The organism is Streptomyces sp. NPDC111520 (assembly GCF_055635295.1).
Genome location: NZ_JBVKBW010000036.1, coordinates 1 through 46964 on the forward strand (window position 1 = coordinate 1; position 46964 = coordinate 46964).

Annotated in this window: 29 protein-coding genes and 4 pseudogenes; 21 read left to right on the plus strand and 12 right to left on the minus strand. The window is 69.0% G+C overall.

The window, feature by feature from the left end; translation table 11 throughout:
- The first annotated feature begins 631 nt into the window (after positions 1–631).
- Positions 632–1693 carry a hypothetical protein gene (locus ACZ7MY_RS41350; RefSeq protein WP_499611140.1) on the plus strand — a complete coding sequence of 354 codons (1062 nt, stop codon included), beginning with the start codon at positions 632–634 and terminating at the stop codon, positions 1691–1693.
- Between the two features lie 34 nt (positions 1694–1727).
- On the opposite strand, the gene ACZ7MY_RS41355 is transcribed toward ACZ7MY_RS41350, so the two are convergent.
- The 6 genes from ACZ7MY_RS41355 to ACZ7MY_RS41380 form a co-directional block, all read right to left on the minus strand.
- Positions 1728–4175: a helicase associated domain-containing protein gene (locus ACZ7MY_RS41355; RefSeq protein WP_499611141.1), complete on the minus strand. Its 2448-nt coding sequence runs from the start codon at positions 4173–4175 to the stop codon at positions 1728–1730.
- A gap of 89 nt (positions 4176–4264) precedes the next feature.
- A complete protein-coding gene (locus tag ACZ7MY_RS41360; RefSeq protein WP_499611143.1) occupies positions 4265–7930 on the minus strand; it encodes an anti-phage protein Upx-like protein in 3666 nt (1221 codons plus the stop codon).
- A 282-nt stretch (positions 7931–8212) separates the two neighbouring features.
- Positions 8213–11221 carry an AAA family ATPase gene (locus ACZ7MY_RS41365; protein WP_499611145.1) on the minus strand — a complete coding sequence of 1003 codons (3009 nt, stop codon included), beginning with the start codon at positions 11219–11221 and terminating at the stop codon, positions 8213–8215.
- A complete protein-coding gene (locus ACZ7MY_RS41370; RefSeq protein ID WP_499611147.1) occupies positions 11221–12411 on the minus strand; it encodes an exonuclease SbcCD subunit D in 1191 nt (396 codons plus the stop codon). Before ACZ7MY_RS41370 ends, ACZ7MY_RS41365 begins: the two co-directional genes overlap by 1 nt.
- Before the next feature lie 380 nt (positions 12412–12791).
- On the minus strand, positions 12792–12932 hold the full coding sequence (locus ACZ7MY_RS41375) for a hypothetical protein (protein ID WP_499611150.1): 141 nt from the start codon (positions 12930–12932) through the stop codon (positions 12792–12794).
- 8 nt (positions 12933–12940) lie between these two features.
- On the minus strand, positions 12941–14605 hold the full coding sequence (locus ACZ7MY_RS41380) for an ATP-dependent nuclease (RefSeq protein ID WP_499611152.1): 1665 nt from the start codon (positions 14603–14605) through the stop codon (positions 12941–12943).
- A gap of 628 nt (positions 14606–15233) precedes the next feature.
- On the opposite strand from ACZ7MY_RS41380, the gene ACZ7MY_RS41385 reads away from it, so the two are divergent.
- From ACZ7MY_RS41385 to ACZ7MY_RS41405, 5 genes are all read left to right on the plus strand, one after another.
- Positions 15234–15584: a hypothetical protein gene (locus ACZ7MY_RS41385; RefSeq protein WP_499611153.1), complete on the plus strand. Its 351-nt coding sequence runs from the start codon at positions 15234–15236 to the stop codon at positions 15582–15584.
- Positions 15581–17656 (plus strand): DEAD/DEAH box helicase family protein, encoded by a 2076-nt coding sequence (locus ACZ7MY_RS41390; protein ID WP_499611155.1) that lies wholly within the window; start codon positions 15581–15583, stop codon positions 17654–17656. Before ACZ7MY_RS41385 ends, ACZ7MY_RS41390 begins: the two co-directional genes overlap by 4 nt.
- Entirely contained in the window at positions 17643–20435 is a 2793-nt protein-coding gene (locus ACZ7MY_RS41395) for a TerD family protein (protein ID WP_499611156.1), read from the plus strand. The genes ACZ7MY_RS41390 and ACZ7MY_RS41395 overlap by 14 nt, the downstream gene beginning before the upstream one ends.
- Positions 20436–20852: 417 nt before the next feature.
- Entirely contained in the window at positions 20853–21944 is a 1092-nt protein-coding gene (locus ACZ7MY_RS41400; RefSeq protein ID WP_499611159.1) for an ImmA/IrrE family metallo-endopeptidase, read from the plus strand.
- A complete protein-coding gene (locus ACZ7MY_RS41405; RefSeq protein WP_499611162.1) occupies positions 21941–23107 on the plus strand; it encodes a hypothetical protein in 1167 nt (388 codons plus the stop codon). Before ACZ7MY_RS41400 ends, ACZ7MY_RS41405 begins: the two co-directional genes overlap by 4 nt.
- A gap of 8 nt (positions 23108–23115) precedes the next feature.
- On the opposite strand, the gene ACZ7MY_RS41410 is transcribed toward ACZ7MY_RS41405, so the two are convergent.
- On the minus strand, positions 23116–23736 hold the full coding sequence (locus tag ACZ7MY_RS41410; protein WP_499611165.1) for a hypothetical protein: 621 nt from the start codon (positions 23734–23736) through the stop codon (positions 23116–23118).
- A gap of 1029 nt (positions 23737–24765) precedes the next feature.
- Positions 24766–26019 carry a serine hydrolase domain-containing protein gene (locus ACZ7MY_RS41415; RefSeq protein WP_499611168.1) on the minus strand — a complete coding sequence of 418 codons (1254 nt, stop codon included), beginning with the start codon at positions 26017–26019 and terminating at the stop codon, positions 24766–24768.
- Positions 26020–26296: 277 nt separating this feature from the next.
- Here ACZ7MY_RS41415 and ACZ7MY_RS41420 point away from each other — a divergent pair, with 277 nt between their 5' ends.
- Positions 26297–27100: an MIP/aquaporin family protein gene (locus ACZ7MY_RS41420; protein WP_499611171.1), complete on the plus strand. Its 804-nt coding sequence runs from the start codon at positions 26297–26299 to the stop codon at positions 27098–27100.
- A 29-nt stretch (positions 27101–27129) separates the two neighbouring features.
- On the opposite strand, the gene ACZ7MY_RS41425 is transcribed toward ACZ7MY_RS41420, so the two are convergent.
- Together ACZ7MY_RS41425 and ACZ7MY_RS41430 are read right to left on the minus strand one after the other, a co-directional pair.
- Positions 27130–27798 carry a response regulator gene (locus tag ACZ7MY_RS41425; RefSeq protein WP_499611174.1) on the minus strand — a complete coding sequence of 223 codons (669 nt, stop codon included), beginning with the start codon at positions 27796–27798 and terminating at the stop codon, positions 27130–27132.
- Positions 27767–29050 carry a sensor histidine kinase gene (locus ACZ7MY_RS41430; protein ID WP_499611177.1) on the minus strand — a complete coding sequence of 428 codons (1284 nt, stop codon included), beginning with the start codon at positions 29048–29050 and terminating at the stop codon, positions 27767–27769. Before ACZ7MY_RS41430 ends, ACZ7MY_RS41425 begins: the two co-directional genes overlap by 32 nt.
- Positions 29051–29401: 351 nt before the next feature.
- Between ACZ7MY_RS41430 and ACZ7MY_RS41435 the strand changes: the two genes are divergently transcribed.
- The 5 genes and pseudogenes from ACZ7MY_RS41435 to ACZ7MY_RS41455 all read left to right on the plus strand — a co-directional run.
- Positions 29402–31507, plus strand: coding sequence for an MMPL family transporter (locus ACZ7MY_RS41435; RefSeq protein ID WP_499611179.1), 2106 nt, complete (start codon positions 29402–29404; stop codon positions 31505–31507).
- Between the two features lie 110 nt (positions 31508–31617).
- Entirely contained in the window at positions 31618–32007 is a 390-nt protein-coding gene (locus ACZ7MY_RS41440; protein WP_499611182.1) for an STAS domain-containing protein, read from the plus strand.
- A gap of 103 nt (positions 32008–32110) precedes the next feature.
- Entirely contained in the window at positions 32111–32464 is a 354-nt protein-coding gene (locus tag ACZ7MY_RS41445; protein ID WP_499611184.1) for a hypothetical protein, read from the plus strand.
- Positions 32449–32637: pseudogene (locus ACZ7MY_RS41450) on the plus strand (histidine phosphatase family protein); the annotation flags it as partial. The gene ACZ7MY_RS41445 and the pseudogene ACZ7MY_RS41450, both read left to right, overlap by 16 nt.
- A gap of 100 nt (positions 32638–32737) precedes the next feature.
- Positions 32738–33085 (plus strand): annotated as a pseudogene (locus ACZ7MY_RS41455) (histidine phosphatase family protein); the annotation flags it as partial.
- A gap of 4 nt (positions 33086–33089) precedes the next feature.
- Here the strand turns inward: ACZ7MY_RS41455 and ACZ7MY_RS41460 are convergent.
- Together ACZ7MY_RS41460 and tal are read right to left on the minus strand one after the other, a co-directional pair.
- Positions 33090–35054 carry an ATP-binding protein gene (locus ACZ7MY_RS41460; RefSeq protein ID WP_499611187.1) on the minus strand — a complete coding sequence of 655 codons (1965 nt, stop codon included), beginning with the start codon at positions 35052–35054 and terminating at the stop codon, positions 33090–33092.
- A 131-nt stretch (positions 35055–35185) separates the two neighbouring features.
- Complete coding sequence (gene tal / locus ACZ7MY_RS41465; RefSeq protein WP_499611188.1) at positions 35186–36292, minus strand: transaldolase; 1107 nt, start codon at positions 36290–36292, stop codon at positions 35186–35188.
- A gap of 231 nt (positions 36293–36523) precedes the next feature.
- Here tal and ACZ7MY_RS41470 point away from each other — a divergent pair, with 231 nt between their 5' ends.
- From ACZ7MY_RS41470 to ACZ7MY_RS41510, 9 genes and pseudogenes are all read left to right on the plus strand, one after another.
- Positions 36524–37381 (plus strand): aquaporin, encoded by an 858-nt coding sequence (locus ACZ7MY_RS41470; protein WP_499611190.1) that lies wholly within the window; start codon positions 36524–36526, stop codon positions 37379–37381.
- Between the two features lie 120 nt (positions 37382–37501).
- Entirely contained in the window at positions 37502–38758 is a 1257-nt protein-coding gene (locus ACZ7MY_RS41475) for a YbfB/YjiJ family MFS transporter (protein ID WP_499611192.1), read from the plus strand.
- 28 nt (positions 38759–38786) lie between these two features.
- On the plus strand, positions 38787–39209 hold the full coding sequence (locus ACZ7MY_RS41480) for a universal stress protein (RefSeq protein ID WP_499611195.1): 423 nt from the start codon (positions 38787–38789) through the stop codon (positions 39207–39209).
- A gap of 679 nt (positions 39210–39888) precedes the next feature.
- Complete coding sequence (locus ACZ7MY_RS41485; protein WP_499611198.1) at positions 39889–40560, plus strand: ABC transporter ATP-binding protein; 672 nt, start codon at positions 39889–39891, stop codon at positions 40558–40560.
- The gene (locus ACZ7MY_RS41490) at positions 40560–43145 is read left to right on the plus strand and encodes an ABC transporter permease (protein ID WP_499611201.1); all 2586 of its coding nucleotides are present in this window, start codon (positions 40560–40562) and stop codon (positions 43143–43145) included. The genes ACZ7MY_RS41485 and ACZ7MY_RS41490 overlap by 1 nt, the downstream gene beginning before the upstream one ends.
- A gap of 545 nt (positions 43146–43690) precedes the next feature.
- Positions 43691–44143 (plus strand): hypothetical protein, encoded by a 453-nt coding sequence (locus tag ACZ7MY_RS41495; RefSeq protein ID WP_499611203.1) that lies wholly within the window; start codon positions 43691–43693, stop codon positions 44141–44143.
- 111 nt (positions 44144–44254) lie between these two features.
- A pseudogene (locus tag ACZ7MY_RS41500) lies at positions 44255–44365 on the plus strand (IS5/IS1182 family transposase); the annotation flags it as partial.
- Between the two features lie 467 nt (positions 44366–44832).
- Complete coding sequence (locus ACZ7MY_RS41505) at positions 44833–45342, plus strand: DUF2690 domain-containing protein (protein ID WP_499611206.1); 510 nt, start codon at positions 44833–44835, stop codon at positions 45340–45342.
- A gap of 581 nt (positions 45343–45923) precedes the next feature.
- A pseudogene (locus ACZ7MY_RS41510) lies at positions 45924–46855 on the plus strand (IS5 family transposase).
- Positions 46856–46964 lie beyond the last annotated feature (109 nt).

The following is a 46964-nucleotide window of genomic DNA, read 5'->3' on the forward strand; positions in this document are numbered from 1 at the left end:
CCCGCGGAGCGGGTAACACAGCGCTGCGCGCTGTGCAAGAGAAATGCCCCCCGCTTCGCGGGGGGCTGAGTCCGCCTCGCTTCGCTTGGCGGTGACGGACCGCTTCGCGGTCCATGGACTCGCGGACTTCGTCCGCGAGTTGGGCCCCGCTGCGCGGGGCTTGCCTCACTATGTTCGGCCGGCCCTCCGGGCCGGTGGCGGGCTTTCGCTTCGCTTCAGCCCACTTGAGGGCCCATCAGGGCCCTCAAGTGCAGGGTCGCTTCGCTCCCCTGACTGGCCTTCGGCCTTGTGGCCCCGCTAACGCGGGCCAGGCTGGCTACGGGGAGGCGGTGGCGGGTGCATCTGCTCTCTCGGTTCGGCTATGGCTCTCTTGACAACCCATCAGTGCGGGTCGGTGAGCGCGGTGTCTCCTCGCAAGCATGGGTGCTTCCTTTGTGTAAAAGTTTCTGAGGATCCGAGTTTTTTTCTACTCTCCCCTCCCGGCAAGGAGAGCATCCGCGGTTACGCCTCGGTTCCGCCAGCAAGGTGTCCGCGTACTCCTCTGTGCACACCTCTCGAAGTACAGGGGCGAGTAGGTGCCGGGGCATTCTTCGGCAGGGCGATGTCAGTGCATGCCCGCATACTGACGCCCATGCAGATCACGGAGGACGCGCTCAAACAGGCCTGGCATGAGATGACCGCAGGCTCTGAGCTGCTCGATGACGCCATGTTCCCGCCTACCGGCACATCACCCGACCAGTACGCACAGCGCGCAGGCGATTCTGGTGGTCTCTTCCTCGTTCTGGACGAAGACGGCACTGTGCACGGCTACCACGGCCCCTACACGTCGGTTTTCACCACCCGGGACCTCGACCAGGTGCTGTACTTCGCTGCCGAGGAAGCGGTCGCTCGGCTCGCCGAGCGTACCCGCTCCTCCACCCTGGGCCTGGAGACCAATCTCGTCACCGAGCAGGCCGAGATGATGGACCGGATCGCCCCCGCGTGGGGACGCAGATTCCGCAGCGGCGGCAACGACGGCACGTGGACGGCGCAGCCGTGCGGACGTGACCCGCTGGAACGCCTCGCCTGGATCGCCGACACCTGGCGCGACCAGGACCCCTACACCCACCTCGCCTTCTTCCGCGGCAAGGACGTCAGCGCCGAACAGATCGCCCTGCTCCACGGAGCCGACCCGGAACAGATCGCTACCGGGATGCGCCTGTCGGACCTGCGCGAAATGGAAAGCTCCGGCCGCGACTACTGGGACATTGCCTGGGAGTCCTGCTGCTTTGGGCAGGCCGGCGACTGGGTGTTCCTGATGTACCACGAGACACCACCGGGCATCCGGGCCGACCATGCGGCTCTCTCCCCGCTCGGAGTCACAGAGACCGTGGAGTTGAGCGCCACCATGGCGAAGGCCATCTACAGCTTTTACTACACACGCGACGGCCGCAGCATCGACGACGGCTGGGGGATGCTGGAACTGATCGGGTACAAGGAAGGCCGCGCGCCTTACTACCGCGGCGGCCAGCTCGACTTCCTCAACCAGGCTATACGCCGCGCCGAACTGGACCATCCAGAACTGGTCGACACATTCGATCTGTACTTCCACGCCCTGGACGACGCACTCGGCCTTCAACTGCCCCAGCAGGACATCCAGAACGGAACGGTCCGGGCCGCACTGTGGGCACACAGCAACTCAGGCCGAGGTTAAAAAGTCAGGCTAGAGACCCGCATCGGCCGGACGGTCAGGCGAACTGGCTAACGGGTGTGGCGTCATCGGTCCAGTCACCCTCGAACAGCGAGGCGATCAGGGTGGCGTGGTCGGCGGGGAGCTGTCCGGCGCGGTGCTTGGTGCGGGCCTTGGCAAGCCAAGGGCCGATCTTGACGGTGTCGCCGTCGACGAGGATCTCCTCGCGGGCGGTGGGGGGCCGGCCTTCCCGGGCGATGAACAGCTCCAGGAGCTGGACGGTCTGGGCGAAGGTCCGGCGGGCCCTGGAGGGCGTCTTGAGGGGGTTGGTGGCCGGGGTCAGGCCGAGGCCGGTCAGGAGTTGCTGCTGGCCGGGGTCGAGGGTGGTGAAGGTGGTGAGCTGGCGATGGAGCCAGCGGCCGATCTTGACCGTGCCGATGACGATGTCGGAGTGGAGGTCGCCGGGGTTGTGGCCGGCGGCGAGGTGGGCGCGGAGCAGGTGGTATTTGCGGTGCCAGTCGGGGCCGTGGGGCAGACGCCAGTGGGGGTCGATGGCGGCGAGGTCGGCGGCGCGGGCCGGGTCGAGCCGGTCGTTGGCGGCCAGCGAGCGCTGTTCGGCGAGGAAGGCGCCGCCGGGGGCGGTGACGGGGATGGCCAGATGGCCGTGCGCGGCGTGGTAGTCGGCGGTGGTGGTGAGCTGGGCGCGCCAGGCGGCATCGTGCTTGTCCCAGATCATGTCGAGGGCATCGAGTTCGGCGATCCAGGCGGCATCGGCAGGGTCGTGGGGGTTGAGGCGGCCGATGCGGCGGGCGTCGCGCATGCCCGTGATGAAGGCACCCAGCGCGTAGCCGGTGGGGTCGGCGTAGTCGGCGGGGACGTCGAGGTGGCCGTGGTCGTCGTGGAAGGCCTGGGCGGAGGCGAGGCCTTCGCGGCGGGGGCGGGATTCGGCGGCGCGGGGGTCGAAGGAGACCAGGTCCATGGCGCGGGCGATGCGTTCGGGCTGGACGGTGAAGTCGAAGTGCCAGCGGTGCGCGATCAGCTCGCGGGTCTCCTGCGGGAGGCGGTTGGTCTTGTTCGGGAGACGCTCGGCGATGCGGTGGTCGTGGCTGGCCAGCGCGGTGGCGATCGCCCAGACCGGCTCGTAGGCCGTTCCGAGGATGTCGAGGGCGTTGGCGGCGGGTGGGATGTAGGCGGGAATGACCAGGCTGGCGACCTTGCCGGCCTGGGCGGGCTGGCGCAGGGCGCGGCCGAGGGCCTGGACGACACGGATGACGCTGCGGGAGACGTCGGCGAAGACGACCGCATCGACACTGGGGATGTCGACGCCCTCGGCGACGACCTTGGCGTTCGCCATGATCGCGCACGGGGCCTGGGCGAAACGGGCGAAGACCCTGGCGCGCTCCGCGGGGGTGTGGTCGCCGTCGACGTACAGCGTCAGTGGGTCGAGATCCGGGCACTGCTCGGGAGCGGTGGTGCGGAGCAGGCGCAGGGTGTGGCCGAGCTCGCGCGTGAACCGCTTCGCGTCAGCGACGAGCTGGAAATACACCAGTACCCGCTTGAGCTGGTGCTCGGCCATGGTCTTCAGCACGGCCAGGTGCAGGGCAGTGGTGCGCAGCGCATCCCCGCCCCCTCCCCCGGCCCCGGGGGTGAGGCCGGGGGCGGTCGGCGTGGTGGGCAGGTTGAGGCGGGTGCGGAGCTCGTCGTCGCTGATGGTCGGCACGATCACCTGGTAGTCGGCTAGGACGCCGTCGGCGACCGCTTGGGCGAGCGGGTACTCGAAGATCTTCTTGCCGTAGACAGGCTCGGAGTCCATCGAATTCGCCGACGCATCCACATCCGGCTCGGCAAGCCGGCGGCGACGCGGACGGCGCACGTCCGCGGACTCCGCCAGATCCGGGCCACCGAAAATCCGCGGAGTGGCCGTCATGTAGAGGCGGCGATCAGCCTTGATGCGGGCGTTGTCGTTGACGGCAGCCCACTTCTTGTCCGCACGGCCGGCGATCCGGTGCGCCTCGTCCATGACCGCAAGATCGAACGCCGGCACCGAGCGGCCAGAGTGCTGCGCCGCCTCGACCTTGTCCAGAGAGTCATAGGTACACAACACCGTCACCGCGTCCAGGACACCGGTGCCGACCGCGGACAGCACCGTGGCCAGGCCGGCGGCGTCACCGGTGGAGCCCACGTTCGCCTCAGCCAGACCTGGGTGGGCCCGGGTGTCCATCGAACACACCGCCACCATCGCCTCGGCCCGGCCGTCCCTCCGCCACGCCAGCGCCGCCTGCGCAATCAAATCCAGCGTCGGCACCACCACCAAGGTGAGCCGGGACGCGAGCGTCCCGGCCAGGCGGATGCCGACCAAGGTCTTGCCCGTACCGCACGCGGAGACGTACAAGCCCCGGGTGCCTGGGCGGTGCAGATGCCGCACCGCACGCTCAACACCCGCCTGCTGATCAGGGCGCAGCGCAGTCGCCCCTGTAGGGCCGGCGGCGGGGATGGCAGTGCTCATACGAGGCATTCTCCCGGGCCTGCGGCCGGGGGGCGCGCAAACTCGTTGAAGTGCTCGGCCAAGCAGATGCTTCTCGCAGGGACGGCCGGCTACCGCTTCCGTCTCCTGGCAGCCTGGCTGCGCATCTGTACCTCAGCCCATGCTGGCAGCTCGTCGATAGCAACGACCGGCACATCCGACGCCAATACGCGCGACGCCATCAGGTCGCGGCTCGTGGCAACGACAGGAATGACGCTCCAGCCGTGAGTGTCTCGGGTGCCCGTGAACTGGTACAGGGTGAGTGCCAGATGATTGCGGATCCACTGGGCCCGCCTCGCGATCTTGACGGTGGCGCTCTTGTCTCCTCGCAAGAGCGCATCGGCTTCGTTGGCCAGTTCAGAGGGGTTCCGGGCCATCTCGAAGTCCTTCGCCTCCACGACGAAGATCTTCCTCCGCTTCGGGTCGATTCCCACAGCGTCGATGTCGCCCAGGTCGTGTCCCTGAGGTGACATGAGGCGGCGTCCTGCGATCTTGGCCACGCTGTGAGCCGTGATGGCGCATCCGGCCTGGGCCAGAGCCTGTTGGGCTTGTTTCTCGAAGTCCTTGTTGTGCTCCTGTCTGATGGAACCCAAGAGCTTTCTCATCGTCGCCGACGTTGCCTTGAGCCTGCCGGAGTACACCAGCTCGGCCCAGTAGGATCCGGTGCTCCACACATGCCGCGGGGCCCAGGCAAGCAGGTCACCGTCGGCGAGAGTCATCCGGACCAGAGGACGCCGGGCGTAGGACCACTCGCGGTTGTACCGCCACGGCCATGCCTCGGCATTCACGGACAGAAACTCCGGGCGCGGCCGCAGAGTGAGCCGGTCGAGGAAGGCATGCACCGTGTCTTCAGCCCATCCGAGATTGGACTGCAGGCGCTGCTTCACTTGGGCGACGGGTAGGACGAACGGTTCGCTCTCACAGGCGTCGTCGCCCAGAGCGATGATCTCGCCTAGGCCCTGGGCGAGTTCGGTCAACGTTAACCCGAACTCTGCAAGCATGGCTTGTTCGACCTGCGCGGAAGGGGCTGTAGTCTGGCGCACCTGGGGGGCGAGGGGGTCCTGGACGGCCCCTCGCATGACCGACTGGGCTCTGGCCAGTGCCAGGGTATTGGTGCCGGTTTCGAAGCGGTCGCCGCGTGAGACGCCGAGCCGGCCCGACTCCAGCAGGGACAGTTGCACGAGGGAGAAGTCGTGCCGGATGGCGTCGGAGAGAGTAGACCGGGAGATGAGCTCGGCGGCGATCGCGACCAGCGTGTCGTAGGTGTCCAGGGTCAGGGGCTTGTCCCCCGAGGGCGGTGTGGCGGCGGTGTACTCGATGAGGAAGCGGCTCGCTTGTGCTGCAGCCACTCGTCTCCTGCTGTCTTCAGCCAGTTCCCTGGCCGGCTGGCTGGATGCTCCGAAGCAGGCCAACCTGGCGGGCAGGATGCGGTCTTGGAGTGCCTCGTCACGGATGAGGGCCTCATGCCGTGCCATGAGTTCGCTCATCAGGTTGTCGGGGGACAGCTTCGCTATCCCTTCCTGGATGCGTTGGAAGTAGTGGCCAACCACCTTGTTGAGGACCTTGAGGCGTTGATCCTCAGGGATGGCTCCCTGCCGTATGCCTTGGGCTCCGATCCACTCGCCCAGCTCGTCCAGGACGACGGCGGATACGGCCGGCTGCACAAGCCTGGCAGCCGGAAGAGGTCCCGGCCGCAGGAGCATCGGGCTGATCCCCCCGTGCAGCATCTTCTTGTGCCCGTAGGGCGCTATGCGTTCGACCAGGACGTCGGCGTCAAGCTCGCCTTGCCAGCACTTGGCAGCGGCCTCGGTCAGGGCTCGGACGATCACACGGTCAGCGTTGTTGCCCTCCTCCTGCAGCAGCGTTGACACTCCACGGGCCAAGAGCTCTAGGCGCAGCCGTCCCGTGCTGCCAGCCTTCCATTCAATCCAGGGCTTCTCCTCCTCGTCGTCGATGGGATGACCGGTGAGTCCGTCCTGCCAGCGGTCCAGGTCGTCGAACGACATCGTGATCTGAAGGCATCCGCGGTGGTCATCGGCGAGTGCTCGCAACGCGCCCGGTGCCATGAGCGAGAGCTGCCAGGCCCAGTAGGCCACGGCTTCAAGAACCATGCTCTGGAAGGATTCAAGCTCGCCAGTCGTCTCGGCCCCGGATCCTCCTACCCATACGTGCAGCCCCGCTGTCTCCACGAGCAGCTCGCGTTCGGGAACGCTGGGATGCGTGCAATAAATCGGGGCGGTGTCCACGCCGTAAAGAGCGACAACAGGGACGAGGGCCGGACGGTGAGGGCTGGCGACGACGTGGTGGTCATAGCGACGGTGCGCCTCGATGCGCAGGGCTTCGCTAAAGTCGGGGTTGACCATGACAGCGGTCGGCTTGGGCCCGTCTGACAGGTAGTAGCTGTAGTCGTGGTCTCGGTAGAGGCCGTAGTTGTCGAGCTTGCTGAAGGAATGCACGAACTGTGCATCGGCGTACAGCTTCTTGTCTACCTGAGCAAAGCGCCACAGGAAGAGCGGATCGGTGCCGTCGAGCTCTGCCATGACCTGGAGGTCGTCAACGGTGGTGGCGAGCACAGGGCCGGGACGCGAGGGCTCTCGCAGGCCGAAGGTCGATGCGCGGCCGATGCCCTGGTTGACGATGAGGCGCAGGCAGCGTGCGTCTTCCTCGAGCGCATCGCCTGGGGCGTCGATCAGGTCTTGCACACGCTGCACGAGTCCGGCAGCGTTCCAGACGCCGTAGGGATCGTGGTCGTCATAGTCGGAAAGATCATCCGCGATGACGGCTAGGTCGAGGACTTTGTCGTCGGCGAAAGCGAACCGGGCGCGGCTGATCTGAGGGTCCTGGGCGGGCAGCGTCGCCGGTTGCAGCGGTCTGGCTCCGCAGTGCACCAGCAGTGCGGAGGCTTCATGCAGGGCGTTCTCGCGGACTAGTCGGGCCAGCGTCGGCCGGCAGTCATGCGCTCCGGCGAGGACGAGGAGGTAGTGCCGCAGGGTTGTGGCGAGTTCCCCTGGATTCGCGACGATCACTCCGCCGCCTGCAGCCAGCAGCGGAGTGAGAATCAACCCGGGGTCCGAGCCGATCTCCGTGGTCAGAACATGACCGCCTGGCGGCACACTGAGGTCGTCCAGAAGCTGCGACGCCTGCGGCGGAGCAACAGCGGCCAAGGCCGCCTCATCGAAGGTGACGGCGTTGCGCAAGGCGACGAGGGCCGGCTCCCCGGGGACGAAGACCTCTTCGCGAACCGACGCCGGCGCGGTGACGCCGCGTCGCAGGCCCGCGCGGACGAGTACCGAATCGCTCAGGCCCAGCAGTACCTGGGCCAGCACACGCGCGTCCCGCCGGTAGGCGGAGGGCAGGCTCTCGCCGCCGGGGCCGAAGACACTGCGCAGTACGAGACTGACCGTGTAGGCCGACCTCTCAGTGAGACCCTGGGCTATCAGGTACGGGCCGCCGTAGAACGGCACCTCTGCGGTGTAAAGGTCGTTGTAGGGGTCCTCTTGAGCCCGGACGGCCGGGCTGCTGATCACAGGGTCCTTCAACAAGGACCGAAGCCTGCTCGGCGACAGACGTGGAGCGTCAGCGCGATGGGGAAGACTGGCGCCCACAGCAGCGAGCCGCTGCAGCCGGACCAGGCAGGGAATGTTCTCCGGGATCAGTTGCAGAGCGGCCGCTGAACGCACCAGCGACGGGCCATCCACGGCATCCCACGGCTTCCCGTCGGCACTGAACGATGCCACAGCCACTCCCCCACCCGGTGTCCGACAGACACGCGTCTCACTGCGCCACATGAGTGATGAGCGCCAACGCTACCGGCCCCCACTGACAGTCGCTGCTCGGCAAAAAGCCTCGCTCCGTCCCGCCCGGACCATGTTGGCGGCGGGCACGATCAGAGACCAGCGCAATGTGCCTGTGACCAGTTTGTCGCCGTCGAAGACGTCGATCGCAGCGTCGTTGGCTTCGGTATACGTGGTCAAGGCGGCCCGGAGGCCATGGCGGTGACCCTGCTCGCCGGGGCCCGGCTATTCGGCTGCTTCGGTCAGGTGCACGAGGGTGGAGCCGGTGAGGTCTTTTCGAACGTATAGGCGATGGGTGATGCGGCGGCGTAGTTCCGGGACGTGGCTGATGACGCCGACGGTGCGGTCGTGGGCGCGTAGGGAGTCCAGGACGTCGAGGACCTTGTGGAGGGTGTCGTCGTCGAGGGTGCCGAAGCCTTCGTCGATGAAGAGGGTGTCCAGGGGGTTGCCGCCGACTTCGTGGGTGACGACGTCGGCCAGGCCGAGGGCGAGGGACAGGGAGGCGAAGAAGGATTCGCCGCCGGAGAGGGTGTCGGTCTTGCGGGGGCGGCCGGTCCAGGCGTCGGTGATTTCCAGGCCGAGGCCGGAGCGGGCTCCGTGGGCGGCTTGGTGGTCGGAGTGGCGCAGGGTGTAGCGGCCCTCGGACATCAGTTGGAGGCGGGTGTTGGCGGCGGCGACGACCTGTTCGAGGCGGGCGGCCAGGACGTAGGCCTCCAGCTGCATGCGGACCCGGGCGCTGGTCGAGTTGCCGGTGGCCAGGTCGGCGAGGTGGCGGGCGGTGCTGTGGGCCTTCTCCAGTGCCTCTAGTCGCTCAACAGCCCCACCCAGGATGGTGGCGAGGTCGGTGAGCTCCGTGGTGCGGGCCTGGGCGTTGCCGGCGGCGCCGGCTGCTTGGACGTACTGGTCGTCTGCTGCGACGCGTTGGACCGCTGCGGCGTCGACGTCTGCGGGAGGCTGGGCGGCCGCCCGCTGCAGGACGGGGTTGCCGAGGACGCCTTGGTGGGTGGCGCGGGCCTCGCGCCACTGGTTGATCTCTTCGTCGATGTTGCCCAGGTCCTCCTCGCTGAGCAGGGCCTGCTCAGCGGCGGCCAGGGTGTCAAAGCCCTGGGCTGAGGCGGCGGCCGTGGCCTCGGTGGTGCGGGTGTCGCGGGTCTGCGCAGCGGTGACGGCGGTGCGGGATGTCTCGGCGGCCTGCTCCAGGTGGTCGGCAGTGCGGGTGAGGTCGTCGATGCGGGCTGCGAGGGTGGGGGCGGTGCCGCGGGCGTCGTCGAGTTTCTTGGTGAGCTCGGCCTGCCGCTGGGACTGGGTGTCGTAGGTGGCGTTGCGGGCGGACAGGCCGGCGGTGGCGAGACTGTCCTGCTGGGTCATGGCGGCGTGTTCGCGGTCCATGGCGAGGAGTTCCTCGTCGGCGGTGCCCCGGTCGGCGGCTCGCCGGAGGGCGTCGGCCAGCTGCGTGGTGAGGGCCCCGTGTTCGGCCGTGAGGTCGGCCAGCGGGGTGTCGCCGGCTTCGCCGGTCGCGGTGGCGGCGTTCTCGCGCAGCTGCTGCAGTTCGCCGGCGATCGCGTCGCGCTGTCGCTGGGTTCGCTGGTGGGTCTCCTCGGCGGCTTGTTCGTCCTCGCGGGTGGGCTGCCCGTCGGGAGCTGTGGCGGGGGCCGGGTGGGAGCACGAGCCGCAGACCGGGCAGGGCGCGCCGTCGGTGAGGCCGGCGGCGAGTTCGGCTGCCATGCCCTCGGTGCGTCGGCGGCGGATATCGATGTGGTCCTGGGTAGCCATCTCGGTGGTTTGCTGAGCGGCGGCCAGGCGTTGTTCGGTGGCGGTGATCTGTGCGAGGTGGGCGTCGCGGCGTTCGGCGGCCGCCACGCGTGAGGTCAGGGTCTCCAGCTGGTCCTGGTGGCGGCGGCCTTCTTCCTCGGCCTGGCGGGCGGTTTCCCGGCGGGCGTCCAGGGCGGCGCGCTGGGTGGTCTCCTGTTCGAGCCAGTCACGTGCGGTGCGCTGCTGGACGGTGAAGTCCTGCCGCTCGGCGTCGATCCGTTCGAGGTCGGCGGTGAGTTGGCGGAGATTGGTCTCTTCGGGGAGCAGGGTGTTCAGCACGGCGATGTCGTCGCGCATGCGTTGCCCGGCCGTTGCGAGGTCAGCTGCCTGGAGTGTGGCGTGCTCGGGGAGCAGCCGGGTGCGGGCGGCGCTTTCGGTGTCCTGGGCGTGGGTGTGGTCGGTGCGGGCGGTGCTGGCGGCGTGCAGCAGCGGCGCGAGCTGCTGGGCGCGCCGGGCCTGGTCGCGGCGCCGGCCCAGGGCTTCTTGGTGAGGGGTCTGCTCGTGCAGCCGGTTCAGTTCCTCGCGGGCGGCGGCATGGGTGGTCTGCTGCTGATGCAGTTCGCGGGTGGCGGCTTCCAGGGTCTGGTGCTCGACCTGGTTCTTCTTTGCCTTTTCGGCGTCGGCCTGGGCTGTGAGGGCGTCGGCCTGGCTTGCCTGGGTCAGGTCCTGGGCCCAGGCAAGGGCAGGTCCGGTCAGGGCGTGCGGGACGTCGGGGGTGGGGGTGTCGTGCTGGGATTTCAGGTCCGGTCCGGCGGCCTGGTGGATGCGGGCCGCCAGGTGAAGCACTTCGTCGCGGGCGGCGTCTCGGTTCTTGTGGGTGGTGCGGCTGTGGTCGTTCAGCCAGCGTTCGATCTGCGCGTACCGGTCGGTGTGGAAGAGCTTGCCCAGCAGTTCGCGGCGCTGGGGCGCGGCGGCGTAGAGGAACTTGGTGAACTCGTTCTGGGGCAGGAGGACGACCTGGCAGAACTGGGTCCGGCTCATGCCGAGGAGGTCTTTGATCTCCTTGCCGGTTTCCTGGTGGGACTTGCTGGAGGGTTCCCAGTGGCCTTGGCCGAGGGAGTCGGTCGTCCACCGCTGGAGCCGGGTCTCGGCCTTGTGGACGGTCTCGCCCGTGCCGTTCTTCTTGGGGCGCGTCTGCTGGGGTTCGCGTTCGATGCGCAGCCGGTGGCCGGCGATGGTGACGTCCAAGGCGACCTGGGTGAGGAGGTCGGCCGGGGCGTGGTGGCTGCGCAGCAGCAGGTCGCGGTCGACCGGGGGTTCGCCGTACAGGGCGAAGCAGATGGCGGTGAACAGGGTGCTCTTGCCGGCGCCGGTGTCGCCGTGGAGGAGGAACAGGTTGTCGGCGGACAGCGCGTCGAAGTCGACGGTGTGGGTGCCGGCGAAGGGGCCGAAGGCCTGCAGGGTGAGGTGGTGCAGGCGCATCAGACGATTTCCTTCTGCAGTTCGTTCACGCGGGCGGAGTCGACGGCCTGCTGGAGCAGGGCGTGTTCGTCGGGGGTGGGGCCGGTGCCGCGCATGTCGGTGATGAAGTCGCAGGCGATGTCGAGTTCGCTGCGGCCGCGGAGACGTTCGGTGTAGGTGGGGGTGTCGGTGGCCTGGGCGGGGATGAAGGCGCGCTGGTGCTTGAGGCTGAGTGTGTGGGGGAAGCGGCGGCGCAGCCGGGCCATGGCCTCGAACGGCAGGGCCGCATCGGTGAGGGTGACCTCGAGCCAGGCGTCCTTGAGTGGTTCGTGGGCGGGGTCGGTGAGCAGGTCGTCCAGGAGACCTTCCATGTGTTCCAGGCGGTGGGGGGTGGGGCAGGGCAGGCGGGTAACCGTGGGGGGCGTGCCGGGGGTGAGCTCGACCAAGGTGAAGGACTTGGTGTGGTCGGCTTCGGAGAAGGCGTACGGCAGCGGGGAGCCGCTGTAGTGGACGCGGTCGGTGACCTTCTGGGGGCCGTGGAGGTGGCCGAGGGCGACGTAGTCGATGCCGTCGAAGACGTCGGCGCCGACGTGGGCGACACCGCCGACGCTGATGTCGCGTTCACTGGCGTCTGCCTCGCGTTCCTTGGGCTCGATGGCACCGGGGGTGACGAAGGCGTGGGCGATGACCACCGAGCGGGTCCCGGCCGGCTGCCGGTTGGTGAGATCGGCGTGGACCCGGTCCATGGCCGCGGTCAGCACCGCATGGTGGGAGATAGCTTCGGCTTCCAGTTGGGTGCGGACCATGGACGGCTCAAGGTAGGGCACCCCGTACACGGCGACTGGCCCGTGCTCGTCGGTCAGGATGACGGGGACGTCGCAGGTGGCCGGGTCGGTGCGCAGGTGGATCCCGGCTCGGGCGAACAGGCCGGAGCCGACGCCGAGGCGGTGGGCCGAGTCGTGGTTTCCGCTGATCATGACGATCGGTATCTCGAGGTCGGCGAGCTGGTGCAGGGCCTGGTTGAACAGGCGCACCGCGTCCAGGCCGGGGATGGCCCGGTCGTAGATGTCGCCGGCCACCAAGATCGCGTCGACGTTCTCGGCGCGAGCCGTGTCGTGCAGCTGATCGAGGAAGGCGCTCTGGGCGGGGATCAGGTCTTCTCCGTGGAACCGGCGGCCCAGGTGCCAGTCCGAAGTGTGCAGGAACCGCATGGGCACCGACCGTAACCACAGAAGCACTGGTTAGGGGCAGTTTTCCCGATAATGGCCGTTCCTTCCTTGAGTGTGATGGCGCGGAAGGGAAAGGTTCCTCTATGGGCCCTGTCGTTGATGCCAGCCTGGGTCCGTCGTCCGGCGACTGTCAGTGGCAGGGAGCAAAATATGGGGCAGGGGGAAGGAGGATGTGGTGTGTTCATCGCGTTCTACTGGCACTGAAAGAGCCGTCGCGCCTGGCGGGTGCCGCTGGTGCGGGATCGAGGCACGCGGTCACGGCCGGCAATATCTACCGGAGGTAGGTTGGCACGCCTGGACCGCCCCGACCACGGAACAACGCAAGGAGCGCATGCTCCAGCGGCGGCGTGCCCGCTCAGCTGTCATGAAGCCAGGGCCTGTACATCACTGAAGGCTTTCCTCAGCTGAGGTGGGACTTCTTCTGCCGTGCTCAGCATGGAAACCAGCTCGTAGAGCATGTCGGCCTTGCCGTTCGGGCTTGTCTCGGCCTGCTCCTTGATCATGCTCAGGATCAGTCCACTGAACTTGCCTGTGCGGTGGGCTGTGAAATCTTCGACGGCCCACGGCTGCTCCGGGCGCGGCCAATGCAGGTTGGCGGCTGCAGCCCATTGTGCATCGCTGAAGAGCTCTTCCCGTTGTAGCCCTCGGCTTCGCCGACATAGGTGACCTGAGTGCTGACGTCGAGGCCGGCCTTGATGAGTCGTTCCGTTTTGAACTGCTTGTTCGTGCGGCTGTCTGCGTCGACCATCAGCATGACCGTGCGTTGATGTTTGACCAGGTAGCCGGCCAGGAGCAGGGCGCCCTCATTGTTGCCGCACGCCCACAGGGCGATGCCGGCAGCTTGCAGGGACAATCCTTGGGAGAGGCGGAAGAGCAGAGGAACGCACTGCTGCTCGGTGGAGCCCTCCACGGCCAGGAAGCAGCGTTCGTGGAGCAGGACGGAGTTGCGCAGGCCGACGGCGGCCGAGATCTGCCCGAGGTGGAAGTCGATGCCGTCGTGGGTGTCGTCTGTGAGGCGCTCGATGAGCGTGCGGCCGTTGTCGCTGAGTCGGAGGTGGACGACGTCGGCGATGTCGACACCGTCGATGAGGTTCATGGAGTGGGTGGCGACGATGACACTGACGTGGGGCAGTGCGCACTGCTTGCGGATGATGTCCATGACGGTGCGCTGGTGGCGGTAGTCGAGATGGGTGTCGGGCTCGTCGTAGACGACGATGGTCTGGGTCGGCTCCTGGTCGTCCGGGTCTCCCGCGGCAGCGAGTTCGCTGCTCTCGAGGAGGTTGCTGGTCCATTCCCACACTGCGAGGGCGATACGCCGGGTGCTGCCTTGGCCTGAGCGTGCGAGGTCCACCGGCTCGCCGTCGGCCTTGGAGACCTCCAGCGGAGCACGCTTGAATCCGCCTTTGAAGGAGACCTCGGGTTTGACCTCCACTCCGATGAAGTCACGGCAGTGCTGGCGGATGTGCCGGCAGAGGGAATCGGCTTCCTTCTCCAGACGCTGGGTGATCTCTGCTTCGATCTCTCTGACTCGTCCCTGCAGGTTTTCGTCCTCCAGGTGGCTCTCGTAGCAGGTGTTCAGCGCCGTGCGGACAGCATCGTCCGGGCTTTCATCCTTGCCGCCGAAGGGCAGCAGCCGCGGGAGCCGTGCCTCGAGTTCCTTCGGCAGCGGCTGCCACTGCTCCACTTGGGGAGCCGTGGCTGCGTAGGCCGTCACAGCGTCCAGCAGGTCGTCCTTGAGGGAACCTGTTGGAGTCAGGCCGAATTCGGCCACCAGGTGAGCCAGTTCGCCCTTCAGCAGCCGACCCGGGTCATGAAGCCGGCTGTCAGAGGGCCGGGACCCGAAGTACTCCCATCGGGCCGGCTCGCCTGCCTCGGAGAAGCGACGGATCCGCACGGTAGCCGGCAGTCCGCTGGCGGCTTGCTCGCCAGCGTCAAGAGTGAACACGCCTTCGACCCATGTGTGCGCACAGCGGATACCTTTGGCGCCCTCGGCCTGGTCATATGTGCGGTCCTCGTCCGTCAACCGATGCTTGCCCAGCAAGAAGGCAAGCGCGGTCAGCACCGCGCTCTTGCCGCCATCGTTACGTCCGGCAAGGATCGTCGGACTGCTGACCGGGATGCCCTCCACCTGCGCCAGGGAACGGAAACCACGCGCGGAGAAACTGGTGAGGTACACGGTCGGACTGCTCCGTCTCTCCCCTCCCGACCAGGAAGGGGCGTGGCATACGGGTGGTACGAGTGCAGATGAGGCACGAGAGCCTGCAGTGCAGACCGTCATACTAGAGGCGCGGAGTGCAACAGCCAGACGTTTTACGACATTTGCCCCCCCCGGGTGTCAACAGTGCGGCACCGAGCCGGGATGCGGATACCGCGATGATGGCTGAGCCCATGCGGCAGCAGTTTCGCCGTGAAGACGCGTGTTGCCACCACCGTGAGAGGTCTCGGTTGAGATCAACTCGCCGTTTGCAGTGTTTTGATGTGGTAGTTACTGCGTTACGACTCGTTGAGTCTGTGTGACCGCAGCCCGGGGGTGGTTGCGTTGGGGGGGCAGGGTGACGAGGTGGTTCTCTCGGTTGGCAACAGTGCCTGGGCTGGGATTCGGTGGAAGTCCGGGCGTGGATCGTGGCAGGCTGCCTGGGGCAGGTGACCGTCCCGAGCGATCGCATGGCTCGTTCCTGTCGTGGCCTACACGTGATGGAAGCACCTCCGGGTCGCCCGCCATCCGGCACGCATCAGCCGGCCGTGAAAGCGGGCAGGACATGGTGCGTTGTACCTGGGAGGCGTTGGAGCTTCCCGGTACGGCGATGGACTACCACTTCGTGATGCAGCAGGCCGTGGAGCGTCTGTGGTCCGGGAGGCGCCAGGTGCCTGCTGGTCTGGAGTCTCTGGAGGTGTTCGCGCGGTTGGATCTGGCCTTGGCCGAGGCTGCTCCTGAGGCTGTGTCGTTCCAGAACACTGCGGGTCCTGTGACGTTCGTGCGGATCACGTCAGTAGGCCGGCTGATTACGTTGCTGGAACGGGAAGGGGCCTTCGCCGAAGCGCTGGAGTTGGCGCACCGGATGGGCCGCTTTGAGCAGCTGGCGGATGTCGCCGCTCGTCTGCGGGACAAGACGGCTGCTCTGGAGGCAGAACAGTGGGGGAAGGGCGCCATATGACGCACGCGCTGGAGCAGTTGATCGGGTCGACCTCCTATCTGGAGCAGGCTTTCGTGCGGTGGATCTTGGCTCCGGCGGCGGACGGCGGGATCGCCACTCGGGTACGCGGGCAGCATCCGGTCGCGGTCGACGGACGCACCTACCGGCTGGACTATCTGATCTCGGGGGCGGCGGTTCAGATCGCTGTAGAGCTCGACGGGTTCGCCTTTCACAGCGACCGGGCCGCGTTCACTTACGACCGGCTGCGGCAGAACGACCTGGCGGCGGCCGGACTGACCGTACTGAGGTTCTCCTATGACGCAGTGCGGCTAGACACGGCGCGCTGTGTCCAGCAGTTGCAAGCACTGCTCCTCACCGATCCTTTGCTGGCTTCGTTCGTCATTGCCGACCCCGATGTTGCCGTGCCGGTCATGGATGGGGATCCGATGCGGGCGGCAGACCTCCCTGTTGGTGTCGCCGAACGCGGCGGGGATGTTTTTGCTGCCATCCGGGAGCAGCTGGACCGGGAGCCGTTGCGTCAGTGCCAGCAGGAAGCGTTGTCTGCGCTGGTGAACTACTACGCCAGTGGTGGCCAGCATGCGGCCACCGTGATGGCGGTCGGTGCGGGCAAGACCGCCCTGGGTGTGGCCGCATCGCTGTCCTTCACGCGGCGGCGAGCGCTGGTGGTGACACCGGGCAGTGTCATCCGCGGGACCTTCGCCAAAGCCTTGGACCCCACAGTGCCGGGGAATGTGATCTACGGCCTGGAGAAGGGACCGCTGCTGCCAGGTTGCCGGCCCCCGAGGACGCTGGTGCTGGACCGGGACGAGGCTCCCATCCGCTCGGTGACGCGTGCCCAGCTGCTTGAGGCAGACATCTTGGTCACCAACTTCCACTCGCTGGGCACCGGAGAGGACCCGGAGCATCTGCTGGCCAAGCTGAGCCCCGATGATGTCGACTTCATCGTCGTCGACGAGGCACACATCGCCGCCTCGCAGTCCTACCAGCGGCTGTTCGCACACTTCCCCCAAGCGCGCACGCTGTTGATGTCTGCTTGTTTCCAGCGGCTGGACGGTAAGCCGATCGCTGCGGATGTGGTGTACCGGTACCGGCTGGTGGACTCGATCGCCGACGGGACCGCGAAGAATCTGCGGGTTCACCGGTTCGCGCCGCACTCCGCGGCAACGGTGTACGAGATCGTCTGGCCGGACGGACGGCGGGAGGAGATCGTCGGCCGGGATGCTTTGCTGGAAGCCATCGGGGACGAGCGCAAACTGGCCTACATCACAGCGAAGTCCGAGGAGCCGATTCGGCAGGTCATGCGGGTGACCAAAGCGTGCCTGGATGCTCAGACCACTTTGCTGGACCCCATCAAGCCCCGGGTGCTGTTCGCGGCGCTGGGCCAGCGACACGCGGAGCAGATCGCCCGGGTCGCTGAGGAGTACGGCATTCCGTGTGCCACCTTGCATCACTCGATGACGGCGAACGCCATCGCGCGGACCCGGGAGCGGTTCGAGTCCCCGTCCGGTGACCTGCAGGGCATTGTGCAGCTGAAGATGCTCGGCCAGGGGTACGACTTCCCCCCGATCACCGTCGTGGTGCCCCTGCGTCCCTATGGCAGTTTCAGCGAGTTCTATCAGTTCGTCGGTCGGGGGATTCGGATCCTGTCGCATCCGGCGCTGACCGGCCGCGTCACCCCGGACAAGCAGTACCTGGATCTGGTCTGCCATGCCGAACTCGGTTTGGAGAGCCACCTGGACGTGATCTGCGCCGAGAACGACATGGATGCCGCGCTCGTCCAAGACACGGCCATCGCAGCCCCTGACGAGGGTCCTGCCCCGGCAGCGGAACTGCCGGGCATCAGTGAACGAGACGGCCACGCTGCGGAGCGCTTCGAGGCGTTCGTGCTGTTCGAGCGTGGGCGCGTGGAGGAACGCATCGTGCACGACGCCGACCGGGTAGAAGCCCGGCGGGCGGAGCGGGAACTGGCCGCTCTGGCGCAGCGGTACGCGGAGTATGCGCAGCGCACCGCGCAGCCGGCGACGTTCGAGCAGTTCGTCTCGGTGCTTCGGAGTGCCCGTGCGGAACGCTGAGCAATTCTGGTGGCGTCCGGTGCCGCAGCTTCCCGTGGTCGATGCGTTGGCTCTGGAGGTCGCTGCGGGCGCCGATGAACGCTTCGCGGACGTCGATGCCCTGGCGGGCCGTGTCCTCCAGGCAGCGCTGCAGGGCGAGATCACTGCCGCGGTGACACCTGGTCCGGCAGGGATCAAGGATTCCGACACACTCACGGTGCCGGGGTTGTCCGAGCGGGAGCGGGCGTTCGTCGAGCAAACGTACGCGGCAAGCGCTCAGCAGGAACGAGGTGCCTGGTATCTACCGGAACGGGCACTGATCAAGGTGGGCGCCGTGAATCTGCCCGGCCTCGTGCGCCGTCGGCCCGGGCATGCGGTCACGTTGGCCGGAGATGACGCGGCGCGGCTGCGGCTGGCCGGCCAAGCCGATGCAGTGCTGTTGTGGGCGCTGCTCATCCCGCTGTTCGAGACGCTGGTGGAGCCGGTCCGGGTGCGGGCTGCGGGCCCGGAGGGAACGCCAGCCGAGCAGCAAGCGCTGTGGGCCGGCATCAAGGCCCGCTACGAGGCCTTGGGTGTTGATGCGGACGCAGTCTTGGCGCGCTTCCGCTTCGGTGGCGGCTGGGGGCGTCTGGACCGTGCGGGTCAGCAGGAGGCCCGCATCCGGTTGCTTGACGTGCTGGCGCAGATGGATCCGGTGGCTCTTGCCGCCCGTCATCGGATGCTCTGCTTGCAGGCGATGGTCTCCGCGTTCGCCAAGAAGGCCAAGGACGGCACGCCACTGGCCCGCAAGGTGCTCACCCGCGCCCTGCAGCCGGTGTTGTCGGCCTACTTCGGCGGGGACTGGCTGTCGGCCTTGGACTATCTGCAGGCGCCGCCCAATCCCGCCGAAGAGATCATCACCACGCTTCCCGAGCCCCGCCTGTACGTCGGAGTGTCCGCGCAGGCGGCATCGGTCGCCGCCGAGCAGGGGCTGCCTGTGGACGAGGTCCACGCGATGCTGGCCGCGTTCCTGGGGCAGCCGACGTCTTTGTCGCCCGTCGAGGAGCGCGTCACTGCACTACAAAGGTGGTGGCGGGCCTTCGACGAGGTCCATACCCGGCAGGCCCCCGGGATGCGGCCCCTTTGGGGCCTGGTCGACGAGGGCACCGTGATGTCCGTCAATGCCCAGGGGCCGATACCCCGGCTGTATCGCGATGTCCTGCCCGGTGAGGTCACCGCCGAGGTCGACCGACTGTGGGAAGCAGTGACACTGCCACGGTGGCCGAAGAACATCGTCACCCAGCCGCATCCGCACAAGCTCATGGCCCAGGCTTTCGGGCCGGCGGCAGAGTTCTGGCACGGCGTGGCACTCACGGCCTGGTACGTCTGTGAGGGGCCCTACTCGCGCACCTCAGTGGAGGGCCTGCCCGACTACTACCACCGTCAGCTGGCCGCCCTGTCCGCACTAGGGACGCCCATCGACCAAACTCTGTTCAAGGACCTCCAGGCCGCCGAGCACCTCTTGGGGCCCGAGCAGCCGATCTACGAGACCGACGACGGCACGACCACAGAAGACGACGAATTCACGTTCACCATCCGCAACAGCATCGGCACCCGCCGGGATGGCTTTCACCACCTGCGCGACATCATCACCCGCCACCGCCGCGCCTGGGCTGAGACCCATCTGGACAGCTATCTCGACTCACGCTGGCGCACCGCCCTTCATGACGTGGCCCGTACCTTCCACCGCACCGTAGCGACGAAGGGCAAGCCCCCCACCCTGGTGCAGTTCGCCAAGTTCGGCAGCGAAGCGGCCAACCACTGGTGCGGCGGGGACCTGAGCGCGCTCTATACGGCCCTCGGCGAACGCTGCCCCGCCTCCCAGCAACGCGTCCGGCTGCTACCCGGCGACGCGTACGAGTTCGCCCGAACCGTGTTCACTCGCCTCGGCGGACAGCCCATCGAATACGACACGGCCGCTCACCACCCCGACCTGTACCACCGCCTATGGGCGGTGTTCCGCCTGACAGCCGAAAGCCTGCGCTTTGTGCAGCTCTACGAAGCCCTGGGCGAACCGCCCACGGCACAGCAGTTCGGCGCCCACCGCCTGACCTGGCCCTGGGACGGCGGCGAGGAAGAAGGATGGCCCGCCTACCAGGCACTCCTTGCCTCTCTCTGCTCCACACCGAGCAGCCCCCAGGCCCCCTCGGTACCAGAACCGCCGGAGGCCACCCGCCCCGAGGAAGTCTCAACGCCAATGCCCGAACCGGCCGGCTCCCTGCCGGTCGAAACGGTCCTCACCACGGGCCAAGACATCCTCCTCGGCTCCGCGACCGCGGTCGGCTCTATCAGCACCACCCTCACCTACCGCGGCGCCGAGACGGATCTATCCATCCTGCTGCTCGATGAAAGCAGCCGCGTACCCGACGACAAGCACTTCGCCTTCTACAACCAGACCACGACCGCAGACGACACCGTGCGCCTCCACCCGCCCGAGACCGTCTCCGCCTCCGCCTCCCGCCGGCAAACAGCAACAATCGACCTGAGCCGCCTACCAGCAAGCATCCACCGCATACTGCTCTGCCTCAGCCACGACACCGTGCAGGACCACGAGACCCCTACCGACCTAGCGATCATCGTGGCGTGCGACGGCAAGACCTGGAAGCTCACCCCCGATCCCAGCAGGCTCCTCCCCTGCCTGAGCATCATCAACATCACCCGCGACAACAAACACACACAATGGCAGCTACATGTCCTAGACCAGCACTGGCCCGGAGGCCTCGCCCAACTCGCCAGAGTCCACGGCATCACCATCGACTGAGCACAGCGCTGTCCTCCAGCGCCCGTAAGGCGTGGTCCTGCGTCACCACCAGGCGGGCTACAGGACGTGGTCGTTGGGGATCTCGCTAGCGGAAACGGCGGGGTTGGCGCTGCGCAGCACCTGAGGCCCGGACGGACGGAGCACCACACTCAGCCGTGCCGGTGACGACCCGGACTGCTGCAGGAACCCCGACGTCGGAACTCATCCGCTCCGACTGCGGGAACCCCTTCCGCCCTCGAGGACCTGCCGCACGCGCGCCGCCGCTGGAGGACAGGCCGGCCCTCCAAGCCGCTGCGGCTATGGGTATCGCCCGTGCGCACCGCCTCTCCCGCCCCACCAACCTCATCTGACACAGCGTCACATGTGCGGAATAATTCGGGCTACTCTTCGGAGAGTTGGATTGAGGTGATAGTCCGCGTGAACGAGATCGAAAGCGCACATCCCGCGATGCTCACCCTGGCGCGGGAGTCGCGAGAGATGACCCAGGCCGAGCTCGCCGACGCCATGGCCAAGGCCTCCGAGGAGGGAACGGCAGTCTCCCAGGGCTACGTCAGCCGTGCCGAGGCCGGGCGGCTGGCCGTGACGGGCGAGCGGCTTGACCTGTATGCGGCCGCTCTGGGCTATCCGCGGGAACTGCTGTGCCTGGACCCGCAGGTTCATGGGGTGGGGGTGGGGCTGGTGCATCATCGCAAGCGTGCGGCGCTGTCGGCGACGGCGCTGCGGCGTATCCACGCCGATCTGGCGTTGACTCGTTTGCAGGTCGACGGGCTGGCCGCGGCGGCTGGCGAGTCGGCCGTCGGAGGTTTCCCGTCGATCGCGCTGGACGCCCTGACGACACCGCAGGAGGTGGCCGGGCAGGTACGGAGTCACTGGGGGCTGGGTGCTGGGCCCGTCCCGGACGTCATCGCGGTCCATGAGGCGGGCGGCGCCGTCGTAGTGCTGCGTGACCTGGGCAGCGACCTGCTGGACGCCGTCAGTCAGTGGGACGGCACCATGCAGTCGCCGCTGGTCCTGATCAACGACCGGACGCCTGGCGATCGGTGCCGGTTCAGCCTCGCCCACGAGTTGGGGCACCTGGTGATGCATCACTCCCCCGGCTCCGGCCCCGAGCAGGAGAAGCAGGCCGACGCCTTCGCGTCCGCGTTCCTGATGCCCGCCGAGGACATACGGTCCGCCTTCATGGCAGGGGTGGACCTGGCCCGGCTGGCCGACCTCAAGCGGCACTGGCGTGTGTCGATGGCCGCGCTGCTGCGCCGGGCCAAGGACCTCAACGCCATCACCGAATGGCAGTACCGCAGCTCCGTGATCGAGATGTCCGCCCTGGGCTACCGCACCGCCGAGCCGGTCGCCCTGGAACCGGAGCGGCCACGCCGCCTGCCCGCGCTGGTGGAGGCCGGTGCCACCCGCACTGGCTCGCCCGAAGCACTCGCAGCGTGCGCCCACCTGCTCCCCGAGGACTTCACCGCCCGCTACGCCACTCCCCCGTCCCCGTCGAAGGCGAGGCCATGACCGACTCCCTGCCACCGCAGTCCATGCCCGACACGGCAGACCCGCCCGACCTTCCCGGCCCGGGACGGCTGGCAGGGCGGATGCTCCTGCAGCTGCACCCCTCCCGGATCCGGCACTTCAGCGCCCCGCTCGATCTGGGCCGCAGCGGCCTGGTCCTCACCGGCGACGGCGCCCTAGTCAAGGCCGGAGAGCTGCGCGCGGAGGGCTTCTCGGGGGCGCTGCTGGTCGACGAGGCGCGCTACACCACCGCTGCGGCCACCGCCGAGGAGCCGTTCCCGGGGCTGGACGAGGCGCCGCTGCAGCTTTTCGGCGACCCGTTGGAGGACATGCTCCAGGCCCAGTTGGTCTATGCCGATGCCGCGCTGGCGCCGACCGGCTACCTGCACCCGGAGGCGTCCGGGGCGCTGAAGGCGGCGGCCAAGCGGATCGGGGAGCTGAAGGATCCGCGGGTGGTGTTCACGGTTCCCATCGACGTCGGATGGCTGCGCCCGGACCCGGTCAAACAGCTGATTGCCGTGCTGAACGAGGTACCGGGCAGCAAGGCCCTGATGCTGGGCGGCCAGATGGATCCCCTCGGGCACTTCACCGGCGCCGTCGCCGGACTTGTTCAGGTCCTGTCCGAGGTGCCGCAGACCGCGCTGCTCCGCACGGACCTGGCCGCGTTCGGCGCACTCGCCCGCGGCGCCGCGTTCACCGCTTTCGGCGCCGACAGCAGCGTCCGCCACATCGTCCCGCCCGCCGAACGAGCTAAGACCAGCGGCGGGCCCTCCACGCCGCACGTGCTCTTCCCCGACCTGATGGCCTACTTCCTGGGCCAGACCATCGCCGACCGGTTCGCCGCAGCAGACGCCCCGGCCTGCGACTGCGCTGTGTGCGACGGTGCGCCTCTGGACCGCTTCACCAGCATGAAACAGCAGGTCCCAGCAGCCCGGCACAACGCCGCGGTGCTGATGGAGTGGCTCCACAACATGGACGCCGTCCAGCCAGCGGACCGGCCCGGATGGTGGCAGCAGCGCTGCCAGCACGCCGTGGAGCGCTACGCGTTCGTCAACGCCCAGCTCGATCAGCCCGACTTCGAGCCGCCCGCGCAGCTCAAGCGGTGGGCGAAGTTCCCCGGACCGTCCGCTCCCGCCACGGTGCCCGGCAGGACTCCGGCACCATAGAAGGAGCGCTACCTGAAGCGCTGATACAGCTCCTCGACGAACCGCCAGGCCGCAGCCGTATGGCGACGCGGCCGGTACGCCCGCGGCTCCAGCACCAGGTCCACCCCGCCGGCCGCGGGCGTGAAAACTCCGATGCCGTAGAACGCGGCCTCCATCAGCAGGTCCTCCCGCTCACCAGGTGCCACGTCGACTAGCAGAGCGCGGCGGCTGAACGGCGCGAACCGCCCGGCCCGCTTCAGCCCGTCCTTCCATCTGCCCGGCGAGGAACGGATCACGACCAGATCCACCGCCAGCGGCCGCACAGCCTTCCGCGTCACTTCACCGTCCCGGAAGGCCGCCGCCCCGTGCGGCAGAGCATCCACCGCAGCCCGCAACGGACCGGGCAGCGACCCGAGCGGTACCGGCAGACCCACCGGCAGCTGCAGCAACGTCTCCAGCGCTTCCATCCGATCCAGCCGCCCGGCGTCCTCGGCATCCCGACGTTGCCATTCAGCCTCATCGCGCCGGTAGAAGATCAGGGCATCGCTGCCCTTCACCGACAACGCGGCAGCCAGCGCCCCCTCCCCCAGCAGCGCCGCCGACGCCGCCCGCACGAGGACCTGCGCCTGCACACCCGCCACTGCCGCCATAGGTCCCACCCTGCCCCATCAGGAGCCTGGCAGTACGCCCAGCCCCGAACTTTCCCCCTCCGGTGGCACAGATCCTCGTCCGCACAGGCGCACCACGACCTGGCGACCCCGTCCGGCCGCCCCTCCGCATCAGCTGCATCACTACTGGGTACAACTGCCGCACATCGCAGGCCGCATCGCCGGACTGCACCCGGGGGGACAGGGGGGTCTAACCATCTGAAGCCTCTGACGCGGACGGTCAGGCGCGAGACTCAACCCGTGGCTCCGAGCCTCACCGTCCATTAACGAGCGCGCACCACCACGAAGCAAAACTTCTTCGATGACCGCCTCTGGCCCTTCGGCCATCATTAGATCCTCCGCGCCCTCGAGCCGCCGCCGCACGAACCAGGTCCTGCCGAGGCCGAACGCAGCCCCACGCCATGGATTTCCCAGTGATCGCGGAAACACTTGACCTCACGGTTCGCCTCGCCTAGGCCCGTCCCAGGCCAACCGCGTCGACCCCCGTGCGCCGCCTGGCCGCCGCCTGTATACGCGCGGTCAACTGCGAACGCCCCATCTCAATGCGAGCGTCCGCAGCGACCAGTCGGTAGGGGAAGGACGTTGTGTGGCGCAGCCCTACAACCTCTGCGGCCTCGCCGGGCACGGGAGCCGGGTGCTCAGGTCGCAGTACACCGAGCGAAAGAGGTGGCTGAGGAGATCTGTTGCGCATGCTTCTTCTTCTCTTCACCGACAACAAGGCGATCTGGATCTCCGCTGGCCAGCCAACGCGTGCACGTCGCCCACCGAACCCATGGCCACGGACATCCGGTGCACAGCACAACTCGCCTTGGTAGCGACTCGCCGGCCGCTTACTGCTCCCGGCCGAAACCTCGGTGCATCGCCAACCAATGTGCCCGACGCAACGGCCTCGCCTCAGAGCGGGTCGCAGAGCTCAGCCGCGCTCGGCATGCGCTGGGCCTGAGTGCAGCGGTCCGGTTCCGTAGGAGCGCTATTGGCGATGCGGTGGCCCCGTTGCGCGGCGAGGTGGGGTCAGTGTCGCTGTGCAGCGCTGTCGGGCTTGGGCGGCTGTATGTCGAAGACGTTTTTCGGTGTGACGATGTTGGTGATGGCCTTGCCGAACAAGGTGGTGGGCGACTGCCCTTGGTGGCGGATGTCGCTGGTGGTGTGCACGATGAGAGTGGCCTTGGCGGTCGGCAGGTACACCATCAGTGACTGGTAGCCCGGCAGCGAGCCGTTGTGGCCGATCCATCCGTGGTTGTTGAACACGCCCAGGCCGTAGCCCACACCCGGCATGCCTGTGGGCAGCATCTTCATGCGCTGGGCCTGGGTTCCGTGCTTGAGCAGGGTGCCCTTGGCGAGCATGGGTGCCCAGCGCTGGAGGTCGCTGAGGTTGGAGAGCATTGCTCCAGCGGCCCCGGCGGAGGAGGGGCTCCAGTGCGTGGCGTCCGCCACCGAGCCGTTGCTTGTCTGGTCGGTGTAGCCGTGGGCGTGGGGGGCGGGGAATTCGGCGCCCTTGGGGTAGAAGGTGTGCTTGAGATGCGTCGGGGTCAGTATGTGCTGGTTGAGGTAGCGGCTCAGTGACTGGCCGCTGACCTTCTCGACCACCTTGCCCAGCAGCAGGTAGTTGGTGTTGGCGTACTGGAATTTGCTGCCGGGGGCGGCCTGCGCCGGGTGCCGGAAGGCGTAGGAGAGCAGCTCGTCTGCCGTCCACTGCCGGTGGGGGTCGGCCACGTACGCCTTGATCCAGTCTTCGTCGGCCATGTATTCGAACAGTCCGCTTCGCATCTCCATCAGGTGACGGAGCGTGATGTGACGGCCCTGCGGGACACCTCGTACGTAGCGGGAGATCGGGTCGTCCAGGCGTACCTTCTTCTGGTCGACCAGCTGCAGTACGGCGGTGGCGGTGAAGGTCTTGGTCAGGCTGCCGACGCGCATGTTGAAGCCGGGGCGCATGGGGGTGATGGTGTTCTTCTGGGCGGTGCCGAAGGCGCGTGTGTAGGTTCCCTTGCCGGGGATCGTCACGCCTACGGTCACACCGGGCGTCTTGGTCTGGTGCAGGACCTGGGTGATGGCGCGGTCGAGTTGCGCGCGTACCGCGGGGGTCAGCGCTCGTGCGGTGGAGGCCGAGGACTGGGTCTTTGCGGCGGCGGTGGTCGGGTGCGTCGTGGAGCTCAGGGCTTGTGCGGTGGGGCTGGCTGCAAGGACTGCGCCGGCGGCCAGAACGGCACCGAGGGTGGTGGCCCTGCGTCGGTCGCGGCGGGGGGTCACGGTGGTGTGGGGCATGTGGTGCGCTCTTCCTTCGTGGGGTGGCCCGGTTCGGTCGCCGGGTGTGCTTCCAGCCTCGTGTGAGCTTGGTGCTTGAGCCTCTGTCCCAGGAGCGGTTTGGGATCTCCTCCTCAGGGATGAGCCGGAGCGCGTCTCCTCAGTGAGGTGGGGGTTGGTCGGTGTGGCCCTCGTGCACTCGGCTGGATGACCTGGGGTGGTGTCTGCTTGCGTGCCTCGGTGTATCGGCCCTGCCAGGCACGTACTGTCCGAGGGCTGTGTCGTATGGGGAGCTGCCATGGGTGCTGCTGAGACGTCCGCTGGTGCGCGGGAGCAGGATCCGCGTCCGAGATGGTTGGATGTCGTCATCGAGTTCGGGCTGACGACGGTCCTGGTGTTCTGTGCCGTCACCGGTGTCCGTTGGCTGGTGGTGGCCGACTCGCCGTTGGTCGTCGCTGATGCGGCAGGGGCGGCGGCTGCCAATGGGTTGTTCATCGGGATCGTGCTGGTGGTGCTGATCAAGTCGCCGCCGGGGCGCCGTTCGGGTGCTCATATGAATCCGGCGATCAGCGTGGCGTTGTGGCTGATGGGGGTGTTTCCCGGGCGGTGGGTGGCGGCTTACGCGTGTGCGCAGCTTGCGGGGTCGGTGGCGGGGACCGCGTTGGGGCGGGTGGTGTGGGGGCCGGTGTTGTCCGGTGCGTCTGTGCGGTATGCGGCGGTGCGCCCGGGGGCGGCGTGGAGTACTTGGGGGGTCGCCGCTGCCGAGTGCGTGTGCCTGGTCGTGGTGGTGGTGTTGGTGGGGTTCTTCCTGGCGCGTCCGTCCTTGAGCCGGTTGCTGCCCTACGCTGTCGGGGCTGTGACGGCGGTCATTATCGCGGTGCTGAGCGAGCACAGTGGTGCCTCGGTGAACCCCTCGCGGCAGTTGGGTCCGGCTGTGTTCGCCGGCGAGATGGGGTTGTTGTGGGTCTATCTGCTCGCCCCGGTGATCGGGGCAGTGGCCGGCGCGGGCGTGCACCGACTGCTGCGGTGCTGCCTGCGCGTTCCCGGGCCGTGCACCTACCGGCTGTGCGGTGACGAAGAAGCCGGTGCACCCGGCCGTTGAGGTTGCCTGCGCGGGGGCCCTGAGGCCAGTCAACGTTCGGCTGTGGGGGCCACCAGGCCGGCGTCGTAGGCGAGAATGACGGCTTGGACGCGGTCGCGGAGGTCGAATTTCTCCAGGATGTGGGCGACGTGGGTCTTCACGGTGGCTTCGCTGACGACGAGTTCGGCGGCGATCTCGGCGTTCGACAGGCCCCGGGTGAGGGCCCGCAGCACGTCCAGTTCGCGGCCGGTCAGCCGGTTCAGGCTGGGCGGTGTGCTGTGGGGCCGGTCGTCGAGGCGGGCGAAGCGGTCAAGGAGGCGGCGGGTGACGCGCGGGGCGATCACGGCTTCGCCGGAGGCGACGACGCGGATGGCGTCGATGAGGGAGGCGGCCGGTCCGTCTTTGACGAGGAAGCCGCTGGCGCCGGCGCGCAGCGCGTCGACGACGTGTTCGTCGAGATCGAAGGTGGTGAGGATGATGACTTTGGCGGCGAGCCCCGATCCCACGATCGTGCGGGTGGCCTCGACGCCGTCCATCCTGGGCATGCGGATGTCCATCAGGACGACGTCGGGCTGCAGGGCTCGGGCGTCCTCGACGGCGGCTGACCCGTCGCCTGACTCGCCGACGACGTTGAGATCCGGCTCGGCCTCCAGGATGAACCGGAACCCGGTGCGGATCATCGGCTGGTCATCGACGAGCAGCACGCGTATCGGCGTCATGCTGCACCGTTCCTTCCTCGGTTTCGGCGCTTTGTTCCGGTCCTGGGGCGGGGACGATGGCCTGGACGCAGAAGCCGCCGCCTGCGCGTGGGCCGATGTCCAGCCGGCCGCCGACGGCTGAGATCCGCTCGCGCATGCCGACCAGTCCGTGGCCGCCGGCCGCCTGCGCGGCCGTTGCGAGGCCGGTGTCCGCTCCGCGGCCGTCGTCGGTGACGGTGACGATGAGTTCCTGGGGCTGCCAGTTAAGGGTGAGCGCGGCGCGGGTGTGTCCGGCGTGTTTGAGGGTGTTGGTCAGCGCCTCCTGCACTACGCGGTAGACCGTGAGCTCGGTTCCGGCGGGCAGCGGGCGGGGGGTGCCCAGGGTGGTGGACTCCACGCGCAGGCCCGCGTCGCCGACTGCCGCCACGAGTGCGGGGATCTCGTCGATGTGCGGCTGCGGAGGACGCCGGGCGGGTTCGGCGTCCTCGTCGGTGCGCAGGACATCCAACAGTCGGCGCAATTCCACCACGGTGGCCCTGCCGGTCTGCTCCACACCTGCGTGAAGCTCGCGGGCCTTGTCGGGGTCGCGGTCCAGCACGCGGTCGGCGGCGATGGTCTGCACGACCATCAAGCTGACGTTGTGCGCGACGATGTCGTGCAGTTCGCGGGCGATCCGGGCGCGTTCTTGGGCTACCGCGGCCCGCGCATTGGCGGCCTTCTCCCGCTCGGCGGCGGCGGCACGCTCCACGATGTCCGCAGCGATCGCACGCCGGGCTCGGGCGAGTTCGCCCAGCGCCCATGCCGCGACCAGCAGGACGTTCATCGTGACCGCTGCGGAGGCCCGGTATCCCGGGGCCAGCTCGATCTCGGCCAGGCTGGTGGCCAGGACCACCCCCGCCAGCAGCATGAAGGAGCACGACCGGCACACGCGCAGCGCGGTCAGGAACACCGTCGCGGCCACGGCCAGGTGGACAGGCCCGATCGACACGCCGTGCGCGCCAACCGGCTGGGGTATGTAGGCCATACCCTGCAGGGCCGCGGCCGCGAGCGCAACTACCACGAGTACGGGAACCGGCCACCGGCGGTGCACGATCAAGGGCAGGCCGGTGAGGAGCGCGAGCACGATCCCGAGGGCGGGGGCCCCCGGTGCTCCGGGTCGCGTCAAGGTGGTGACCGTCGTCGACAGGGATCCCAGCGCGAGCATGACCGCGAGCGCCGTGTCTACCACGGCGCTGGGCACTTTACGCCTGGCGATCGTGTCGAAGAAGGTCATAGATCCACGGTAGACCGGGCCGGTCGGCGCCACCCTCGGCCGTGATCGCGAGATATCTGCGGCGGTGTCGTCCGTAGCGGTGTCATCCGTGCGAATGAGCCGACCGCCCGTGGCGGGGGTGCAGTCCTCGTTCCCGAGGCCGAGAGCCGTACCGCCCTCCCCCGCCATGATGAGCGGCGAGTTCCGCTTCCCGGCCGACCGTTTGGCGCTGAGGCGGCCGAAGGCTGGACGCAGTGGCTGCCGCGGGGTGCGGGAGCCGTCTTTGGCCCCGCGAAGGGAACTTCCGTGTTCGATCGTCTTGGCGGTGCCGTCACCCGGCGGCCCGTCCTCGTCATCCTCGCCTGGGCGGCGGTGCTGCTGGCCCTGACCGGTGTGGGCGTCGGTTATGCCGGCGCCCATCACTGGAACGACACCAACGACACACGTCAGAGCAGCGGCCTGCCCGCCGAGTACGAGTCGGCCAGGGCCCAGCACATCGCCGACCGGGCTTTCGGCAAGCCCGATGACCGGGGCACGGCCACCCTGGTCCTGACCCGGGCCGACGACCGTCCGTTGAGCCGGGCCGATGTGGCGAGCGCGAAGCGGCTGGTGGAGCAGCTGGACCGCAACGCCGCGCAGCGTACGCACCCGGCTGCTGTCCGTGTCACCACCGGGCCGGGTCAGCTGTCGCCGGACCGCACGGTGCTGCTGGCCCAGGCCGTGTTCGACAAGCCTGCGGACGATCAGCGGGCGCAGAAGGCAGCGACCGACCTGGACCGGGACGTCACCAAGGCGACCGAGAGCACCCCGCTGCGGGGCCACCTGACGGGTGAGGCCGCGGCAATGGCCGATGACGCCCGGATGAGCGCCATCGTCATGTACGCCATGATCGCCGTGGTGTTCGTGCTGCTGATCGCGCTGTTTCGGAGTCTGCTGATCGCGGTCCTGAGCTTGGTAACGATCGCCTTGGTCGGTTTCGGCGTGACCGGGCTGCTCACCATCGGTGCCCACCTCGCCGGTGTGGAGGTCGGCAAGACGGCCACCGAACTGCTGCCGGTGGTGCTCTTCGGCGTGGGCACGGACTACATCATCTTCCTGCTCTACCGCTACCGCGAGCGGCTGCGCACCGGAGCCGGTCACCGCGGCGCGATGGCCGGCGGCGTGGGCAGGGTGGGCGAAGCGGTGGTCTCCTCGGCTTTGGCGGTCGCGGTGTCCTTTGTGGCGCTGCTCGCCTCGCAGATGCCGGACTTTAGGGTGCTGGGCCCGGCGCTGGGAGTGTCCGTCCTGGTGATGCTGCTGGCGTCGCTGACGCTGGTTCCCGCCCTCTTCACGGTCCTGGGCAAGCGGCTGTCGCGCAGGGCGTCCTGGCGGCGCGCGCCTGCGCTGCGTGTGACGGGGCCGGTAGCTGATCTCGTGGCGCGGCGCCCGGCGGCCGTGGCGGGTGCCGCGACGCTGCTGCTGGCGGCGCTGGCCTCGTTCGCCTTCGGCTACAAGGCCGACTACGACCAGTCTCCGTACCAGAAGGGAAGCCACGCCGCCCAGGGCTATGCCGAGCTGAAGTCGGCGTTCCCCGAGGGCGTGCTCACTCCGACGCAGGTAATGGTGACCGCCGAGAAGGGCACGCTCACCGCCGGCCGGCTCGCACCGTACACGGCCCGGCTGGCGCACCTGCCGGACGTGGGCGATGCCCGTGTCGTGCGGGTGTCCGACGACGCCAGGGTGGCGCAGATCGACATGGCGCTGGTCATCAACCCGACTGGCACCCAGGCGCTGCGGGTGCACGACGAGGTGCTTGCGCCCAAGGCCCGGGCCTTGGCCCCGCCCGGCACCTCTGTCGCCGTGGGGGGCCTGACCGCGGCGTACGCCGACACCAGCAAGGTCGTGAGCCACGACCTGCGGCTGATCATCCCGATCGCCGCGGTGGCGATCGGGGTGATCCTGCTGGTCACGCTGCGGGCGGTGCTCGCCCCGCTGTATCTGATGGCGGCGGTCGGCCTGGGCTTCGCGGCGACGCTCGGCTCGGCGGTGCTGCTGTTCCAGCACCTGCAGCACAAGCCGGGGGTCACCTTCACCGTGCCGCTGATCGTCTACCTGTTCGTCGCGTCGATCGGTACCGACTACAACATTTTGATGATCGCCCGGCTCCGCGAGGAACTGTTGCGCGGGGCGAGTCCTCGGGAGGCGGCCCGCTACGCGGTCACCCACGCCGGCCCGTCGGTCGCGGCCGCCGGGATCATCTTGGCTGCCAGCTTCGGCGTCCTGGGCTTCAGCAGCTCCACGGCGTCTGTCGGGCTGCCGGTGGCCATGGGGGTTGTCCTGGCCACCTTCGTCACGTCGTGGCTGCTGATACCGGCGCTGACAGCCCTGGTGGGGCACCGGGCGTTCTGGCCCTCGCGCACCGGACAGGGCCGCTCCACGGGCGGAGAGCACCGGCGTGTCATCCCTGCGGAGCATCAGGAGATTAGCTCGCCGGACTGATGGCCTGCGGCAGTCCAGAACGGATTGTGGATCCAACTGGCCGTGCGCGAGCGCAGATTCCGCCCTCATCACCGCGTTACCTGCGGCTTACTGTCGAAAGAAGTCCCGTCATGACCCCGGTCACCGTCCCGCACCTGATGTCGGACCCGTCGGATCTGCCGCCTGGGCAGCCGATTCGTCCCGATGCGCTCGTGACGATCGCTGCGCAGCGTGACCGGGGGCATGTACTGCTGCAGGTGTGCGGCGAGCTCGATGTGGCTGGGGCGCCCCGGCTTTACCGGGTGCTGCAGGGCTGCGCGGAGCGAGGTGAGCACATCAGCGTGGATTTGCGGAACGTGCGGTTCGTCGACTGCTCGGGTCTGCGGCCCCTGGTGTCGGCTGCGGCCCTCGCCGAACGTCAGGGCCGCTGCTTCACCCTTGCGGCGGTTTCGGCTCCGGTACGCCGTGTGCTGGAGCTGACCGGGTTGACCCGGCTGCTGGACCAGGGCACGGGGGCCTGATCGGGGTTTTCCGTGCAGCGCAAGGGCGGTGCAAACCGATGGCGGATCGTGGTATCGGGTGGTTCCGGCCGGTACTGCCCGCCCCTGGTGCTCAAGGAGAGTCATGGGCTGTGCCGCACGGCACCGCAGCCGCCGCCGTGTACTCGGCCGGGCGATGCGATTGCTGCGCCGGCTGCTGCCGGTGCTGGGGATCACCGTGCTCTGTGCCGTCCTGCCATCCATGGCCAGCGACCCGCATACCGCACGCGAGGCCGCCTCGCCCACGGCGCAGCTGGATCAGCTGATCACGCCCGTCGCCCTCGGCCTGCTGGCCGTGACCTTCGGGGTGTTCGAACTCGGCGTGCTGCGGGTGGGATCGGGCCCGGCACGGCGCGCCGGGCCCGAGCGGGCGGTGACCCGCCGGTGCAGGCCGGGCCGTGAGGAAGCAGAGAGGAAGAGGGCATGGCCGGGCAGCTGATCCTGGCGCGGCACGCCGAGACCGACTGGAATGGCGGGCGGCGCTACTACGACGGGCCGCAGGATCCGCCGCTGAACGCCGCCGGGCAGTGCCAGGCACGTGGCTTGCGCCCGCACCTGGCCGGCCGCCACTGGGTGCGGATGCTGTGCAGCCCCGCCGCGCGTGCCCGCGCAACGGCGCGGCTCGCCGGGCTGATGCCGGACATCGACCCAGAGTTGGCCGAGTGGAGCTACGCAGCGGGAGCGCCGAGCAGGGCACGATGGTGCACGCGTCGAGGAGGACTGCGAGGTGGCACCGTGCAGGCACGGTCTGTGGAATCACGCGTTGCGTTCGGCGGACTGCCACGGCGAGTGCCTGCGCGAGGTGACCGCCCGGGCGGAGCGGGTCCTGGCGGGGCTCGCACGGGACGTCGAGGTCGGCGGTGACGTCGTCCTCGTCTCGCACGGCAACCTCATCAGGCTGATGGCCACCCGCTGGCTGGGCCTGCCGCCAGCCGTCGTGCCGCGGCTGACCCAGGCCACGGTCTCGGTCAGTGTGATGGGTGACTGGAACGGCAGGCGCGCCGTGCTGGCGTGGAACGTGATGCCCGAGGTGTTCTCCACGCCGGCCGCCGCCTGGTGAGCCGTCAGCCCACGAGCCGGGCCGGGGGTGCGCCGCAGTGGGCACATCCGCGGGTCGTGCGTGAGGCATGCAGTACGGCCCTGACCGGCGCCGGTACGGCGGTTGTCAGCGCGGTGTGCACCAGGGGTGTGTCGAAGAGGAGTTCGTCGCCGTCGGCTGTGAGCAGCCGAGCTCGCAGTGCGGTCTCCACGTGTGCGGCGGCGTCCCGTTCGTCTATGCCGCTGATTTCGATGGCGTCACCCGGGTGGAACCGGGGACCCAGGAGTGCTGCGTAGCGCAGGAACTTCGCGGTCTGGTGCCCGGCTCGGTCCACCAGGGCGAGGGCGGCCTGTACAGGGGCGGCCGGTAGTTGCTCGCGTGCGGTGAGGTCGGCGCCAGTGGCGGCCGCGCGCAAGGTTTCGGTGACCAGGCCGGGGCGCCCGCCGGTGAGCCGGTGCACTTGGTCCGCAACGCTGGACAGTCCGCGGCGGCGGGCCAGTTCCCTGACGTCGGTCACGGGGAGCGGTTGCAGGCTCAGGTGTTGGGTGAACTCGCCGGGCAGCAGCGTGGTGGTGTCCTGCTCGCCGTGTTCGGTGCCGACGGTGAGCAGCACCATGATGCGGTGGGGCAGGTCGGCGGTGGCAGCGGCGCGTCCGATAGCGTCCAGACTTGCCTGGTCGGCGTGCTGGGCGTCGTCGAGGGCGAGTAGGACCGGGCGGTGGGCGGAGATACGCCAGATGAATGTCGCGACCGCGTCGAGAGCCGGGGCCGGGGCGGGTACGTGAGGGGAGCCGGCGGCGCGGCAGCCGTCGTCGAGCAGGACATCGAGCTCGGGCAGCAGCGCGCGCAGGGGACGTTCGAGACCGGCCGCGGCAGCACGGACTTCCTGCGGCGGGGCGATCAGGCAGTAGTCGCGTACGGCGGTGACCAGCGCGCCGTCGTGGGGTGCCTGGCTGGGTGCGGGGTGTGTGGCGGTCAGTGCGAGGGCGCCATGGTCTTCCACGTGCCGGCTGAACGCCGCCATCAGGGCGGTCTTGCCCATGCCCGGCGCGCCTTGAACGACGACCCCGGCCGGGCGTCCGGCGAGGGCGATACGCCAGGCCTTGTGCAACTGCAGCAATTCGGCCTCGCGTCCTGCCAGCCGGCCGGACGGCACAGCAGCGGCCGGGCCGGGCCGGATCGGTGGGCGGGCCAGCAGGCACATCGTCTGGCCCCCGCGCAGTATCGCCTCGTGCAGGGCGGTGGTCCGTGCATCGGGGTCGGTGCCCAGGTCGGCGCGGAGCCGGTGGCGGAGCCGGTCGAAGGTGCGCAGTGCCGCACCGGCCGATCCTTGGCCGTACTGCGCGGCCATCAGTGCCCGCCAGGCAGGTTCGTCGTAGGGGTCGACAGCGATGGCGGTGCCAGCCACGTCGGCGCAGCGACGATGGTCGCCGAGGCGGGCGGCGGCGAGCCAGGCGGCCTCGCGGGTGCGGCGCAGTTGCCGGTCGACGGCACGGACCAGTTCCTCGGTCCACTCCGGGGCGGGGAATTCCTCCAGTGGCTGGCCGGTGGTCAGCAGGTCGAGCGCGCGGCGCACGGCGACGTCAGCGAGGGATGTCTCCCCCGCGCCCAGGTGACGTTCGGCGACCTGGGTCAGCCGGGTTGCCTCATCCAGGTCGACCTGCCAGGCGGTGGTGTCCAGACGGTAGCCCGAACCCACGCGCTCCAGGCAGGGACCGGTGATCCTGCGTAGCCGGCTGATCAGTGAGGCGACGGTCTGCTCCGCTGCGGGGGGCTGGTCCTGCGGCCACAGGACTTCGGTGATCTCGCCCAGGGCGACCACCCGGTTGCGGCGGACGGCGAGCAGGGCCAGCAGCAGGACGGCCCTGCCCCGGGGGATCGTGGGCCTGCGTTCGGCTGACGGGTCGGTCAGCTCCAGAGGGCCGATCAACCGCAGGCGGATCGGGCCGGCGGCGCGGGCCTGGGCGAGTGCGCTGGTCAGGGATGGCATAGGAGGGCTTCCTGTATGCGTGCGGACGGCGGGACGTGGCCGCCCGCGCCCAACGGTCGGTCGTGCGGGGCGTGCGCGCCACCGGCCGGTGGGACCCACTTCCCACGGATCGGGCCACCGGGGGTTTCCCGTCAGCGGACTTCCTCCAGTGCGCCGCGGACGGTCTTGCGCACGTCCAGCCAGGCGTCGGTGAACTGCCGCAGGCCCTGTTCCTCCAGCTCGCGGGTCACCTGGTCGTAGTCGATTCCCGCGGCAGCCAGCTTGCGCAGCACGATCACCGACTCGCCGTACAGGTCGCGCAGGTCGTGGTTGATGACCGCGTGGTCGGCGACCGCGTCCAAGGTCGCCTGCGGCATGGTGCTGACCGTGCCGGGTGCCACCAGGCCGGTGACGTAGCGGGTGTCGTCATACGCGGGGTTCTTGGTGCCGGTGCTGGCCCACAGCGGCTTTTGTGGCCGGGCGCCCAGTGCCTGCAGCCGCTGCCAGTGTTCGCAGGCCATCTCCTGCTCGTAGATCCGGTAGGCCAAGCGGGCACTGGCGAGTGCGACTTGTCCTTGCAGGGCGGCGGCCTGGGGGCCGCCGAGGGTGGCGAGCCGCGCGTCGGTGGCGGTGTCGAGGCGGGAGACGAAGAAGGACGCGACAGAGGCAATGCCTCCCAGGTCGAGGCCGCCTGCCAGGGCAGCGCGCAGGCCGCGCGCGTAGGCGTGCAGTACGTCCTGGTAGCGGGTGAGGCTGAACAGCAGGGTCATGTTGACGCTGATACCGAGCGCGGTGGCGCGAGTGAGGGCCTCCAGCCCTGCTGCGGTCGCCGGGATCTTGACCAGGACGTTGGGCCGGTCCACGCGGATCCGCAGTTCCTGCGCCTGCGCGACGGTGGCCGCCGCGTCGTGGGCGAGCCGCGGGTCGACTTCGATCGACACGTGGCCATCGCTGCCCGCGGTACGCCGGTAGACCGGCATCAGCAGGTCGCAGGCGCGACGGACGTCAGTGGTGGTGACCGTCAGCAACGCTCCGTCGACGTCCGCGCCGCGCCGCGCCAGTTCGCCCAGCTGCGCCTTGTAGGCGTCGTTGCCGTCCATGGCGTTGCGGAAGATCGTCGGGTTGGTGGTGACGCCGGTGACCCGGCGGCCCGTGATCTGCTGCTCGAGCTTCCCGGAGTCCAGGTCCCGGCGGTCGAGGTGGTCCAGCCAGACCGCAACGCCGTGGTCGGTGAGCCGGTGCAGGACGTCGTCGTTCATCTGTTCCTCCCGCACGGCGGGCCGGTCGCGGCCGCCGCTTCGTTCGTGGGGTCGCTGACCCGCTTCCAGGCTGACGGCCGCATTTGCACGGGACTTGCAGACCGCGCATCAGGCGGCTCGTGCAACGGCCCTGCAAATGCGGGGCGGATCGTTGAAGGAGCGGTCGGCTCCCGGCGGGGCCCGCCCCGGTAAACGGGCCCCGCCTGGTCACACATCGCCAGGAGGAACGGCATGGGCGCAACGGCGCCGGACACGCAGGAGGCCCCCGACGTGGCAGCGCCGCTACCGGGCCAGGAGGGACCCGGGACCAGCGGGGCGCACCGGCCGACGTGGCGGGCATGGCTGGCCGAGTTCGCAGCGACCACCGTTTTGCTCTTCGTCATGGCAACCTTGTTCCGGTGGCTGGCCGACCCGGCAAGTCCGCTCGCTCAAGCGGTCCCTGCAGGCAGCGGGCGTGTGGTGGTGGGCGGCGTCGTCAGCGGTGCAACCGTGGCGCTGCTGATCGCCTCGCCGTTCGGGTCGCGTTCGGGTGCGCACATGAATCCCGCCGTCTCCGTTGCGTTTTGGCTGATGGGAGCCCTACCCGGCCGCGATCTGGCTGGCTACGCGACGGCACAACTGGCCGGATCCGTGGTGGGCGTCGCGGCGGGGCGGGGGGTATGGGGGCCTGCGCTGGCCGGGCCAGAGGCAGGTTTCGCAGCTGTCAGGGCGGCCGAAGGGATCCCTGCCGTAGTTGTGTTCGCAGCCGAAGCCGCGGCCACCGCGCTACTGCTGGACGCAGTCACCTTCGTCTCCGCCCGGCCTGGCCCGTCCTGGCGTGTCCCGGTGGTGGCCGGTGCGGTCGTCACGGTGCTGATCTGGCTGACCGGCACCTGGGCCGGCGGCAGTTTCAACCCGGCCCGGCAGTTCGGCCCGCAACTGCTGTCCGGCGACACACGGTGGCTGTGGGTGTACGCCCTGGCGCCACTGGCCACAGCAGTGGCCTTCGGTGCCATCCGCTCCCGGCTGCCCAGCGCACCCCCGCTGCCCCCGGTGCTGCCCCCAGCACCGCGATGGCCTGTTTCGAGGGTCAGTGGTCCCCTTCGGTAGGTATCGGCCCGTACGGGGGACGGGTTGAAGCCCCCATCAGGCGCTCCTCGCGCCCCCTGCCGCCGGGTGTCAGTCGCGGCAGGGCTCTACGTCCCCCTTCGTTCCACGGGAGAGTGTGCAATGACCCAGACCACGGCCCGGACACGGGCAGCGGTACCCGAACCACTCATCGCGCTCGGCCTGGCGGCCGGGCCAGTGGTGGCGCTCGGCTTCACCCGGTTCGCGTACGCGCTGCTCCTGCCCGCCATGCGCGAGACGCTGAACTGGAGTTACGCGGCCGCCGGGGCCATGAACACCGCCAACGCCCTGGGTTACATTCTCGGTGCGGGCAGCGCGGCCTGGTGGTCGCGCCGGTTCGGCGCCCGCCGGGTCTTCGTGTGGGGCATGGTGATCAGTGCTGCGGCGCTGCTGGCCTCGGCCACCACCGGAGGCTTCGCCGCGCTGTCGGTGTTCCGCTTCGTCGGCGGTCTAGCCACCGCGGCGACTTTCGTCGTCGGCTCCGCGCTCGCCTCGCGGGTCCACACCGGCGGCAAACAGGCCCGCTCGGCCATGATGGTCGGCACCTACATGGCCGGCGTCGGTATCGGCGTCGTCCTGTCGGGTGTCGTGGTGCCCTCGGCACTGACCGCTTGGGGTGCCTCCGGCTGGCAGGGTGGATGGCTACTCATGGGCGTCCTGGCATTGCTCGCCACCGGTCCGGCAGCGTGGGCGTCACGGCGTGTCCCGGCCGCCCCCGCAGCAGCGGCCCACAGGGAGCATGCGAACCTGCGGTTTCTGACCCCGGTCTTCGCCTGGTACGTGCTGTTCGGCGCCGGCTACGTCTCGTACATGACGTTCGTCATCGCCTTGCTGCACAGCCAGGGCATGGGGACCTGGTCCACCGCAGCGTTCTTCATCGTGCTCGGCGTTGCCTCGGCCGCAGCGACGTTGCTGGTCTGGGGCCGAGTGATCGGCCGACTGAGGGGCGGCCTGGCCCCGGCGGCGGTCTCCGTAGTGGTGCTGGTCGGTGTGCTGCCTGTCCTGCTGTGGCACGGCCAGATCGCCGCGATCATCTCGGCGGTGATCTTCGGCGGCAGCTTCATGGCCGGCCCCACTGCGGTGACCGTCATCGCCCGGCGGATGCTGCCCCCGCACGCTTGGACCTCGGGCATCGCCCTGCTGACGGTCGCGTTCAGCGTCGGCCAGGCGGTCGGCCCGCTGATCTCCGGCATGATGTCCGATTCCTCCGGCGGCATCGCCAAGGGGCTGTGGCTGTCGGTGATCCTGCTCGCCGTCTCCGCCGCCGTCGCCTTGGTCCAGCGCGAGCGAACCCACATCGCCCAGCCGCACCACGACCAGAGCGCCGCACCGGCCGTCCAGGCCGCCCCGGGCCGTTGACCGCCGAACCCGAACGAGGAGTTCCCGTATGTACCGCCGCATCATGGTCGCCGTCGACAACAGCAACGCCGACGACCGCTTGGTCCTGACCGCCACCGAACTGGCCGCCCTCACCGCCGCGTCGGTCCGCGTCTTGCACGTCGACCCCTCGGACGTCGTCTACGACACCGTCGTCGACATGGAGGACGACACGACCGCCCACAGGGTCCTCGACGACGCCGTGGCAACGGTGCGCCGAAGTGGCGTCCAGGCCGACGGCGAGCTCGTCGACGGCCTCCTGTCCGACGTCGCGAAGACCATCGCCGACGCCGCTCGCAGGTACGACGCCGACTTGATCGTTCTCGGCCCGCACCCGCGTACCCGTCTGGGGGCATGGTTCTCGCCGCGGATCACCGATGCGGTCATACACGCCACGCAAATCGCCGTACTGCTGGTCCCCGGCAAGCAGTGACATGCCCGGCCCCTTCCACGAGCTCCCCGCCCAGGGCACCACACCCGGTCACGACGCCCGGCGGGGTATCCGACCCGGCGTGAGTACCTGCGTCCCCTGAGCGGTCCCACGACGCCGGCAGGCCCGCAAACCCACCCCCGGCCGCCCGTCCGCATCCGGCTGCGGACGGGCGGCAGACCCTGGGCCTTGCGGGCCTGCCGACGTCCATCACAGCGCAGGCCCGTGTGCTGCGCGATGAAGGTGCAACGCACGCGAACCGTGCCGCAGCAGATGCCGATGAGCGCACCCCGCACCTGGCGCTGTCCGCCCCCCTGCCAGCCTGCTGCCCGTCCCAGGCCGGCGATGTGGGCCGGGCACCGCGCCCAGCCCGCCCCGAACCGACCACCGGCGACCGCAGGACGAACACCGACACAAGGAACGTCACCATGCACCACAGGCTTTTCCCAGACACCCCCCGCGCGTTCACGCCCCGGCAGGCCTGGGCGGTGTCCCCCCCGGACGGGGCGGGCGCCGTCAAGGTCACGCGCGGGCTGTGGTCGCTGGTGACCGCGGCGGGAACGCGCGGGCAGGCACGGTGAGTGCCCTGATCCGGGCCGCGGGCCCCGCTCCCGGACCGGCACCCGAGACCGCCGTCCATCTGGACAAGGTCACCCGGACCTACGGGCGAGGAGCCCGGGCCGTGCATGCCCTGCACGACGTCAGCGCGGCGTTCGCACGCGGGACGTTCACCGCGGTCATGGGTCCTTCGGGATCCGGCAAGAGCACCCTGCTGCACTGCGCCGCCGGGCTGGACCGGCCCACGGCGGGCACCGTGCGCTTGGGTACCGCAGACCTGGCCCGGATGAACGAGACCCAACTGGCCAGGCTGCGCCGCGAACGGGTGGGCTTCGTCTTCCAGGCGTTCAACCTGCTGCCGTCGCTGACCGTCGGGCAGAACATCACGCTGCCGCTGCGCCTGGCGGGGCGGCGCCCGGACCGCGCCTGGCTGACGGAGATCACCACGCGCGTGGGCCTTGTCGACCGTATGAAGCGCCGGCCCTCCGAACTGTCCGGCGGCCAGCAGCAGCGGGTCGCGATCGCGCGGGCCCTGGTGACCCGGCCCGACGTGATCTTCGCGGACGAGCCGACCGGTGCGCTGGACCCGGACACCGCACGCGACATCCTCGACCTGCTGCGGACGGTGGTGACCGACCTCGGGCAGACCGTGGTCATGGTGACGCACGACCCCCTCGCCGCCGCGCACACCGACGCCGCGCTCTTCCTATCCGGCGGGCGGATCGCCGGGCACCTGGCGGCGCCGAGCGCCGACGCGGTGACCCGGCACCTGTCCCTGCTGCGGAGCGCCGCCTGATGACGCTCATCGCACTGCGCACCCTGCGCACCCGCGCCGGGAGCTTCACCGGCACCTTCATCGCCCTGCTGCTGGCCGCAACGATCCTCGGCACCTGCGGCGTCCTGCTGGAGTCCGGGCTGCGCAGCACCCCACCCGCTGAACGCTACGCCGGGACGTCAGTCGTCGTCTCCGGCCGCGACCGCGCCGACATCACCGTCCACCCCGCCGGAGGCAAGGACCGTACCGCCTCCCAGCCGCTGACCGAACGCGTCCACGTGCCGGAGCGGCTGCGCGACCGGATCGCAGCCGTGCCCGGCGCGTCAGGCGTCGTGGCCGACATCGGCTTCCCCACCCGCATCACCCATAGCAGCGGCGGCGGCAAGGCGGCCGACCACGGCCCGTCCCCGCAGGGACACAACTGGTCCGGTGCCCTCCTGGCACCCTTCACCCTGACCGCCGGACACCCCCCACGCGACGCCCGCGACGTCGTCCTGGACCGGGACCTGGCCGGTCGCTACGGGGCCCGTACCGGGGACACCGTGACCCTGATGACCCGATCAGCTCCCGAGCAATACCGTGTCGCGGGCATCGTGGAACCAGGCCCGGGCGTCAATCTGGCCCGCCAGTCCGTGGTGTTCTTCACCGACACCGCAGCCCGGCAACTGGCCGGGCACCCCGGCACCGTGGACGCCTTCGGCATCCCCGCCACCCGGTCAGGACCGTCCGCCGGCGACTTGGCCGCCCGCATCGCCACCGCGCTGGACGACCCGTCGCTGTCAGTGCGCACCGGCGATGGGCGCAGCCGGGCGGAGTTCACCGACGTCGCCACGACCGGATCGACCCTGACCCTGCTGGCGGGTTCCTTCGCCGGCACGGTCTTCCTCGTCGCCGTCCTCGTCGCCGCGAGCACCCTCGGGGTGTCGGTACGGCACCGCAAACGCGAGGCGGCCCTCCTGCGCGCGGTCGGCGCCACCCCTGGCCAGGTACGGCGCATGATCGCCGCCGAGGCCACTGTCCTCGCACTGGCCGCCAGCATCCTTGGCTGGCCCCTGGCTCACGTGGTGACGCACTGGATTCGCAACCGCTTCGCGGGCCACGGCATCGTCCCGCCCGACTTCGAGCCGGTGACCGGCCCACTCCCCGCGGCCGGCGCACTGCTGATCACCGTGCTCACCGCCCTCGTGGCAGCCCTGTCCGCCTCCCGCCGCACCAGCCGTATCCGCCCGGCCCAGGCACTGGGCGAGGCCGCGGTCGAACGCCCCTCCCTCGGCCGGGGCCGCGCGATCACCGGAGCGGTGCTGCTGGCATGCTCGCTGGCCATCTTCGCCACCGGCCTCAGCCAGCGCGGCGACGTGGCCACGCTCGCCAACTTGGCCAACACCCTCGTCCTGCTGCTGGTCATCACTCTCGCCGTGCTCGGCCCGGCCGTCGCCCGCACGGCCATGCGACTGCTGGGCCCGCTGCTGCGCCTGTCACCGGCAACCGGCCACCTGGCGGCGGCCAACACCCGGGCCAATGCCGTCCGGCTGGCCGGGGTCATCACGCCACTGGTCCTGGCCGTGTCCTTCGCCTCCACCGTCGTGTTCGCCCAGACCACCGCGCTGGATGCCGCCACCCGGCAGACCCGCGCCGCCACCCTCGCCGACCACGTCCTTACCTCACCGCACGGTCTGCCGCCCGAACTCGCGCAGCGGGCGCGCCACATACCCTCGGTGAAGACCGCCACCGCCCTGGTACGGTCCAAAGCCGTCGCCAAGAGCAGACAGCTAGGCAGCGAGTCGGCGATCTCCCTGACCACCCAAGGCGTCACGCCGCAGGGCCTGCGCGACACCCTCGACCTGGACGTCCAGCAGGGCAGCACCGCACGCCTTCGGCCAGGGACCGTCGCCGTCAGCGCCACCACCGCCTCCTGGCTGGGTCTCGGTCTCGGCGACACCGCCGAACTGCGCCTGGGCGACGGCACACCCTTGAAAGCCAAGGTCATCGCCATCTACGGGCGCGGCCTGGGCTTCGCTGACCTCACCCTCGCCCACGAGCAGCTGCTCCCCCACACCACCGCGGCCATGGACGAAACCGTCCTGGTCCGCGGTACCCCCGACGTGCCCGGCACCCGCCTCGCGTCGGACCTGGCCACACTCGCCGGGCAGTACCCCGGCACCACCGTCCGAGACCGGCTCGCCCACCACGACCGGCTGAAGGAACAGCAGGCAACCGCGTGGGTGAACTACCTCCTGGCCGGCATGGTGATCATCTACACCGGCATCACCGTGGTGAACACACTCGCCATGAACACCGCCGTCCGCCGCCGCGAATTCGCCCTGCTACGGCTGGCAGGCAGCACCCCCGCACAGGTACGCCGCATGGTGCGCTGGGAAACCACAGCCGTCGTCCTCACCGGCGCCGGCCTGGGCACCGCAGCCGCCGCACTGCCACTGATCCTCGTCTCCTACGCCCTCACCGGGACACCCGCCCCGCACGTCCCCCCCCTCACCTACCTGGCCATCACCGGCACCACCGCGGTCCTCGCCTACACCGCAGCCCTCATCCCCACCCGCTTGAACCTGCACACACCACCCGTCACAGCCACCAAAACAAAGGAATGACAACCGGCCTGCCCTCAGGCGCGCCGCGACCAACTGCCCCGGTGCTGTGAGAAGGGCGGCCGCCCGGCTTGCCCGGACACAGCAGTCGATGGGAGCGGCCGCCCGAGAGCGTGGGGCCATCCCTGCCCTGGCCGGGGTGGGTGATGGACCGAGGAGCGGCCGCGGATGCGCGTGCCGGGGTGTGGAACGGCTCCCATTCGGTGCGCGCATGATCCGCGGCCTCATCAACGGCGGCGTAGGTCTGGCAGCGCTACATGTGCCACCGCGGCTGCTCCGCGTATGGAAAACCCCTCGGGTCACAGACGCCCAAGTGATCTGGGGTCCGCTGACCTGGGGCCGCCTGGACGATCAAACCTGTGACCTGCAGTCGGTCACCGGATCGACTCTTTCCGGCGGCCGGCTGCTCAGCTTTGAAATTTTTTCAATTCGCCTATTCGCGAGGGTATGCAGTGCATGACGACAGTCCATCCAGTGCCGGGATTCAACATCTAAACGAAGGAGGTCTTCTTCTTCCGGTAGGTGAGGCGCCGAGGGAAGACTATCGCGTGATCGGATCCATTACGTACGACAAGATCGCCGCTGTTATGCTCGCCAATTGCACAGGGGAGCTGGGAGATTACCGCAGTTACACTATGTTCGCCTCGTTGACGGGGGGAATCTGGCACGGCACCAACTCTCTATCCGGAGGTACGGCACCCCATCTCGCCGAATTCGACAGAGATTCCTTCAGTCGGGGTGGCGTTTTCGAAGATGGTCGACACGCGGACCAGGTGTCCACGGATTTCGGCATGCGCGTCGTGTGCTGTTCTGAATTTTGGTGCGACCAGGGAATCTCAGGGTTCACCTGGACATCTACCCTTGGCGTGGGATATGGCCGAACTTCCCCGTGGGGCGTTGCCCTTGTCATCTACCCTGTCGGCGAAAGGATTTCCGTTAAATTTTTCAATTCCGAGGGCGAGTTGACGGAAGAAAGACATCTGGAAGATGAAGGCTGCTAAACTTTGTCGAATCATTCCGGACGTCTGGGGGGCCGTACGCTAAAGCTTGCCCCGTAAACGATCTCCGTGCCTTCCGTGGCCAGTAGCCCCGTCAACAGCTGCGCCACTCGCATCCGTGCCTCGTCACTCCACACTGGCCTGTTCGGCAAGCTGGTGACTGTACTGCGTCGCGCGGGTGCGGACGCGGTGGGCAAGGGGCGGCCGTGGAGCCTCCCGCTGGACACCCTGACGGCTGACGGCGACGAATCGGGCGACATGCCTCCCGCGTCTGGCCGTGGAGATGGACGACCGTGAGGCCTTGACCCGCCTGCTGGATGCCGGCGCCGACCTTCTGATCTGCAGCTCCATACGGGTCGGTCAGTACGGTCATTTCGGTCGCGCTGTCGTCCTAAAGGGACGCTGCCGGTCATGGTCGCTTGCTGGGGTTGCTGTAGTTCGCTGCTGTGAGGATTGTGCGCTTGTTGGGGCAGTCAGCGGGTGGTGAGGATAGGCGGGCGTTTGCACGGGAAGATTCACCATCCGGCGTGGAGGATCTGGGGGTGGCCATGCAGGAGGAGAGCCGGGCTCCATCCACAGGCGAGGCAGAGCAACCAGCCCCGGCGGCCCAGGGGGCGGCCGGGGAAACCGACCAACGTTCCTGGGTTCGGTGCCACGGACCCGAGACCCTGGTCGGCTCTGTCATCGTGACCGTGGTCGGCGTCGTCGTGACGTTCGCTCTCACCGCGCTGTTACCCCCCGAGGACGGCGAATCCGCTCCCGAACAGCCCGGGAGATCCTCGTCGGCGGCTGCACCCAGCTGCACGGGGGCGGCGTGTGAGGGGTTGGACCCCGAGAAGACCGGCTGTGGTGCGGGCGCGCTGACACTGCGGGATGACTGGGTGAGCACGATGCACCTGGAGATCCGGTTCGGCCCGAAGTGCGATGCAGCGTGGGCCAAGCTGACCGGGGCGCAGCCGGGCGACACCGTGGCGATCAGTGCCTCGCCGACGCGCCGGCAAAGCGCGGAGGTGCGGTGGGGGCAGACCAAGTACACGCCGATGCTTCCCGTGAAGGGCGATTTCTCCGCTCAGGCGACCGCAGTGGCGGTGAAGGGTAACCCGGGGAAGAAAATCCCCTCAGGCTTCGAACTGCGTGTCTCCGCGGACCGCACACACCTGGCGTCCCTGCGGCCGTCCCCGGCATCGCCTGAGGGGACTTGACCGGCGGTGCCTCTCAGGCGCGCCCCAGTACATCGCGCACAGGGTGTCCCAGTCGGCGCCACACCCGTGCGGATTTGCGATAGTTGGCCAAAAGGCCTCGGGGCCGGAGGTACGCGTAGACCGGCACTCACGAGCCCGGGCCTGACCGCCGCGGCCCACCCTCCAACGCCCGCCCCGGACATCCCGGGCTCGCCAGGTGGCACAGGAGGTTCATGGCCGCCATCCCTGCCAGGCGGCGAGCGTTCGCGCCGCCGGCGGCGGCGTCCACGTCGCGACAGTCACGAAGGAGCTGTCGGTCCGGCGTTGGCGTCCCTCATCCACGTGCGAATGCCGCGTCCGGGCCACACCCAACCCCGGTCCGCCCGGGTCATAAGTCCGACGATGGAGCGGCCCCTGCGGGTCTCCACCGCAGCGAACGCACTTCGGGATAGCAACTGCTCGTCGGCGACAGGCAACGCGTCTCGCAACTGGGCCGCGTGACCGAGGCAGATCAAGGCGTGCTGTCGGTCCAGCGTCCGAACCTGCTAGGACTTGTCCTGTCGATCATGTGACTACTTGGTGTTCGGGTCGTTGATGTGGACATGGGGCGGGGCGATCTGAGTGACGCGGAGTGGGAACGGCTGCGGCCCTTCCTGCCGGTCAGCAATAGGCGTTGTGACCGGTGGAGGGATCACCGGCAGGTCATCGACGGGATTCTGCACCGGGTGCGGACGGGCGTGCAGTGGCGTGACCTGCCGGAACGGTTCGGGCCATGGAAAACCGTCTACGAACGGCACCGACTGTGGTCGGCCGACGGAACGTGGGAACGTCTGCTGCAGCAGGTCCAGGCTTCTGCCGATGCCGCGGGTGAGATCGACTGGGACATCTCGGTGGACTCCACCATCGTCCGCGCACATCAGCACGCGGCCGGCGCCCGCACCGATCCACCACCCGTTCCTGCCTCAAAGGGGGCCGAGCAGGCAGAACACCAGGACGAAACAGCGTGGCAGAGCCTGCACGCCCGCCTGGTGGAGGTGGTGCAGGAAGTGAGGGCCTGGGCCGCTCGCGGGGCGGGTTCACCAGCAAACTCCACCTGAGCGCCGACGGCCGATGCCGCCCGCTGTCCCTGATCGTCACACCGGGACAACGGGCGGACTGCACCCAGTTCAAGCAGGTGCTGGACGAGATCCGCGTCCCCAAGATCGGTCTGGGCAGACCCCGCAAGACGCCCGACAGCCTTGCGGCGGACAAGGCCTACAGCAACAGAATCATCCGCGCCTACCTGCGGCGCCGCGGCATCCGGCACACCATCCCGGAGAAGACCGACAGCCAGGCCGCCCGCCGACGCAAAGGCTCACACGGCGGACGACCACCTGGCTTCGACGAAGAGCGATACAAGAAGCGCAACACCATCGAACGGGCCATCAACCGGCTCAAGCAGCACCGGGCCGTGGCCACCCGCTACGACAAGCGCGGCTACGTCTACCTCGGCACCGCCACCGCAGCAGCCCTCCTCATCTGGCTCCGCACATGATCGCCCGGACAAGTCCTAGTACTGCAACGGTCTTTGTCGTGACGGGTGGGCAGGAGGCTCGTTGGAGTGGGCATGGGGTGGGATGTGGTGCCGGCTGATGCGAGCCGGT

Excerpts from the sequence above, each read along its gene's own strand:
- ACZ7MY_RS41350 (WP_499611140.1), top strand. The coding sequence starts at position 632 with ATGCAGATCACGGAGGACGCGCTCAAACAGGCCTGGCATGAGATGACC.
- ACZ7MY_RS41355 (WP_499611141.1), bottom strand. The coding sequence starts at position 4,175 with ATGAGCACTGCCATCCCCGCCGCCGGCCCTACAGGGGCGACTGCGCTG.
- ACZ7MY_RS41365 (WP_499611145.1), bottom strand. The coding sequence starts at position 11,221 with ATGCGCCTGCACCACCTCACCCTGCAGGCCTTCGGCCCCTTCGCCGGC.
- ACZ7MY_RS41370 (WP_499611147.1), bottom strand. The coding sequence starts at position 12,411 with ATGCGGTTCCTGCACACTTCGGACTGGCACCTGGGCCGCCGGTTCCAC.
- ACZ7MY_RS41375 (WP_499611150.1), bottom strand. The coding sequence starts at position 12,932 with ATGATCAAGGAGCAGGCCGAGACAAGCCCGAACGGCAAGGCCGACATG.
- ACZ7MY_RS41385 (WP_499611153.1), top strand. The coding sequence starts at position 15,234 with ATGGACTACCACTTCGTGATGCAGCAGGCCGTGGAGCGTCTGTGGTCC.
- ACZ7MY_RS41390 (WP_499611155.1), top strand. The coding sequence starts at position 15,581 with ATGACGCACGCGCTGGAGCAGTTGATCGGGTCGACCTCCTATCTGGAG.
- ACZ7MY_RS41405 (WP_499611162.1), top strand. The coding sequence starts at position 21,941 with ATGACCGACTCCCTGCCACCGCAGTCCATGCCCGACACGGCAGACCCG.
- ACZ7MY_RS41410 (WP_499611165.1), bottom strand. The coding sequence starts at position 23,736 with ATGGCGGCAGTGGCGGGTGTGCAGGCGCAGGTCCTCGTGCGGGCGGCG.
- ACZ7MY_RS41415 (WP_499611168.1), bottom strand. The coding sequence starts at position 26,019 with ATGCCCCACACCACCGTGACCCCCCGCCGCGACCGACGCAGGGCCACC.
- ACZ7MY_RS41420 (WP_499611171.1), top strand. The coding sequence starts at position 26,297 with ATGGGTGCTGCTGAGACGTCCGCTGGTGCGCGGGAGCAGGATCCGCGT.
- ACZ7MY_RS41425 (WP_499611174.1), bottom strand. The coding sequence starts at position 27,798 with ATGACGCCGATACGCGTGCTGCTCGTCGATGACCAGCCGATGATCCGC.
- ACZ7MY_RS41430 (WP_499611177.1), bottom strand. The coding sequence starts at position 29,050 with ATGACCTTCTTCGACACGATCGCCAGGCGTAAAGTGCCCAGCGCCGTG.
- ACZ7MY_RS41440 (WP_499611182.1), top strand. The coding sequence starts at position 31,618 with ATGACCCCGGTCACCGTCCCGCACCTGATGTCGGACCCGTCGGATCTG.
- ACZ7MY_RS41445 (WP_499611184.1), top strand. The coding sequence starts at position 32,111 with ATGGGCTGTGCCGCACGGCACCGCAGCCGCCGCCGTGTACTCGGCCGG.
- ACZ7MY_RS41460 (WP_499611187.1), bottom strand. The coding sequence starts at position 35,054 with ATGCCATCCCTGACCAGCGCACTCGCCCAGGCCCGCGCCGCCGGCCCG.
- tal (WP_499611188.1), bottom strand. The coding sequence starts at position 36,292 with ATGAACGACGACGTCCTGCACCGGCTCACCGACCACGGCGTTGCGGTC.
- ACZ7MY_RS41470 (WP_499611190.1), top strand. The coding sequence starts at position 36,524 with ATGGGCGCAACGGCGCCGGACACGCAGGAGGCCCCCGACGTGGCAGCG.
- ACZ7MY_RS41475 (WP_499611192.1), top strand. The coding sequence starts at position 37,502 with ATGACCCAGACCACGGCCCGGACACGGGCAGCGGTACCCGAACCACTC.
- ACZ7MY_RS41480 (WP_499611195.1), top strand. The coding sequence starts at position 38,787 with ATGTACCGCCGCATCATGGTCGCCGTCGACAACAGCAACGCCGACGAC.
- ACZ7MY_RS41490 (WP_499611201.1), top strand. The coding sequence starts at position 40,560 with ATGACGCTCATCGCACTGCGCACCCTGCGCACCCGCGCCGGGAGCTTC.